The organism is Streptomyces sp. NPDC042100, assembly GCF_055582325.1.
The window spans coordinates 201,946-259,395 of sequence record NZ_JBVJDK010000011.1; the positions used below are offsets into that span (position 1 = coordinate 201,946).

Sequence of the window (57,450 nt, forward strand, 5' to 3'; positions counted from 1 at the left end):
ACCCTGGTCGTCAACGCCCTGATGCTGCTGCTCACGTCCTGGCTGTCCGACCAGGTCGGCCTCGACTTCCAGGTGCACGGCTTCTGGACCGCGGTCGTCGGCGGCCTGATCATCTCCGTCGTCTCCTGGGCGCTGAACGTCGTCCTCCCCGACGGCGACTGAGGCCCGGCCGTGACGTACCGCGTCTGCTTCGTCTGCACCGGCAACATCTGCCGCTCGCCGATGGCCGAGCACGTCTTCCGCGCGCGCGTGGCCGAGGCCGGTCTGGCCGGCGCGGTCGTCGTGGACAGCGCCGGCACCGGCGGCTGGCACGAGGGCGACCCCGCCGACCCGCGCACCGTGTCCGTCCTGGAGGAGCACGGCTACGGCTCCGGGCACGCGGCCCGGCAGTTCCGGACCTCCTGGTTCCCGGAGCTGGACCTGGTGATCGCCCTCGACGAGGGGCACCTGCGCGACCTGCGGCGGCTGGCCCCCACGCCCGAGGACGCGGCGAAGGTACGCCTGCTGCGCTCCTACGACCCCGCGGCGGGCTCCCGGCTCGACGTGCCGGACCCGTACTACGGGGGCCGGGAGGGCTTCGAGGAGTGCCTGGAGATGGTGGAGTCCGCGAGCGGGGGACTCCTCGCCGCGGTGCGCGACGAGGTGGGAGAGCGAACCCGATGAGCACCACGCACGACGGCCCGTACGGGGACGGGACGCGGGCCGTACGGGCCGGGCTGCCCGAGCCCGTGAAGTACGAGCCGACGCTCCCCGGACCGGTCTTCGCCGCCCACTTCCACCTGCCGGGCGAGCCCACCGGCCCCTACACCTACGGCCGCGACGAGAACCCCACCTGGACCCACCTGGAACGCGCCATCGGCGAGCTGGAGGCCCCGGGGGAGACCGGGGTCGAGACCCTGGTCTTCGCCTCCGGGATGGCCGCGATCTCCGCCGTCGTCCTCTCGCAGCTGCGCTCCGGCGACGCCGTCGTCTTCCCCGACGACGCCTACCAGGCGCTGCCCCTGCTGCACGAGCAGTTGCGGGCGTACGGGATCGAGGTCCGCACCGCGCCCACCCGCGGCGACGCCCAGCTCGGCGCGCTGGCCGGGGCGAAGCTGCTGTGGCTGGAGACCCCGTCCAACCCCGGGCTCGACGTCTGCGACGTGCGCCGCCTGGTGCGGGCCGCCCACGAGGCGGGGGCCCTGGTCGCGGTCGACAACACCCTGGCCACCCCGCTCGGCCAGCGGCCCCTGGAGCTCGGCGCGGACTTCTCCGTCGCCAGCGACACGAAGGGCATGACCGGGCACGGCGACATCCTGCTCGGCCACGTGAGCTGCCGGGATCCGCTCCGCGCCGCCGAGGTGCGGCGCTGGCGGAAGATCGTCGGGGCCGTCCCCGGCCCGATGGAGGCCTGGCTCGCCCACCGCTCGCTGGCCACCCTCCAGCTGCGGCTCGACCGGCAGTGCGGCACCGCGCTCGCCCTCGCCGAGGCCCTCACCGCCCGCCCGGACGTCACCGGGCTGCGCTACCCGGGGCTCCCCGGCGACCCCTCGCACGAGGTGGCCGCCCGGCAGATGCGGCGCTTCGGCTCCGTCGTCTCCTTCGTCCTGCCGGACCGCGCCTGGGCGGACCGCTTCCTCGACGCGCTGCGGCTCGTGGACGACGCCACCAGCTTCGGCGGCGTCCGGTCCACCGCGGAGCGGCGCGGACGCTGGGGTGGGGACGCCGTGCCCGAGGGCTTCGTCCGCTTCTCGGTCGGCGCGGAGGACCCGGAGGACCTGCTCGACGACGTCCGCCGCGCGCTCGACAGCGCCGCCGAGGCGGCCTGACGGGGGGGGAGTGCTCGGCGCGGGGAGGAGAGCGGCCTGGCGAGGAGAGCGGCCTGGGGAGGAGGGCGGTCTGGGGAGGAGGGCGGCCTGGCAAGGAGAGCGGCGCGGCGAAGAAGGCGGCCCGGCGAAAGGGCGTTCCGAGCCTCCCCCCTCGTGGCTCGGAACGCCCCTCTCCCCCCTCGCCTCCCCCGGCGGCGATCTCGCCTCCGGGAGGTGGAAGACCGCGTGAACCAGGCTAGTTGACTGTGCGTCAGTGTCCAATCACGCTAGCGACAGGGGCCTATCGACTTATTTATAGTTGGACGGTCCCAAGGCGCCCCAGCAGACCGCCTGAGTCGAACGGCCCCCGCGGGCCGGGAGGGGGCGGGGATGGACCTGGCCCTGCTGCGCACGTTCGTCACGGTGCACCGGGCCGGCTCGTTCACCCGCGCCGCCGCTCTCCTCGGACTCTCCCAGCCCGCCGTCACCAGCCAGATCCGCACCCTGGAACGGCAGCTCGGCCGCCCGCTCTTCCTCCGTCAGGCACGCGGGGTCACCCCCACCACCATCGGCGACGAGCTCGCCCAGCGGGCCGCCCCACACCTGGACGCGCTCGTCGAGATCGCCGAGACGGGCCTGGGGGAGCAGAGCGGGCTGCGCACCCTGCACCTGGCCGGGCCGCCCGAGTTCACCTCGGCCCGGGTGCTGCCCGCCCTGACCCCGCTGATCGCCCAGGGCCTCACGCTGCGCGCCTCGTTCCCCGGTGACGCGGAGGAGACGTTCGACGCGCTCGCCGCCGGCCACCACGACCTGGCCGTCGCCGCCGCCCGGCCCCGGGGCGGGCTGTTCGCCGCCACCCCGCTCTGCGACGAGGAGCACGTCCTGGTCGCCGCCCCGCGCTGGGCCGCCCGGCTGCCGCCCGGGACGCTGCTGCGCCGGGGCGCGGTCGTGCTGGAGCAGCTTCCCGTGGTCGAGGTGCACGAGTCGCTGCCCTTCGTCTCGCGCTACTGGGCCGCGGTCTTCGAGTCCAAACCGGCCGCCGCCGCGACCGTGATCGCCCCGGACCTGCGGGCCGTCCTGGAGACCACCGCCGCCGGGGCGGGGCTCGCCGTGCTGCCCCGCTATCTGTGCGAGGAGGCCTTGGGCGGCGGGCGGCTCGTGGCGCTCCTGGACCCGCCGGTGCCTCCGCTGCGCACCTACTTCCTGGTCGTCCGCACCGGCACGCTCGCGCTGCCGCATCTGGCGCGGGCCCACGAGTGGCTGCTGCGGGCCGCTGAGGACTGGTGAGTTTCAGGACACCCGGGACGGGCCATTTTCTTCCCATGACCGAACGACCTGTGGTCAAGCGCACCGCACGCGCCATCCTGCTCGACGGGGACGACCTGATCCTCATCAAACGCACCAAACCGGGCGTGGATCCGTACTGGGTGACACCCGGCGGCGGGGTCGAGCCCTCGGACCCGACCGTCGTCCAGGCCCTGCACCGGGAGGTGCACGAGGAGCTCGGCGCCAAGATCACCGATGTGGTGCCCTGTTTCGTGGACACCGTCGAGCACATCGTCGACGGCGGGGTCTCCGGCGTGAAGGTGCAGCACTTCTTCGTCTGCCGGCTGGAGTCCATGGACACCTCGCAGCGGCACGGCCCCGAGATCGAGGAGCCGCTGGGCGAGTACGAGATCGTCCGGGTGCCCTTCAACCGGGTCGGCATCGCCGCGGTGCACCTGGTGCCGCTCTCCCTGCGCCACTACCTGGACGGCAACATCGAGGGCGTCCGCGCGATGCACGCACCGGACCTGGGTTAGGGCCCGCCCCTCGGGCCGGGCCGGACGCCCCGTCAGCCCTGCGCGACCAGTTCCGTCAGGAAGTCGTGGCGGATCCGGTCGGTGGGGATCCCGGCGCCCCGCAGGGCGTCCACCCCGCTGCGGACCATGCCGAGCGGCCCCGAGAGATAGGCGTCGTACTCGGCCCACGGCCCGTACTGGCGCACAGCGTCCGGGAGCCTCCCCTGCTCCTCGGTGACCGAGCGGACGGCCAGCCACGGGAAGGTCTTCTGGAGCCTCAGCATCGTGTCGATGTCATAGAGGTCGTGGTCGCTCCGGGCGCCGTAGAAGACCTCCACCCGCCGCCGATCCCCGTGCTCCGCCACGTCCTCGACCAGCGCCTTGATCGGGGCGATCCCGGTCCCTCCGCCCAGACACAGCATCCCGTTGTCCGTGGAGTGGTCGACGGTCATCGAGCCCGCGGGCGGGCCGAGGCGCAGCACGTCGCCCGGCCGGGCCCGGTGCACCAGGGCGTTGGACACCCAGCCCGCGGGCACCGCCTTGACGTGCAGGGTGAGCAGCCCGTCCGGGCGGGGTGCCGAGGCGAAGGAGTAGTGGCGCCATATCCGGGGCCACCAGGGGGTCTCCAGGCTGGTGTACTGCCCGGCCAGGAACGGATAGGGCTGATCGGGGCGCAGGGTGATCACGGCGATGTCCGGGGTCCGCAGGTCGTGCGAGACCACCTCGGCCTGCCACCAGGCCGGCGCGTGCCGCTCGTCCTCCGCCGCCGCGTCGATCATGATCTGCGAGATCGTCGTGTACGTGCGGACCCAGGCGCCCTCGGTCTCCTCGTCCCAGATCTCGGCGTACCGGACCAACGCGCCGATCAGGGCCTCGCCGACCGCCGGGTAGTGGGCGGAGATCGTCCCGTACTTGCGGTGGCCCCGGCCGAGGTTCTGCAGGTACTCGGTGAGGACGGGCACGTCGTCCATGTGCTCGGCCGCCGTGAGCAGCGCCTTGAGCAGCCGGTCGCGCTGGGTGTCCATGGCCGCCGGGAACATCGCCCGCAGATCGGGGTGGCGGGTGAAGAGCAGCGCGTAGAAGTAGGAGGTCACCCGGTCGGCGACCGGCGCGATCTCGGTCATGGTGCGCCGCACCAGCACCGCGTCCGACGAGGGAGCTCGCTCTGGCCCGCGCTCCGGCCCGCGCTCGGGTTCCGTCACGGGCACAGGCTCGGCCGTGGCCTCCGCCGCGCTCCCGGACGCGACGCCCGACGCGGTCTCGGAGACGTGCCCGGGCACGCTCTCCGATACGCCCCCGGGCGCGGATATTCGGGGCGGTGACGCTTCCGGGGCCGTAGCCAGAGCATCCGACATGTCCTCGCCTCCCCGCAGCCGACCTCTGTGGTCGCCTTCCGTGTTCGCAGGATGACAGTCCGGCGTGAAGTGCGGGCAGAAAGCGGAATTCACGGCCCCTCACGCCCCGTCGAGGGCTAGGCTGCGCTCTTTCGGACCAAGGCGTGGGCCTCGCGCAGATCGGCACCGGTGTAGCGGTGCCGGGCCAGCCCCACGAGGTGGTGGTCCGCGTTCACGGCCACCGTCTCCGGCACGACGGCGAAGAGCCGCGCGTCGGACATCGAGTCCCCGTATGCCACGCACTCCTCCAGCGAGACCCCGAAACGGGCACAGAGCTCACCGGCGATCCGCACCTTGGCCGAGGCGTCGAGGATGCCGGGACGGTGGATCGGCTCGGTGAACGGCACGGCGGGCCAGCGCGATCCGTGTGCCGCGTCCGCGCCCCACTCCAGCAGCCGCTCGACGAAGAAGTCGGGGGACAGCGAGATCACCGCGCAGTGGCCGCCCTCGGCCCTGATCCCCGCCCAGACCTCCCGGATGCCGGCCAGCCAGGGGGCGCCCTCGAAGGCCGCCGCCACCTGCTCCGGGGTCAGCTCCGACCACAGCGCCCGGGCCCGTACGGCGAACTCGTCAGGGGTCAGCCCCTCCGCCAGGAAGCTCCGCTCCAACGCCGCGATCTCCTCGCTCAGCCCGAGCTGACGCGAGATCTCCACCGCCGCGGCCGAGCCCCGGATGAGGGTGCCGTCGAGGTCGAAGAGATGCAGCCTGCGGTCACCGTCGTGGGTCCTCATGTACGCCGAGGCTAGTACGGGCGCTTACTCCCCCGGTGCGACGCGGAAGAAGCCGTCCGAACGGCACCGTGTTTCACGTGAAACATCTCCGACGGCCCGCCCGGCGGGCACTCCTCGTCGTCCATGTCTCCGTCTCCGTGGCCTGGCTCGGCCTCAGTCTGGGCCTGCTCACCCTCGGCATCACCGCGTACATGACCGAAGACCCGTCCCTGACCGAAGCCTCCTACCGCGCCATGAAGGTGTTCGCGGACGTGCTCCTGGCCCCGGTGGCGCTGCTGACCCTGGGCAGCGGGCTGATGCTCTCGCTCGGGACGCCCTGGGGCCTGGCCCGGCACCGCTGGGTGTGGACCAAGTTCTGGATCACCCTGGCCACGGCCACCGCGACGATCTTCGCGCTCCGCCCGGAGATCGCCCATGTGGCGGAGGCCGGTGTACCCGACATCAGCCTGGTCGCGGCCCCGTCGATCTCCACCGCCGCCTACCTCTTCATGACCGCGGTCTCGGTGCTCAAGCCCTGGGGCCTGACCCGGCGCGAGCGCCGCCGCCGGGAGGCCGCGTCCGCCCATAAAGCGGTGGACGCGCCGCCGCCGGTTCCGCGAGCCTGACACTCATGCCCTCTTCACCGCTCCCGCTCGACCAGCTCCCGTTCCGGCGCCTCACCTCGGCCGATGCCCTCGCCTGCGCCGACCTCTCCGAAGACCGGGGCTGGGAGCGGGAGGAGCACAAGTGGGGGCTGCTGCTCACCGCGGGCATCGGGTACGGCGTCGACGACCCGTCCGGGAAGGGGCTGGTCACCGCCTGCGTGGTCACCTCGTACGGGCCCGGGCTCGCCGCCATCGGGATGGTCCTAGTCGCCGAGCGGTACGCCCGCCGGGGTGTCGGCCGCCGGCTGATGCGCCAGGTCCTCGCCGAGGCGGGCGACACCCCGCTCACCCTCTACGCGACGGCGAACGGCCAGCCGCTCTACGAGGAGCTGGGCTTCGTGGGCATCGGCCTCTCGGAGATGCTCACAGGGCGGTTCGTCCCGGCCCGACCGGCGCCCGACCTGCCCGTCCGCCCCGCGACCGCCGAGGACCTCCCGGCGATCCTGCGCCTCGACCACGAGGTCTTCGGCGTCGACCGCACCGCGATGATCACCCGCCTGCCCGCCTTCGCCGACCATCTGCGCGTCGCGGAGCAGGACGGCGAGATCACCGGCTTCGGCGCGCTCTGGCCCAACATGGACACCCATGTCATCGGCCCCCTGATCGCCCGCGACACCGCCACGGCCCAGGCCCTGGTCGCCTCACTGGCCGCCGCCTCGGACCGCCCGCTGCGCACCGACGTCGACAGCCGCCACGGGGAGCTCACGACCTGGCTGAAGGCGAACGGACTGGAGCGGATCGCCACGACGAGCATCATGATCCGCTCCCTGCCCGAGCTCCCGGGCGACTGGCGCCGCCGCTTCGCCCCGCTCACCGTCGCGGCGGGCTGACCCGTCCACACGCCCCAGGCCCGCCAGGCCGGGGCCACCCGGCATTTACTTGCACACGCGGATTTTTGCGCTTCATCGTCTACCCTGGTAGATGGCCGCTCCGGACCAGGAGCCCGAGGAAGCGAGGAGAGAGCATGACCGCGACGGACCCCGCACTGACGGCCCTCTCCCAGGGCTGGTGTGCCCTCTCCCTGCTGCACGGCAGAATCGAGGCGCACATCGAGAAGGCCCTGGAGTCCGGGCACGGCCTGAGCGTGCGCGAGTACTCGCTCCTCGACGTCCTCAGCCGCCAGCACGACGGCCCCGGCGGGCACCTCCAGATGAAGCAGGTCGCCGACGCCGTCGTCCTGAGCCAGAGCGCCACCACCCGGCTCGTCACCCGCCTGGAAGACCGCGGGCTGCTCACCCGGTATCTGTGCGCCACCGACCGGCGCGGCATCTACACCGATGTCACCGAGGCGGGCCAGAAGCTCCTCGCGGAGGCCCGTCCCACCAACGACCGCGCCCTGCGCGAGGCGCTGGACGCGGCGGCCGAGAACCCGGAGCTGACCCCGCTGGTCCGCGTCGTGCAGGGCCTCGGCGTCCCCGCCTGAGCACCGGGCGGGGCGGGACGTAGCCTGCCCCTCATGAGCGATCTTGAGATGCGAACCGCGCGCGAGGACGACCTTCCCGCCATCGTGGCCATGCTGGCCGACGACCCGCTGGGCGCCCAGCGCGAGTCGCCCGACGACCTCGCCCCGTACACCGCCGCCTTCGCCCGGCTCGACCGGGACCCGAACCAGCACGTGGTCGTCGCCGTGCGCGGCGGCCGGGTCGTCGGCACGCTCCAGCTCACGGTCATCCCCGGGCTCTCCCGCCGGGGCACCACGCGCTCGATCATCGAAGGCGTCCGCATCCACGCCGAGGAGCGCGGCAGCGGTCTCGGCACCCGGCTCATCGAGTGGGCCGTCGAGACCTCCCGGACCGAGGGCTGCCGGCTGGTGCAGCTGACCTCCGACGTCAGCCGCACCGACGCCCACCGCTTCTACGAGCGGCTCGGCTTCGAGCCCTCGCACCTCGGCTTCAAGCTGAGCCTCTGACGCGGAGCGGGCTGTTTCACGTGAAACAGCCCGCTTCGTCTCACAGCCCGCGCCAGCCGGCCTCGTCCACGCCACCCGGGACGGCGTCGCCCGGCTCGTACGGCTCCCGGGTGAAGACGAAGGAGGCGAGGTCGAGATGGCTCACCGAGCCGTCCTCCCGCCGCACCACCCGCAGCGTCTCCCCCGCGTAGTAGCCGTCGAGGCCGATCCAGCCGCCCTCCGGGAGTGCGCGGAAGCTCGCCCGCCGCCCCGCACCGCGCAGCGGCTCCAGGACCACCCCGCGCTCGGGGCCGACCCGCAGCCCATAGGCGTACGTCCCCCAGTACCAGGAACCGGTGAGCGCCAGGAGCTCCTGGTCCACCTCGGCCGCGGGAAGAGGGCGCCAGGGCTCCGGGAGGCGCGGTTCGGCCTCGGCCACGATCGCGATGAGTTCGGCCGCCACAAGGCCGATCAGGGGCCCGGAAGTGGCGTTCGCGAGCGCCACCGAGGCCAGTCCGTCCTCGACGCTCACCCAGAGGCAGGCCACGAAGCCCGGCAGCGAGCCCGTGTGCCCGACGAACGTGCGCCCGTCCCGGCGTACCACCTGGAGACCGAGCCCGTAGGCCGCCTCCGCCTCGCCGGGCGCCGGGGGCGCGGCGGGCACCCGCATCTCCTCCACCGAGGACCGGGCGAGCACGCGCTCGTCGCCCTCGGCGAGGAAGGCGGCGAAGCGGCACAGGTCGCCGACGGTCGACCACAGTTGGCCGGCCGGCGCCATGAGCCCCAGGTCCTGCGAGGGCTCGGGGAGCATCACATCGGCCCATGGGTGCACGGCGAAACCGCCGGCGCGCGGGGCGACCGGCTGGGCCGTCGTACGGCGCAGCCCCAGCGGCTCCAGGATCTCGGTGCGCAGGGCCTCCTCCCAGGGCACCCCGCGCAGGGCCTCGACCAGCGAACCCAGCAGGGTGTAGCCGGGGTTGGAGTAATGGTGCAGGCGCCCCGCGGGATGCGGCTGCGGGCGCTCCCCCAGCACGTCGGCGAGCGTGGGTCGCACCTCACCCGGGGTCCGCTCCCACCACGGGGCGGGAGTCTCGGCACCCAGTCCGGCGCTGTGGCCGAGGAGCTGAGCGATCGTCACCTCGCCGACGCCGGTGTCCTTCAGGTGCTTCTCCAGCGGGTCGTCCAGGGCGAGCAGCCCCTCGTCCCGCAGGCGCATCACCAGCACCGCGGTGAAGACCTTGGTGATCGAGCCGATCCGGAACTGCGTGTCGGCGTCCGGGGCGTGCCCGTCGACGCAACTGCGCGAGCCGAACCAGACGGTCTCACCCTCCCGGACCACACCGGCGGCGAGGGAGGGCGTGCGCCCCTCGGCCTGCGCGACGGCGACACGGTGCAGCAGGGCCCGCTCGGTACTGGGCAACAGGGCTTCGAATGATGAGGTCATACGCCGATCATGCCGCGCGAGCCGGGCGGACGGAGGATCCCGCGACGGGGTGCACCCCTGGCCGATACTCCGGCGCCCGGTGTGCCGAGGGCGCCGGCCTTCGGATCAGGTCTGCGCCATGTCCACGAAGCGCGAGTAGTGGCCCTGGAAGGCGACCGTGATGGTCGCCGTCGGGCCGTTACGGTGCTTGCCGACGATGATGTCCGCCTCGCCCGCGCGCGGGGACTCCTTCTCGTAGGCGTCCTCGCGGTGCAGCAGGATGACCATGTCGGCGTCCTGCTCGATGGAGCCGGACTCACGCAGGTCGGAGACCATCGGCTTCTTGTCCGTGCGCTGTTCGGGGCCTCGGTTCAGCTGGGAGAGCGCGATCACCGGGAGCTCCAGCTCCTTGGCGAGCAGCTTCAGGTTTCGCGACATGTCCGAGACCTCCTGCTGGCGGCTCTCGGAGCGCTTGGAGCCGCCGGCCTGCATCAGCTGGAGGTAGTCGATGATGACCAGCTTGATGCCGCTGCGCTGCTTCAGGCGGCGGCACTTGGCGCGGATCTCCATCATCGACAGGTTCGGCGAGTCGTCGATGAAGAGCGGGGCCTGCGAGACGTCCGGCATCCGGCGGGCAAGCCGCGTCCAGTCCTCGTCGGTCATGGTGCCGGAGCGCATGTGGTGCAGCGCGACCCGTGCCTCCGCCGAGAGCAGGCGCATCGCGATCTCGTTGCGGCCCATTTCCAGGGAGAAGATGACGCTGGGCAGGTTGTGCTTGATGGAGGCCGCGCGGGCGAAGTCCAGCGCCAGCGTGGACTTACCCATGGCGGGACGGGCCGCGATGATGATCATCTGGCCGGGGTGCAGACCGTTGGTGAGCGCGTCCAGGTCGGTGAAGCCGGTGGGCACACCGGTCATCTCGCCGCTGCGGGAGCCGATCGCCTCGATCTCGTCGAGCGCGCCCTCCATGATGTCGCCGAGCGGCAGGTAGTCCTCGGTGGTGCGCTGCTCGGTGACCTGGTAGATCTCGGCCTGGGCGCGGTTGACGATGTCGTCGACGTCGCCGTCGGCCGCGTATCCCATCTGCGTGATCTTGGTGCCGGCCTCCACGAGGCGCCGCAGCACGGCCCGCTCGTGGACGATCTCCGCGTAGTAGGAGGCGTTGGCGGCGGTGGGCACCGACTGGACGAGGGTGTGCAGGTAGGAGACGCCGCCGGCCCGGGTGATCTCGCCGCGCTTGGTGAGCTCGGCGCCGACCGTGATGGGGTCGGCGGGCTCGCCCTTCGCGTAGAGGTCGAGGATGGCCGCGTAGACCGTCTCGTGGGCCGGCTTGTAGAAGTCGTGGCCCTTGAGGATCTCGACGACGTCGGCGATGGCGTCCTTGGACAGCAGCATGCCGCCGAGGACGGACTGCTCGGCGTCCAGGTCCTGCGGGGGGACCCGCTCGAAGCCGGAGAGACCGGAGTCCCAGGAGTCCTCACTGCCGCGCTCGTGCTGATCCTCCCGGCCGCGCCCTCGGCCCCGGCCCTCGCCGCGGGTCCGGGTGGGCAGCCGGTCACCTGGTCCGCCGTCGGCCCAGGGATCGTCCATGGGCTCGGGACTGCTCACCAAGCCACCTCCTCCCGTCCGCTCCGCGGACCTCGCCGTGCCACTCTTTCTTACGCCACGGCTCGGACAAACAAGAGGCTTTGACTCCGCTTCTGGCGCGTCGTGCGCCGGACCACGGTAGGCCCGCGGGCACCGTCAGCCAATCTGGTTATCCACAGGGCCTGTGGGTGAAGGCCCCGATGCTGTGGAGAACTCCCCGGATCCTGTGCACGGACCAGGGGACAGCCATGTGGACAAACTCATACCACCCCCGAGCGAACCACTCTGACCTGCGGTTTTTCCATCCACCGGCTGTGGGGGAGAAAAACTTCGCCGTCCGGACCAAGATCAGAACAAACGGCGCACACCCGAAGGTCCACTCCCCCTTCAAGTAAGGGTCACAAGGTCATTGCATCTCTTACCTGTGGAAGATTAGATTGACCCCATGCATCAGGCTTCCGCGCCACCCAAGGCCGTTCGACGGCGCCACGACCGCGAGATCGTCTCGCTCGCCGTCCCGGCCTTCGGCGCACTCGTCGCCGAGCCCCTGTTCCTGCTCGCCGACAGCGCCATCGTCGGCCATCTCGGCACCCCTCAGCTCGCCGGCCTCGCCATCGCCTCGGCACTGTTGTCCACCGCGGTCAGCGTGTTCGTCTTCCTCGCCTATGCCACCACGGCGGCCGTGGCCCGCCGGGTCGGCGCGGGCGATCTCCCCTCCGCGATCCGCCAGGGCGTCGACGGCATCTGGCTCGCCCTTCTCCTGGGCGCGGGTGTCGTCGCGCTCACCCTGCCCACCGCCCCCTGGCTCGTGGGCCTCTTCGGCGCCTCCGACACCGCGGCCCCGTATGCGATCACCTATCTGAGGATCTCCATCCTCGGCATTCCGGCCATGCTGGTCGTCCTCGCCGCCACCGGCGTCCTCCGCGGCCTCCAGGACACCAAGACCCCGCTCTACGTCGCCATCGCCGGATTCGCGGCCAACGGCGCCCTCAACCTCGGGCTGGTCTACGGAGCCGGCCTCGGCATCGCCGGATCCGCCTGGGGCACGGTCATCGCCCAGCTCGGCATGGCCGCCGCCTACCTCGTCGTGGTCATCCGCGGCGCCCGCCGCCACGGAGCCTCGCTGCGCCCCGACGCCGCCGGCATCAGGGCCAGCGCCCAGGCGGGCGCCCCGCTACTGGTCCGTACGCTCTCACTGCGCGCGGTCCTGATGATCGCCACGGCTGTGGCCGCCCGGCTCGGTGACGCCGATGTCGCGGCCCACCAGATCATCCTGTCCCTGTGGAGCCTGATGGCCTTCGCCCTCGACGCCATCGCCATCGCCGGCCAGGCCATCATCGGGCGCTACCTCGGCGCCGATGACGCCCGGGGCGCCCGCGAGGTCTGCCGCCGGATGGTGCAGTGGGGCGTGGTCTCCGGGATCGTGCTCGGGCTCCTGCTGATCCTCACCCGGCCCCTCTTCGTCCCGCTCTTCACCAGTGACCCCGTGGTCCAGGACACCCTGCTCCCCGCCCTGCTGGTGGTGGCGCTCTCCCAGCCGATCTCCGGGGTGGTCTTCGTCCTCGACGGCGTGCTCATGGGCGCGGGAGACGGCCCCTACCTCGCCTGGGCCATGCTCCTGACCCTGGCCGTCTTCGCCCCCGTCGCCCTGCTGGTCCCGGCCTTCGGGGGCGGGCTGACGGCGCTCTGGGGTGCCATGACGCTGATGATGACGGTCCGCATGGCGACCCTATGGTTCCGCACCCGCTCGGGCCGCTGGATCGTCACGGGCGCCGCCCGGTGACGGGATGTTTCACGTGAAACGGCGGAAGGGCCGCACCCCGAGGGGTGCGGCCCTTCCTCACTGCTGAGCGCAGACTGCCGAAGGCAGCGTTACGCGGCGACGACCTCGACGCCGAGCTTCGCGACCACGTCGGCGTGCAGACGCACGGAGACCTGGTGCGCGCCCAGGGTCTTGATCGGCGAGCCGAGCTCGACGCGACGCTTGTCGACGTCCGGGCCACCAGCAGCCTTGATCGCCGCGGCGACGTCGGACTGGGTCACGGAGCCGAACAGGCGGCCGGCGTCGCCGGAGCGAACGGCCAGCTTGACCTTGACGCCCTCGAGCTGGGCCTTGACCTCGTTGGCCTGCTCGATGGTCGCGATCTCGTGGATCTTGCGGGCGCGGCGGATCTGCGCCACGTCCTTCTCGCCACCCTTGGTCCAGCGGATCGCGAAACCACGCGGGACCAGGTAGTTGCGAGCGTAACCGTCCTTGACGTCGACGACGTCGCCAGCGGTACCGAGGCCGGAGACCTCGTGGGTGAGGATGATCTTCATTTTTCGGTCACCCTTCCCTTATCGCGCGGTGGACGTGTAGGGCAGCAGCGCCATCTCACGGCTGTTCTTGACGGCCGTGGCGACGTCACGCTGGTGCTGCGTGCAGTTGCCGGTCACGCGACGGGCACGGATCTTGCCGCGGTCGGAAATGAACTTCCGCAGCATGTTCGTGTCCTTGTAGTCCACGTACGTGACCTTGTCCTTGCAGAATGCGCAGACCTTCTTCTTAGGCTTGCGCACAGGCGGCTTCGCCATGGTGTTTCTCCTGTGTGATCAAGAAGTTTGGGTACGAGCTGCTTCTTGGGGAGTGCCCTAGAAGGGGGGCTCGTCCGAGTAGCCGCCGCCGGAGTTGCCACCCCAGCCACCGCCGCCCTGCTGCTGCTGGCCGCCGGACGGGGCGCTGGAGGCCCAGGGGTCGTCGGAGGAAGCTCCGCCGCCCTGCTGGCCGCCGCCGGGGTTGCCACCCCAGCCGCCGCCACCACCGTTGCCGCCGCCCTGCTGCTGCCCGCCGCCGTAACCACCCTGGCCACCGCGACCCGTGGTCTTGGTGACCTTGGCCGTGGCGTTCTTGAGGCTGGGGCCGACTTCCTCGACGTCCAGCTCGTAGACCGTGCGCTTGACTCCGTCGCGGTCCTCGTAGGACCGCTGCTTCAGGCGGCCCTGAACGACGACGCGCATCCCTCGCTGGAGGGACTCGGCGACGTTCTCCGCTGCCTGACGCCAGACCGAGCAGGTCAGGAACAGGCTCTCGCCGTCCTTCCACTCATTGGTCTGACGGTCGAAGGTGCGGGGGGTGGACGCGATACGGAACTTCGCGACCGCCGCACCGGACGGGGTGAAGCGCAGCTCCGGGTCGTCGACAAGATTGCCGACGACCGTGATGACGGTCTCGCCTGCCATGGGTGAACCTCTCGGCGGGATTGCTTCTGGCTGCTTGCTGCTACTCGAACCCGGAAACCTGTGAGCGGAAAGCTCAGTGGGTCTCGGGGCGGAGGACCTTGGTCCGGAGGACCGACTCGTTCAGGTTCATCTGGCGGTCGAGCTCCTTGACGACCGCAGGCTCGGCCTGCAGGTCGATGACCGAGTAGATGCCCTCGGGCTTCTTCTTGATCTCGTAGGCGAGACGACGACGGCCCCAGGTGTCGACCTTCTCGACCTTTCCGTTGCCCTCACGGACGACGGAGAGGAAGTTCTCGATCAGCGGGGAGACAGCGCGCTCCTCGAGATCGGGGTCGAGGATGACCATCACCTCGTAGTGACGCATGTGGAACCCACCTCCTTTGGACTCAGCGGCCACGGTCGTTCCGTGGCAGGAGGGTCGTGATGCGTAAGCAACGGTATCCGCCGCCACTGACAATCACCCTCGGCGAGCGAGAGTTCCGTCGGGGTCCCGGAGGGACCTGGGCAGACACCGGTGCAGACCGTACAGAGTACCCGCACATCGCCCTGCGGTTGAAATCCGGTGGTGAGGGGACGCAATCTGTACACAACGGATGTGGGCGGCGTCACAGAGCGCCGCCTTCCGGCAGCCACGCCAGGAGGTGCCCCATGGCACAGGCAATGCGACCCGACCCCGGACACTCCCTCTTCGCCACCGACGGCAAGCCCCACCCGCTCCAGGACACGCTGATGGGGGTGACGATCTTCCTCGGACTGCTGTCGGTCATCACGGCCCAGTTCCACAGCCTGCACGTGCTGGCGTCCTGGACCGGTCTGATCGGCATCCTCACCGGCGCGTACGGACAGTTCATCTCCGTGACCACCAGGGAGCGCTTCGTCCTGATCGTCGGCCTCGGCGCCTCGGCCGTGGGCTTCTACCTCGGCATGTTCTACGGCGGCCTGGTCTGAAACCCGGGAGACCCCGGCGACCCCGGCGACCCCGGCGACCCGGCGAACCCCGGAAACCGCGAAACACCTGAAACACCGGCCGGTCCGCCGGCCAGGGGACACACGGTCCCCACGGGGGCGCTCCACGGCCACAGTAGGCTTCGGCGCGAGAGCCGGAGCCCCTGAACCGATGGGGACACACCTGCCGAGGAGCGCCCCGCATGAGCCTGACCCTGAGGACCATCAGCCGTGAGCAGCATCTGGCATTCATCCAGAGCCAGCCCGCGGCGAGCCACTGCCAGGTCCCGGCGTGGGCGGATGTGAAGACCGAGTGGCGCTCGGAGAACCTCGGCTGGTTCGACAAGTCCGGCGAGCTCGTCGGCGTGGGCCTGGTGCTCTACCGCCAGCTCCCGAAGATCAAGCGCTACCTGGCCTATCTGCCCGAGGGCCCGGTCATCAACTGGCACGCCCCGAACCTGGACGACTGGCTGCAGCCGATGCTCGCGCACCTGAAGCAGCAGGGCGCCTTCTCGGTGAAGATGGGCCCGCCGGTCGTCATCCGCCGCTGGGACTCGGCCGCCATCAAGTCCGGCATCCAGGACCCGGACGTCAAGCGCCTCAAGGACGTCGAGGCCACCCACATCGAGCCGCGCGCCTTCGAGGTCGCCGACCGGCTGCGGAAGATGGGCTGGCAGCAGGCCGAGGACGGCGGCGCCGGCTTCGGCGACGTGCAGCCCCGCTACGTCTTCCAGGTCCCCCTGGCCAACCGCTCGCTGGACGACGTCCTCAAGGGCTTCAACCAGCTGTGGCGCCGCAACATCAAGAAGGCCGAGAAGGCCGGCGTCGAGGTGGTCCAGGGCGGCTACGAGGACCTCGCCGAGTGGCAGCGGCTCTACGAGATCACGGCCGTCCGCGACCACTTCCGGCCGCGCCCGCTCTCGTACTTCCAGCGCATGTGGACCGTCCTCAACAACGAGGACCCCAACCGGATGCGCCTGTACTTCGCCCGGCACAACGGCGTGAACCTCTCCGCCGCCACCATGCTCGTCGTCGGCGGCCACGTCTGGTACTCCTACGGCGCCTCCGACAACATCGGCCGCGAGGTCCGGCCCTCGAACGCGATGCAGTGGCGGATGCTGCGCGACGCGTACGCGATGGGCGCCACCGTCTACGACCTGCGCGGCATCTCGGACTCGCTGGACGAGACCGACCACCTCTTCGGTCTGATCCAGTTCAAGGTCGGCACCGGCGGCGAGGCCGTGGAGTACGTCGGCGAGTGGGACTTCCCGCTCAACAAGCTGCTGCACAAGGCGCTCGACATCTACATGTCCCGCCGCTGACGTGCCGCGTCGCTGACGCGGCGCCCGAGGCTTGCGTAGTCTCGTACACACGTACACCCCCACCAGAAAGGCTCCGGGCCGGCCATGGCGCTCTCCCTCTACGTCGACACCGCTCGTTGGCGGGCGCACCAGAAGTCGGTCGTCGACCAGTTCCCGGGGCTGATCCCGGTCTGCAAGGGCAACGGCTACGGCTTCGGCCACGAGCGGCTCTCCGACGAGGTCACCCGCTTCGGCGCCGACATGCTCGCGGTGGGGACCACGTACGAGGCCGCCAAGATCAAGGACTGGTTCAGCGGCGACCTGCTGGTCCTCACCCCGTTCCGGCGGGGCGAGGAGCCGGTGCCGCTGCCGGACCGGGTGATCCGCTCGGTGTCCTCCGTGGACGGTGTGCACGCCCTGGTGGGCGCGCGCGTGGTCATCGAGTGCATGAGCTCGATGAAGCGTCACGGCGTCCACGAGGAGGACCTGGGCCGGCTGCACGCCGCCATCGAGGACGTACGCCTCGAAGGCTTCGCCCTGCACCTGCCCCTGGACCGGCCCGACGGCACCGACGCCGTCGAGGAGGTCATCACCTGGATGGACCGGCTGCGGACCGCCCGGCTGCCGCTGCACACCATGTTCGTCAGCCACCTGCGCGCCGACGAGCAGGCCCGGCTCCAGCAGCAGTTCCCGCAGACCCGCTTCCGGGCCCGCATCGGCACCCGGCTGTGGCTGGGCGACCACGAGGCCACCGAGTACCGCGGCGCCGTCCTCGACGTCACCCGCGTCGCCAAGGGCGACCGCTTCGGCTACCGCCAGCAGAAGGCCGCCTCCGACGGCTGGCTCGTGGTGGTCGCCGGCGGCACCTCGCACGGCGTGGGCCTGGAGGCCCCCAAGGCGATGCACGGCGTGATGCCGCGCGCCAAGGGCGTGGCCAGGGCCGGTCTCGCGACCGTCAACCGGAACCTCTCGCCCTTCGTCTGGGCCGGCAAGCAGCGCTGGTTCGCCGAGCCGCCGCACATGCAGGTGTCGATCCTGTTCGTGCCCTCCGACGCGCAGGAGCCGAAGGTCGGCGACGAGCTGGTGGCCCATCTGCGGCACACCACGACCCAGTACGACCGGATCGTCGAGCGCTGAGCCCGCGGGCCCTCACAGGCCCCCCAGGGCCCCTCAGCCCCCGTACGCGCACGTGAAGAGGCCCCCGGGATCCCCCGGGGGCCTCTCGCGCGTCCCGCCGTGCTCACTCCCGGGCGGCGTCCCCGGGCCCGGTGCCCCAGTCGACCCGGGGGCCCTCCACCGCCGGGGCCGCCGCGTGCCGCGGCGGGTGCGCCGCCCCGCCCATCACGAAGACGTCCTCGGCGCCGTCCAGGACGCCGCCGGAGGGGTCGTCCGAGCCGTCCCGCCGCACCGGGTCCCGGTGCGGCGCCAGGATGTCCCGTACGACCATCACGCACAGGTACAGCGTGCCGAGCAGGTGCAGCACGATCGCGAACTGGTAGCCGTCGGTCGGCAGGCCCTGCTTGTTCCCGCTGCTCGTGTAGGCCAGGTAGAACCAGATGGCCAGGAAGTACATGACCTCGCACGCCTGCCAGACCAGGAAGTCGCGCCAGCGCGGCCGGGCGAGCGCGGCGAGCGGGATCAGCCACAGCACGTACTGCGGCGAGTAGACCTTGTTGGTGAGCACGAACGCGGCCACGATCAGGAAGGCCAACTGCGCCAGCCGGGGCCTGCGCGGCGCGGACAGCGCCAGGATCGCGAGCCCGGCGGCGGCCAGCAGCATCAGCAGCAGCGCCCAGGCGTTGGCGGTCGTCGGCTGGACCTGGCGGCCGGTGATCTGGCTGAACAGCAGCCAGATGGAGCCGAAGTCGACGTTCCGGTCGGCGCTGAAGACGTAGAACTGCTTCCAGCCCTCCGGCGCCAGCAGCATCACCGGAAGGTTCACCGCCAGCCACGCGCCCACCGCGCCGAGCAGCGCCGTCCCGAACGCGCGCCACTTCCCGGCCCGCCAGCAGAGCAGGAACAGGGGGAGGAGCAGCAGTATCGGGTAGAACTTGGCGGCCGTCGCCAGCCCGAGCAGCACACCGGCGCCGAGCGGCCGGCCGCGCGACCACAGGAGCAGCGCGGCGGCCGTCAGGGCGACGGCCAGCAGGTCCCAGTTGATCGTGGCGGTCAGCGCCAGGGCGGGCGCCAGGGCGACCAGCAGGGCGTCCCAGGGGCGCCTGCGGTGTGTCCGGGCCACGCAGACGGCGAGGACGGCCGTGCAGACCATCAGCAGGCCCGCGTTGACCATCCAGTAGCCCTGCTCCTGCTCCGTCAGGCTGCCGCCAGGCGTGAGCCACGCGGCGACCTGCATGAACAGCCCGGTCAGGACCGGGTACTCCAGAAACGGTATGTCGCCGCCGATCCGGTCGAAGTACGGCACCAGACCGTCCGAGAAGCCGCGCCCGGAGAACAGGTGCGGGATGTCGGAGTAGCAGGCGTGGGTGTACTGCGAGGTGGTGCCCCGGAACCAGGCCCAGTTGTAGCAGGGCAGCTTCTGCACCATGCCGAGCGCGAACATCCCGAGGGCGACCAGCGCCACCACGCCCACCGGGGTGAGCTGTCCGCCGCCCAGCCGGGCCCTGCGACCGATGGGTCCGCCGATCAGTTCGCTGCCCGCGGCGGCCACCTCGTCGCTGCGCGTGGGGCAGACCACCGCCGGTTCCCGCGGGGGACTCGTCTTCTGGAGGCTCGGCATGGGGGACATCCTGCCGTACGGGCCTGGGAAAACGGTGAGGGCCGCCGCGTCCGGTTCCGTACGGGGTGTACGGACCGGGCGCGGCGGCCCTCGGCGTGAGCGCCGGCCGCCGGGCCGGGGGGCTTCCCTGGGCGGCTAGCCGCCCAGGCCGCCCCAGGTGGTGCCGCCGTTGGGCTTGCCGCCGGCGGCGCCGCCGTTGGACGTGGGGTCGGTGGACCCGGTGTCCGTCGGGGTCGGCGGCGGTGTCGTGGTGGCTCCGCCGCTGGACCCGCCGCCGTTGCCGTTGCCGTTGGACGTGCCGCCGTCGGGCTCGCACGGCCAGTCCCACACGGAGCAGGTCTTGCCCGGGTCCGCCGTCTTGGTCGGCTTCGTGGTGGGCGACTGCGTCGTCGTCGCGGTGGCCGACGGGGACTCGGTCGCCGTCTCGGTCGGGGTCGGCGTCGGGCTGACGGCGCCGCCGCCGAAGACCGCCTCGGCCCCCAGGTCCTCGGGCGCCGGGAAGTCGACGGCCTTGGTGCCGGAGAGGACCTCGGTCATGTAGTCGTGCCAGATCTGCGACGGGAACGACGAACCGTGGATCTTCGGCTGGGCGCCGGTGCCGAACATGGACTCGAACTTGCGGTTCTTGATCGTCTCGTCGTCCGCGAAGCGGTACATGTCGATGGCGGTCGAGATCTGCGGGGTGTAGCCGACGAACCAGGCGGAGTTGTTGCCGTCGGTCGTACCGGTCTTGCCGGCCGAGTCGCGCCCTTCGAGCGCGGCCTTCTTGCCGGTGCCCTTCTTGACGACGTCCTTCAGCACGTCGGTGACGTTGCTGGCGACGGCCGAGGTGAAGGCACGCTTCGGCGCGGACTTCCGCTCGTAGACGACCTCGCCCTTCTGCGTCACCTTGGTGACCGAGTAGGGGTCGTTCTGCTCACCGTTGTTGGCGAAGGTCGCGTAGGCGCCGGCCATGCGGATCGCGCTCGGCGAGGAGATGCCGAGCGAGAACGAGGGCACGTTCGCCTTGATCAGCGAGGAGTCCAGGAGACCCGCGTCGACGGCCGACTGGCGCACCTTGTCGATGCCCACGTCCATGCCGAGCTGCACGTACGGCGAGTTCGCGGAGCGCTCCATCGCCTCGCGCAGGGTCATGTTCTTGTAGCTCCGGTCGTCGTCGTTGACCTGGAGCCACTCGTTGCCGTTCTCGTCGTGCCAGATCGTGCCGTCGTAGTTCCTGATCTTCAGCTTGTTCTGGCCGTTGTAGATGCTCTTGTCCGGGTCGACGATCGTGCGCGAGGAGGGCCCCTGGACCTCGCCCAGCTTCTTGTCCCGCACGCCGTCGCGCATCGCCGCGGCCAGCACGAAGGGCTTGAAGGTCGAGCCGACCTGGGCGCCCGTCTGGTCGGCGTTGTTGGTGAAGTGCTTAGTCGCGTCGGTGCCGCCGTAGATCGCCAGGATCGCGCCGGTCTTCGCGTCCACCGAGGCGCCGCCGAACTGGACGTGGGTGTCCGTGTCCGGGCGCTTGTCGGGCTTGATGTGCTCGTCGTAGACCTTCTTGACGGCCTTTTCGAGCGCCTGGACCTTCTTCTTCTCGAAGGTGGTGTGGACCTCGAAGCCGCCGGTGGCGAACTTCTGGGCGTCGATGCCCTGGTCGTTGTTGTTGAGGAAGTTCGCCTCGGCCGTGCGTACCAGGTAGCCGACCTGGCCGCCCAGCTGCGCGCCCTGGGTGCGGCCCTTCACCTGGGGGAATTCCTTGTACTTCGCGCGCTCGGTGGCGGTCAGGTGCCCGTCCTTGACCATCTCGTTGAGGATCCACTTCCAGCGCTTCTCGGCCCGCACGCGGTTGGCCTGGGCATTGGCCTGCGGGTCGATCTCGGGGGAGCCGGCCGGGTCGTAGTAGGTCGCGCCCTTGAGCAGCGAGGCCAGGAACGCGCACTGACTGGGGTCGAGGTCCTTGGCGTTCTTGTTGAAGTACGTGCGGGCGGCGGCCTGGATGCCGTAGGCGCCGCGTCCGTAGTACGAGGTGTTGAGGTAGCCCGCCATGATGTCGGGCTTCTCCAGCTCGTTGCCGACGCGCATGGAGATGAAGAGTTCCTTCACCTTGCGGGTCAAGGTCTGCGACTGGTCGTTGAGCCGGTTGTTCTTCACGTACTGCTGGGTGATGGTCGAGCCGCCCTGGGTCTCGCCGCCCTTGGCCATGTTCCACACGGCGCGGCCGATGCCCATCGGGTCGATGCCCGAGTCGGTCCAGAAGGTCTTGTTCTCGGCCGAGACCACCGCGTTCTGCATCGCCTTGGGGATCTGGTCGATGCCGATGATCTGCCGGTTGACCTCGCCGCCGGTCGCGGCCATCACGGTGCCGTCGGACCAGTAGAAGACGTTGTTCTGCGCGACCGCGGACTTGTCCACGTCCGGGATGCCCACCATGAAGTACGCGAGGGTGGCCGCGCCCATCAGACCGCCGCAGAAGGCCAGGAACAGGCCCGTGGTGAGGCGCCACGAGGGCACCCAGCGCCGCCAGCCGTACTTGTCGTGGCGTGGGTAGTCGATGAACCGCTTCTTGCCGGGCGGACGCCCGCCGCGGCCCCGGCCGGGACCGCCGCCCTGTCCGCCGCCACCGCCGCCGCGGCGCCCGCCGCCGGGGCCCTGGGGCCCGCCGGGGCCGCCGGCCTCGGGGGCACGCCGGCGCCCGCCCCGCTGGGCGGCCCGCCGGGCCTCGGCGCGGCCCCCGTAGGGACGTGCCTCCTCCCCATAGGCGGAAGGCGGTCCATAGGAGTCCTCAGGGGACCCCGAACCGACGTCACGGCCTTGGGCCGACCTGCGGCCCATCGGCTGCTGGGCCGCGCGCCGGGCCGCAGCGCGACCGCCACTCGGCGGCTGCTGCTGCGGCATTTTGCGACGGTGCTCGCTCATCGAACGACTACTCCTCGGGCAGGCGCGTGCGCCTGGAAGCGGCAGTTGAGTTCCGGTCCCCCCGAAATGCACACGGCGGGACCTCGGAAAAAGCCCCACCGTGCCGCAGCCGGTCACCCGCTTCACTGACGCCCCGCGGCATCGTTCGGTTCCCGGTGGTCTGCATGGCGCACAGACTACGCACGGCCAAAACCTGCCTTGGGCCTGACTTCACCCTATTTCGGACAAGTCGAACGCTCTGAATTGACGATGTGACGCCGGTCACCCGCGCCCCACTTGTCGAGCCAGGGAGGCCGTTCTATCGTCGGGATGTATCGAGTCGATACATCAGTGCGGCACATCGACTCGGCATAAGAGTTTCGCGGTCCCCAGAGACGAGTAGCGAGAGCGGAGGAGGCGACGAATGAGCAGGCGCTCGGGAATCCTTGAATTCGCCGTTCTCGGCCTGCTCCGCGAGGCCCCGATGCACGGGTACGAGCTGCGCAAGCGGCTCAACACCTCCCTGGGCATCTTCCGGGCCTTCAGCTACGGGACCCTCTACCCCTGCCTCAAGACGCTGGTCGCCAACGGCTGGTTGATCGAGGAGCCGGGCAGCGCCCCCGAGGACGCGCTCGCCGCTTCACTCGCAGGACGCCGCGCCAAGATCGTCTACCGGTTGACGGCCGAAGGTAAGGAGCACTTCGAAGAGCTCCTCTCCCACACCGGCCCCGACGCCTGGGAGGACGAGCACTTCGCCGCCCGCTTCGCGTTCTTCGGCCAGACCGAGCACGACGTGCGGATGCGGGTGCTGGAAGGCCGCCGCAGTCGGCTGGAGGAGCGCCTGGAGAAGATGCGCGCCTCTCTGGCCCGGACGCGCGAGCGCCTGGACGACTACACGCTTGAGCTCCAGCGCCACGGAATGGAGTCCGTGGAGCGCGAAGTGCGCTGGCTGAACGAGCTCATCGAGAGCGAGCGGTCGGGACGGGATCAGCGATCCCGTCCCGACGCCCCCGAGGGCGCCGCTCGGCACGACAACGATTCTGGAGAAACGGGCGGCCTGCCCCGGCACGGGGGCAGTACCCGGCCGGATCCGTCCGACGACACCGCAAAGTGAATCCCTGCGCCAGCAGGGCTTCCACGACACACAGGGAGCAACCGGAATGGGTTCGGTTCGCGTAGCCATCGTCGGCGTGGGCAACTGCGCCGCCTCGCTGGTGCAGGGCGTCGAGTACTACAAGGACGCCGACCCGGCGGCCAAGGTGCCCGGCCTCATGCACGTCCAGTTCGGCGACTACCACGTCGGCGACGTGGAGTTCGTGGCCGCGTTCGACGTGGATGCCAAGAAGGTCGGCCTCGACCTCTCCGACGCCATCGGCGCCAGCGAGAACAACACCATCAAGATCTGCGACGTCCCGAACAAGGGCGTCACGGTCCAGCGTGGCCACACCCTCGACGGCCTGGGCAAGTACTACCGCCTGACCATCGAGGAGTCCCCCGAGGCCCCCGTGGACGTCGTCCAGGTCCTCAAGGACCAGCAGGTCGACGTGCTCGTCTGCTACCTCCCCGTGGGCTCCGAGGCGGCGGCGAAGTTCTACGCGCAGTGCGCCATCGACGCCAAGGTCGCGTTCGTCAACGCCCTCCCGGTCTTCATCGCCGGCACCAAGGAGTGGGCGGACAAGTTCACCGAGGCCGGTGTCCCGATCGTCGGCGACGACATCAAGTCCCAGGTCGGCGCGACCATCACGCACCGCGTGATGGCCAAGCTGTTCGAGGACCGCGGTGTCCGTCTTGAGCGCACCATGCAGCTCAACGTCGGCGGCAACATGGACTTCAAGAACATGCTCGAGCGCGACCGCCTCGAGTCCAAGAAGATCTCGAAGACGCAGGCCGTCACCTCGCAGATCCCCGACCGCGAGCTGGGCGAGAAGAACGTCCACATCGGTCCCTCGGACTACGTGGCCTGGCTCGACGACCGCAAGTGGGCCTACGTCCGCCTTGAGGGCCGCGCCTTCGGCGACGTTCCGCTGAACCTCGAGTACAAGCTCGAGGTGTGGGACTCCCCGAACTCGGCCGGTGTCATCATCGACGCCCTGCGCGCCGCGAAGATCGCGAAGGACCGGGGCATCGGCGGTCCGATCCTCTCCGCGTCCTCGTACTTCATGAAGTCCCCGCCGGTCCAGTACTTCGACGACGAGGCGCTCGCCAACGTCGAGAAGTTCATCAAGGGCGAGGTCGAGCGCTGACCTGACGGTCCAGCGGCTCGCTGACGAGGGTCCCCGTGGCACTGCCCGGGGGCCCTCTTCGTATGTGAGTCTTGCTGCCATGTCCGTCGTGCGAGATCTGCGTGTCCTGCTGCGCCTGCGGAACTTCCGCCGCCTCCTCGCCGTACGGCTGCTCTCCCAGTGCGCCGACGGGGTCTACCAGGTCGCCCTGGCCACCTACGTCGTCTTCTCCCCCGAGAAGGAGACCAGCCCCGCGGCCATCGCCTCCGCCATGGCCGTGCTGCTCCTCCCGTACTCCCTCGTCGGGCCCTTCGCCGGCGTCCTGCTCGACCGCTGGCAGCGGCGCCAGGTCTTCCTCTACGGCAACCTGCTGCGGGCGGTGCTCGCCTGCGGGACCGCGCTGCTCATCCTCGCCTCCCCGCCCGACTGGCTCTTCTACGCCTCCGCGCTCTCCGTCACGGCGGTCAACCGCTTCGTGCTGGCCGGGCTTTCGGCCGCCCTCCCCCGGGTCGTCGACGACGAGCGGCTGGTCATCGCCAATTCGATCTCCCCGACCGCAGGCACCCTCGCCGCGACGCTGGGCGGCGGACTGGCCTTCGGCGTCCGCCTGCTGGCCGACGGCTCGGACGCGGCCGTCGTCCTCCTCGGCGCCCTCCTCTACCTCTGCTCCGCGCTCGTCTCGCTGCGGATGCCGCGCGCCCTGCTCGGACCGGACCCGGACCGCGTCCAGCCCCGGCTGACGAGCGCGCTGCGGTCCACCGCCAGAGGACTGGCGAGCGGGCTCCGCCATCTCTCCGAGCGGCGTCCCGCCGCCAGGGCGCTCGCAGCGGTCACCCTGATGCGCTTCTGCTACGGCGCCCTCTTCGTGACCGTGCTCATGCTCTGCCGGTACGCCTGGAGCTCCACCGAGTCGGAGGGCCTGGCCGTGCTCGGCCTCGCCGTCGCCGCCTCCGGGGCCGGCTTCTTCGCGGCGGCCGTCCTCTCCCCCTGGACCGTCGGACGCCTGGGGCCCTTCGGCTGGATGACCCTGTGCGCGGGAGCCGCCGCCGTGCTCACCCCGGCGCTCGGGCTGACCTTCGCCCGGACGCCCTTCCTGGTCGCCGCCTTCCTCCTCGGGCTGGTCACCCAGGGAGCGAAGATCGCCACGGACACGGTCGTCCAGACCTCCGTGGACGACGCCTATCGCGGACGGGTCTTCTCCCTGTACGACGTGCTCTTCAACATCGCCTTCGTCGGGGCGGCCGGGGTCGCGGCGCTCATGCTGCCTCCGGACGGACGCTCCACCCTGCTGGTGATCCTCGTGGCCCTGCTCTACGCCGGCACCGCCCTGGCGCTGGCACGGTCCGTCCGGCGCTCCCGGCGGGCGGCATGACGAAGGGGCGATGTTTCACGTGAAACATCGCCCCTCGCCGGTGCCGTGCCTCCGCTGTTTCACGTGAAACATCGCGTGGGCAACGCGCACGTGGATCAGCGGCACACCTTCTGCTCGCCCTCCCGGGCCTACGCGCTCTGAGCGGCCCACCACTCCTTGAGCGCGGCCACGGCCTCGTCGTGCTCCATGGGCCCGTTCTCCAGCCGCAGCTCCAGCAGGAACTTATAGGCCTGGCCGACGGCCGGCCCCGGTCGAATGCCCAGCAGCTCCTGGATCTGGTTGCCGTCGAGGTCGGGACGGATCGAGTCCAGCTCCTCCTGCTCCTGGAGCTGCGCGATGCGCTCCTCCAGCCCGTCGTAGGCGCGGGAGAGGACGGAGGCCTTGCGCTTGTTCCGCGTGGTGCAGTCGGAGCGGGTCAGCTTGTGCAGCCGGGAGAGCAGCGGGCCCGCGTCGCGGACATACCGGCGGACGGCCGAGTCGGTCCACTCGCCGGTGCCGTAGCCGTGGAAGCGCAGGTGCAGCTCGACCAGCCGCGAGACGTCCTTGATCATCTCGTTCGAGTACTTGAGCGCCGTCATGCGCTTCTTCGTCATCTTCGCCCCCACCACCTCGTGGTGGTGGAAGGAGACGCGCCCGTCCTTCTCGAAGCGGCGGGTCCGGGGCTTGCCGATGTCGTGGAGCAGCGCGGCGAGCCGCAGCACCAGATCAGGCCCGTCCTCCTCCAGGTCGATCGCCTGGTCGAGGACGGTCAGCGAGTGCTCGTAGACGTCCTTGTGCCGGTGGTGCTCATCGCTCTCCAGCCGCAGCCCGGGGAGCTCGGGCAGCACATAGGCGGCGAGACCGGTATCCACGAGCAGGCCCAGGCCCTTGCGGGGGTGGGCGGAGAGCAGCAGCTTGTTGAGCTCCTCCCGCACCCGCTCCGCGGAGACGATCTCCAGCCTCTCGGCCATCTCCGTCATGGCGGTGACGACCTCGGGGGCCACCTCGAAGTCCAGCTGCGCCGAGAACCTGGCGGCACGCATCATGCGCAGCGGGTCGTCGGAGAAGGACTCCTCAGGCGTGCCGGGAGTCCGCAGCACCCGGGCGGCGAGGTCCTCCAGACCGCCGTACGGGTCGACGAACTCCTTCTCGGGGAGGGCCACGGCCATGGCGTTGACAGTGAAGTCACGTCGGACCAGGTCCTGCTCGATGGAGTCACCGTAGGAGACCTCGGGCTTGCGCGAGGTGCGGTCGTACGCCTCCGACCGGTAGGTGGTGATCTCCACCTGGAACCGCTGCACCGCGTCCCCGACCCGGGCGTCCTTCTGGCAGCCGACCGTCCCGAAGGCGATCCCGACCTCCCAGACGGCGTCGGCCCACGGGCGGACGATCTTCAGTACGTCCTCGGGGCGGGCGTCGGTGGTGAAGTCCAGGTCGTTGCCGAGACGCCCGAGCAGCGCGTCGCGGACCGAGCCGCCGACCAGCGCGAGGCTGAACCCGGCTTCCTTGAAGCGACGGGCCAGATCGTCGGCGACGGGGGACACACGCAGTAGTTCACTGACCGCACGGCGTTGCACCTGGCTCAGTGCGTTCGGGGTCTCTTCATTGGCGTTCGGCACAACAGAAAAGGGTACGTGCCTCGGCTCGTACCGATGGCCCCGTTTTAGGCGCGGGGACAGCGGTCGGAGACCCGTGACGCGCCCCTTCGCCCGATCGGCTGGAGCAGTCCCCGGCACTTGCCAGCCGCGTGCCTCGTTACCATGCCTGGACACAGCAACCGGGAACCACTGACACCACAGGCACCACAGACAACGACGAGGACGGGCGACGCGTGGCCGAGGCGGCAGCTATCCAGGGGATCGATCCCTCACCTGCCCGCCGCCGCTTGCGGCGCCTGATCACCCTCGCCGTCGCGGCCCCACTGCTGGCCGGACTCCTCCCAGGGCTCACCGCCCCGGAGGCGGAGGCCGCCGAGACCGCGCGGGCCACCGGAACCGTCGATGTGTCGGTCGACACGCTGACGCCGAGCGCCCCCGTGGAGAGCGACACGCTCACGGTCACCGGCTCGGTCACCAACAAGGGCAAGCAGGCCGTGACCGACGCCACGGTCGATCTGCGGGTGGGCCCGCGGATGACCAGCCGCAGCGAGATCGAGGACGTCTCCGAGCGCCGCGGCTACCGGGACGGCGGCGACCCCTATCCGCTGGGCGGCTCCTACAAGGTCACGATCCCCAAACTGGGCGCCGGGCTGAGCCAGGACTTCACACTCTCGGTGCCCGTCTCCAAGCTCGGCCTCGACGAGTCCGGCGTCTACCAGCTCGGGGTCTCCCTGACCGGCCGCACCGGCGGCCAGTCCTACGGGCGGGTCCTGGGCATCGAGCGGACCTTCCTGCCGTACCAGTCCGAGGACGCCGAGAAGAAGACGCAGCTCAGCTATCTCTGGCCACTGATCTCCACCACGCATGTCTCCGCGGAGACCGGGCCGGACATCCAGCAGACCCCGGTCTTCGAGAACGACGACCTCGCCGCCGACCTCGCTCCCGGCGGCCGGCTGCACGAGATGGTGAGTCTCGGCGCGAACCTCCCGGTCACCTGGGTGGTCGACCCTGACCTGCTGGCCAGCGTCGACCTCATGACCGGCCCCTACCTGGTCAAGAACGGCAAGACCGAGGTCCCGGGCAAGAACCAGGCCATCGCGCAGAAGTGGCTGGACTCGCTGGAGAAGGCGGTCCAGGGCAAGAAGATCGTCGCTCTGCCCTTCGCCGACCCCGACCTCGCCTCCCTCGCCCACCACGGCAAGGACGTCCCCGGCTCGCTCAGCCACCTCCAGCAGGCGACCGCGCTGGCATCGACCACCGTCGAGACGATCCTCCATGTGAAGCCGTCCACGGACTTCTCCTGGCCCGTGGACGGCGCCGTGGACCCCTCGATCATGTCCGTCGCCACCTCCGCCGGCGCGCACAACGTGATCGCCCGCAGCGACAGCTTCCGCGACGACCTCCCGTACACGCCGGACGCGGCCCGCCCGGTCGGCGGCGGCACCACGGCCGTCGTCAGCGACGCCGCGCTCTCGACCGCCTTCGAGGGCGATCTGATCCGGGCCGAGAGCACCACCCTCGCCGTCCAGTACTTCCTCGCCCAGTCGCTCGCGGTGACCCTGGAGCGGCCCGAGGACCAGCGGACCATCGTCGTCGCCCCGCAGCGGATGCCGAGCATCGCCCAGGCCCAGGCCATGGCGACGGTGCTGCAGGGCGCGGCCAAGCGCTGGACCCAGCCGACGGATCTCCTGGCGGCCTCCACGGCGGTCGCGTCCGACCCGGCCGCCTCCCGGGTGCCGGGCAGCGGCGCGTACCCGAAGAAGCTGCGCGCCCAGGAGCTCGACGCCGACGCGTTCCTCGAGATGAAGCAGACCCGTGACGGGCTGGACGACTTCAAGGTCATCCTGACGGCCCCCGAACGGGTGGTGCCGCCCTTCACCAACGCGATCAGCCGTGAGATGTCCACCTCCTGGCGGGGTGAGGGCGCCTCGGCCGCGCTCTACCGCCAGCAGGTGCAGCAGTACCTGGCGAGCCTCACCCGCGAGGTGGATCTGATCAAGAAGTCGGATCTGGTGCTCTCCGGACGCAGCGCCACCATCCCCGTGACGGTGCAGAACAAGCTGCTCCAGGGCGTGGACCACCTGGTGCTGCGGCTGTCCTCGGGCAACAAGACCCGTCTGAACCTCGACGGCGAGGGCGCCGCCGAGCGGCCGGTGAAGATCGAGGGCGGACACAGCCAGTCGGTGAAGTTCACCGCCTCGGCCAACGCCAACGGCCCGGTCCCGATGACGGCCCAGCTGTACACCGAGGACGGCACGCCGTACGGCCCTCCGATGCACTTCACGGTGAAGGTCTCCGAGATCACGCCCACCGTGATGCTCGTCATCGCGGGCGGTGTGCTCCTGCTGGTGCTGGCCGGCGTCCGGATGTACTCCCAGCGCAAGCGGGCCGCCGCCCGCAACGCCGAGGCGGAAACGGAGGCCGAAGCGGAGACGGAGGCTGGGACCGAGGCGGAAGCGGAAGCCGACGCGGGTGCCGAGGGCGGCGCCGAGGGCTCCGGGGACGCCGATCCCGGGCAGCCGAGTGACCCGACACCGGACACCGGTCCCGAAAGCGGCGACCCGTCGGGCCCGGGTGAGAAAGTGGACCGTTGAGCGATGTCGTGGCCGGTCGGCCGGGGACGATGAGGTGGGGTAACGATGAACGCGCCGTACGACGGTGACCGCGGTCAGGCCGCGGGCGGCACCGCGCCCGCCGGTGGGACGCCCGCGGCACCGGCACCCGGCCCCATGCCGGTGCCGCCGCCGCAGCATCCCGCGCCCGGCCCGTACGCACCGAACCAGCAGAACGCGTACGCACCGGACCAGCACAACCCGTACGCCCAGGATCCGTACGTCCAGGACGCCTACGCCCAGGACCCGTACCAGGGCCGGGACCTCTCCGCGCAGGACCCGGTGACCGAGGCGCTCTACGACCGCGCCGCGCACCCGCCGCCCCCGCCGGGCACCTATGCGGAGCCGCAGCCGCTCTACCAGCAGCCGGCCACGCCCGCGCACGCCCCGGACCCGCGGGTCTGGGCACAGACCCCGGCACCCGAGCCCGACGGGCCCTCGCGCCACCTGCCGTACGGCGACGACGCCCGGACGGTCCAGTTCACCGGGGTCGACGACCTGGTGACCCGGGCGGGGGAGGAGGCGCCGGAACCGGACGCCTTCGCCCACCTCTACCGGGACCAGCAGACGCCCGGACAGGTACCTCCGCCCGCGACGGAGCCCGATCCCATGCCGGCGCCCGCCCCGAAGAAGTCCGGCCGCGCCTCCGGTCTGCTCAAGTCGAGCGCCGTGATGGCCGCGGGCACCCTCGTCTCCCGCCTCACCGGCTTCGTCCGCAGCCTGGTGATCACCGGCGCCCTCGGCGCCGCGCTCCTCGGTGACACCTTCACCGTCGCGTACACCCTGCCGACGATGATCTACATCCTCACCGTCGGCGGCGGTCTCAACTCGGTCTTCGTGCCGCAGCTGGTCCGCTCCATGAAGAACGACGAGGACGGTGGCGAGGCCTACGCCAACCGCCTGCTGACCCTCGTGATGGTCGCGCTCGGCGCGATCGTCGCCATCGCCGTCTTCGCCGCCCCGGTGCTGATCCGGCTGATGTCGAACACCATCGCCGACGACGCGGCGGCCAACAGCGTCGCCGTCACCTTCGCCCGCTACTGCCTGCCCACGATCTTCTTCATGGGCGTGCACGTGGTGATGGGTCAGATCCTGAACGCGCGCGGCAAGTTCGGCGCGATGATGTGGACCCCGGTCCTCAACAACATCGTCATGATCGCCACGTTCGGCCTGTTCATCTGGGTCTACGGCACCTCCGCCGAATCCCACATGGGCGTCTCGACCATCCCCGACGAGGGCGTCCGACTGCTCGGCATCGGCACCCTGCTGGGCCTGGTCGTGCAGGCCCTGGCGATGATCCCGTACCTGCGTGAGACCGGCTTCCGCTTCCGCCCCCGCTTCGACTGGAAGGGCCACGGCCTCGGCAAGACGGTCAAGCTGGCGAAGTGGACCGTGCTCTTCGTGCTGGCCAACCAGGCCGGCGTCCTGGTTGTCACCCAGCTCGCCACGGCGGCCGGCGAGGAGTCCGGCAAGAACGGCGCGGGCTTCCTGGCCTACTCCAACGCCCAGCTGATCTGGGGCATGCCGCAGGCCATCATCACCGTCTCGGTCATGGCCGCGCTGCTGCCGCGCATCTCGCGCGCCGCCTCGGACAACGATCCCGGCGCCGTCCGCGACGACATCTCCCAGGGCCTGCGCAACTCGGCCGTGGCGATCGTGCCGGTCTCCTTCGCCTTCCTGGCCCTCGGCGTCCCGATGTGCACCCTGCTCTACGCCTCCAGCGGCGTCCAGGCGGCCCAGGGCATGGGCTTCATCCTGATGGCCTTCGGCCTCGGCCTGATCCCCTACTCCGTCCAGTACGTCGTGCTCCGCGGCTTCTACGCCTACGAGGACACCCGGACGCCCTTCTACAACACCGTCATCGTCGCCGCCGTCAACGCTGCCGCCTCCGCCGTCTGTTACGTCGTCCTCCCGGCCCAGTGGGCCGTGGTCGGCATGGCCGCCTCCTACGGTCTCGCCTACATGGTCGGCGTCGGCGTCGCCTGGCGCCGCCTGCGCAACCGGCTCGGCGGCGACCTCGACGGCGCCCATGTGCTGCGCACCTACGCCCGGCTGTGCCTCGCGTCGCTGCCGGCCGCGATCATCTCCGGGGCCGTCGGCTTCGCCCTGCTGAAGGTGCTCGGCGAAGGGGCCCTCGGCTCGCTGGTGGCCCTGCTGGTGGGCGGAGCGGTGCTGCTCGGCGTCTTCTTCGTCGCCGCCAAGCGGATGCGGATCGCGGAGCTCAACTCCATGGTCGGCATGGTCCGCGGGCGTCTGGGACGCTGACGAACAGGCTTCGCACAACCATCGCCTGCCGACGCGTGTCGTGCATAGCGCCGGACTGTGGGCACAATTGGCATGGCTGTTGGATGTGGCGCAACGGATGGGGAGGCAGGAACGACGGTGGCGGAACGTAGCACGGCTGCCGTCGACGTGGCCGACAACAGCGGTGACGACCCGCTGACCGCCAAGGCGGACAAGGCCGCGACCGACGGGGTGGCGGAAGCGCAGAAGAAGGCGGTCACGACCGCCGAGTCCACGGAGAACAAGGCGGGCGAAGCGAAGAGCGGCGAACAGCCCTCCATCACGGCACCGGAGCTCCACAGCGGCCACAAGCTGGCGAGACGCTACCGGCTGGAGGAGTGCGTCACCCGACTGGACGGATTCAGCAGTTGGCGTGCGGTGGACGAGAAGCTCCGCCGCGCCGTCGGCGTGCACATCCTCCCGGCCGACCACCCCAGAGCACGCTCCGTGCTCGCCGCGGCCCGGTCCGCGGCGCTGCTCGGCGATCCCCGGTTCGTCCAGGTCCTCGACGCCGTCGAGGAGAACGACCTGGTCTACGTCGTGCACGAGTGGCTGCCCGACTCCACCGAGCTGACCGCGCTCCTCGCGGCCGGCCCGATGGAACCGCACGACGCCTACCAGCTGGTCAGCCAGGTCTCCCAGGCCATGACCGCGGCACACCGCGAGGGCCTCTCGCACCTGCGGCTGACGCCGAGCGCCGTGCTGCGCAGCTCCACCGGCCAGTACCGGATCCGCGGCCTCGCCGTGAACGCCGCCCTGCGCGGCATCAGCGCCGAGCGCCCGCAGCGCACCGACACCGAGGCGATCGGCGCCCTGCTCTACGCGGCGCTCACCCAGCGCTGGCCGTACGAGAACGACGCCTACGGCCTCTCGGGGCTGCCCAAGGGCGTCGGGCTGCTCCCGCCGGACCAGGTCCGCGCGGGCGTCCACCGGGGTCTCTCCGAGATCGCCATGCGCGCCCTGGCCAACGACGGGGCCACGGCCTCGCGCCAGGAACCGCCCTGCACCACCCCGGACGAGCTCGCCAAGGCCGTGGCGGCGATGCCCCGCATCCGCCCGCCGGAGCCGGCGTTCCCGCTGCCGGCCCCGCCGGAGTACCAGCGCACCACCTACCAGCAGGGCACGTACGGGCGCCCCCAGGTCCGCCCGCAGGTCACCCAGCCGGTCGTCATTCCGCCGCCGCCGCTCCAGAGCCGCACCGGCAAGGCGCTCAAGTGGGCCGTCTCGGCCCTCCTGATCGCCGCCCTGGGTCTGGGCAGCTGGCAGATCGCGGACCGGCTGCTGAACGGCCAGAAGCAGCCGATACCGCCCGCGACGTCCCCCGACACGGGTGACGAGAAGCCGGCCGATCCGAAGCCGATCGTCGTGCGCGGCGCCAAGGAGTACGCGCCGGACGGGTCCCCGCAGAACGCGGCGGGCGTGGACAAGACCTACGACGGCGACCCGTCCACCTACTGGCGCACCAAGAGCTTCTTCGACGGGCCCACGCTGGCTCCGTTCAAGCAAGGTGTGGGCATCGTCTACGACCTCGGCTCGGAGCAGAACGTCACGTCCGCCTCGATAGACCTGCGCTACGGAGGCAACCACACGACCGGGGCGCTGTACGCGGCCGACTCGCTGAGCCCGGCCGGTTCTCCCTCGTCCATGAAGGAGATCGCGACGGCCACGACGTCCGGATCCTCGCTGAAGCTGGACGCGAAGACACCGGTCAAGACCCGCTACGTCCTGCTCTGGTTCACCGCGCTGCCGCAGTCGGCGGGGGACCAGTACAGCGACGCCGGATACAAGCAGGCCGTCACGAACGTCTCGTTCCTCGGCTCGGCCCCGTAACGGCCCCGGACCGGGGTGCCGCCCGCACCGGGTGGCACCCCGGTCCTCATGGGACCTCCACAAGGGCCACCTTGTCGATCACCGGCAAATTGCACAGAATACCCACGGTGCCGCCCCTGCCATGGTGGGAGACTTGGCGTGAACAACGGATCCACGAGGGACGCTCGCTCCGACGGCGATCTCCTGGCCGCCCATGTGGCCGGCGATCCGCACGCCTTCGGCGAGATCGTACGGCGCCACCGCGACCGGCTGTGGGCGGTGGCCCTGCGCACGCTGAGGGACCGCGAGGAAGCCGCTGATGCCGTCCAGGACGCCCTCGTATCGGCCTTCCGGGCCGCGCATACCTTCCGGGGGCAGTCGGCCGTCACGACCTGGCTGCACCGCATCACAGTGAACGCCTGTCTCGACCGGGCGCGCAAGGCGGCCTCCCGCCGGACCTCGCCGGTGGACGACACCGACCGCTTCGAGCAGATCCTGGAACCGCACGAGTCCGCCGAGGCGCCCGCGGAGCGACAGGATCTGCACCGCCAGCTCCTCGCCGCCCTCGCCACCCTCCCCCCGGAGCAGCGTGCCGCGCTTGTCCTGGTGGACATGCAGGGCTATCCGGTCGCCGAGGCCGCTCGTATCCTCGATGTCCCCACCGGCACCGTGAAAAGCCGCTGCGCGCGAGGGCGGGCCAGACTGCTGCCGATGCTCACTCATCTGCGCGGGGACACAGTGGGTAACGAGCCCCCTGACCGGGGAAGGAACCGGACGCCGGGGGCATCCGTCCCACCGGTGTCGGGACCGAGAGACACCGGACCGAGCAATCCAGCTGCTGTGAAGGGCGGAGGTGGGCGCGCGTGACTTCCACGGCCGACACGACTCAGCACCCCGACGTCTCGGAGATCTCCGACCTCGCCGAGGGGCTCCTCTCCCCTTCCCGCAGCGCGGCCGTACGGCTCCATCTCGACGGCTGTCCCCTGTGTACCGATGTGCGGACCTCCCTGGAGGAGATCCGGAGCCTGCTGGGAACCCTGCCGGGCCCGCCGCGGATGCCGGCCGAGATCGCCGGGCGGATCGACGCCGCATTGGCCGCCGAAGCCCTCCTGAACGCCACCGCCCCGGACACCACCGCACATGTTTCACGTGAAACACCGCGCAGCCATCCGGTCGAGAGCGCCCCAGCCGCCGACCGGCCCGCAGGACGCCCCGCCGCCGCCACCGGCCCCGGACGCCCCCGCGGGCGCCGCCGCAGGTTCGCCGTCCTGGGCGCGGGAGTGGGCGCCGCCGCTCTGGGACTGAGCCTGTTCTTCATCCAGTCCGGCGCCCTCCCCTTCGGTCACGACACGGGTGACAAGACGGCCTCCGGCGTCGCGGCCCAGGCCGCCGGCGTCGCCCGCTTCGACGGAATGCCGGTCGAGGCCGCCGCCCAGGCCCTCCTTCAGCAGAACAGCACCTTCAAGGCGCCCCGGGACACCGGCCCGGACTCGCTCTCCGCCCAGAACGGCGGCGACGGGCGCCAGCGGTCCCTGGAGACTCCCCTGCCGGAATGCGTGAAGGCCGGCACCCAGCGCGAGGACCCGGTCCTCGCCTACCGACAGGGCACCTTCGAGGGAACGGACGCCTACCTCCTGGTGCTGCCCGACACCGCCGACGGCAAGCGGGTGCAGGTCTACGTCCTCGACGCTTCCTGCGCCGCCGGAAGCGGGAACAGCCGGGCCGATGTCCTGCTGAAGGAATCCGTTCCGCGTTGACCGCCTCGGCGCCCTGCCAGGCGGCGGTCTCGGGAATGCTTCCCCCGTAGGATCGGTTAGGTGGGGTGAGAGTGACCGATCCGACCGCCCCCGTAGGCAGTGGCAGTCTGCAGAGACGAGGAAGAAACCCGTGAGCGACGTCCGTAACGTGATCATCATCGGCTCCGGGCCCGCGGGTTACACCGCTGCGCTCTACACGGCCCGCGCGTCGCTGAACCCGCTCGTGTTCGAAGGTGCCGTCACCGCCGGTGGCGCCCTCATGAACACGACCGACGTGGAGAACTTCCCGGGCTTCCGTGACGGCATCATGGGCCCGGACCTGATGGACAACATGCGTGCGCAGGCGGAGCGCTTCGGCGCCGAGCTCGTTCCGGACGACATCGTCGCGGTGGACCTCACCGGCGAGATCAAGACCGTGACCGACACCGCCGGCACCGTGCACCGCGCCAAGGCCGTCATCGTCACCACCGGCTCGCAGCACCGCAAGCTCGGCCTGCCGAACGAGGACGCGCTCTCCGGCCGCGGTGTCTCCTGGTGCGCCACCTGCGACGGCTTCTTCTTCAAGGACCAGGACATCGCCGTCGTCGGCGGCGGCGACACCGCGATCGAGGAGGCTACCTTCCTCTCGCGCTTCGCCAAGTCCGTCACCATCGTCCACCGCCGTGACACCCTGCGCGCCTCCAAGGCGATGCAGGAGCGCGCCTTCGCCGACCCGAAGATCAAGTTCGCGTGGGACAACGAGGTCGCCGAGATCCACGGCGACCAGAAGCTCCGCGGTCTGACCCTGCGCAACACCAAGACCGGCGAGACCAGCGAGCTGCCGGTCACGGGCCTCTTCATCGCCGTGGGCCACGACCCGCGCACCGAGCTCTTCAAGGGCCAGCTGGAGCTGGACGAGGAGGGCTACCTGAAGGTGGACGCCCCGTCCACCCGCACCAACCTCACGGGCGTCTTCGGTGCGGGCGACGTCGTCGACCACACCTACCGCCAGGCGATCACCGCCGCCGGCACCGGCTGCTCGGCCGCGCTCGACGCGGAGCGCTTCCTGGCCGCCCTCGCCGACGCCGAGAAGCTCGCCGAGACCCCCGCGGTCTGATCTCTCCGCTTCACCACCCCACACCCCGCCAAATAAGGAGGTCGCCGTGGCCGGCGCCCTGAAGAACGTGACTGACGCTGACTTCGACGAGGTCGTCCTCAAGAGCGAGAAGCCCGTCCTGGTGGACTTCTGGGCCGCGTGGTGCGGGCCGTGCCGCCAGATCGCTCCGTCGCTGGAGGCCATCGCCGCCGAGCACGACGAGATCGAGGTCGTGAAGCTCAACATCGACGAGAACCCGGCCACGGCCGCCAAGTACGGCGTCATGTCCATCCCGACCCTGAACGTCTACCAGGGCGGCGAGGTCGTGAAGACGATCGTCGGTGCCAAGCCGAAGGCCGCCATCCTGCGCAACCTGGACGGCTTCGTCGAGGCCAAGTAAGACTCTCGCTGTTTCACGTGAAACAGCGACGGCCCGCCCCCTCGGAAGGGGGCGGGCCGTCGTCGTTCACGCAGAGACGCGGAGACTCCGGGGCCGACTCACAGGGGCCGCAGAGCGGGCTCCTTCTGTACGGCGCCCAGCAGCCGGTCCAGGGCCAGCTCGACGTCCTCCTTCCAGGAGAGCGTCGTCCTCAGCTCCAGCCGCAGCCGCGGAAAGGCGTGGTGCGGCCGAACGGTCTTGAAGCCCACCGCCAGAAGGTGCTCGGCCGGGAGCACGCAGGCCGGCTCCTTCCAGCGCGCGTCCCCGAAGGCCTCGATCGCTTTGAAGCCCCGGCGGAGCAGATCCTTCGCCACCGTCTGCACCATCATCCGTCCGAGCCCCTGCCCCTGGTACCCCGGCATGATCCACGCCGTCATCAGCTGGGCGGCGTCGGCCGAGAGCGGGCTCGTGGGGAAGGCGGTGGAGCGGGGCACATAGGCGGGAGGCGCGTAGAGCACGAAGCCGACCGGCACCTCGTCGACATAGGCCACCCGGCCGCAGGAGCCCCATTCCAGGAGCACGGCGGAGATCCACGCCTCCTTCTCCAGCTCGGGCCGGCCGGCCTTCACGGCGGCCTCGCCGCTCACCGGATCGAGCTCCCAGAAGACACAGGAGCGGCACCGCTTGGGAAGGTCCGGAAGGTTGTCCAGCGTGAGCGGTACGAGCCGACGCCCCACGGCTGCTCCTCGTTTCCCTCGGCCATTGCCGTACGAATACGCCTCTCAGAATCGTAACGAGGGGGCGATCAGGGCGATACCGCGGTCAGGCAAAGGGCGGGGCGTGTTCCGGTGAATGCCGGTACACACCCCGCCCAGTGGGAGAGAAGTGAAGGTCAGCCCTCCGAGGACGGCCCGTCCTGGTCGTCCCGCTCGCCGTTTCCGTGGTCCATCACGCGGCCCTCGCCCGGGGCCAGCGTCGAGAGGATCCGGTCCAGATCGTCCATCGAAGCGAACTCGACGACGATCTTGCCCTTCTTCTGCCCCAGGTCGACCTTCACCCGGGTCTCGAAGCGGTCCGAGAGGCGCGTGGCCAGTTCGCTCAGCGCCGGAGAGACCCGAGCACCCGCACGCGGGCCCTTGGGCTTGACCGGCGAGGAGGGCTCCGAGGCCATCAGCGTGACGATCTCCTCGACCGCCCGCACCGAGAGGCCCTCGGCCACGATCCGGTACGCCAGCTTGTCCTGCGTCTCCGGGTCCTCGACCGACAGCAGGGCTCGGGCGTGGCCGGCCGAGATCACACCCGCGGCGACCCGGCGCTGCACCGGCGGGGAGAGCCGCAGCAGACGCAGCGTGTTGGAGACCTGCGGCCGGGACCGCCCGATGCGGTCGGCCAGCTGGTCATGGGTGCAGTGGAAGTCCTTGAGCAGCTGGTCGTAGGCCGCGGCCTCCTCCAGCGGGTTCAGCTGCGCCCGGTGCAGGTTCTCCAGGAGGGCGTCGAGCAGGAGCTTCTCGTCATCGGTGGCCCGCACGATCGCGGGGATCCGCTCCAGACCGGCCTCCCGGCAGGCCCGCCAGCGGCGCTCACCCATGATGAGCTCGTAGCGCTCACCGCCCACCTGCCGCACCACGACGGGCTGGAGCAGGCCGACCTCCTTGATGGAGGTGACGAGCTCGGCCAGCGCGTCCTCGTCGAAGACCTCACGCGGCTGACGCGGGTTCGGGGTGATGGAGTCGAGCGGCAGCTCCGCGAAGTGCGCCCCGGCGGGGGACTCCGGCAGCACCTCGGGCGCGGGGACCGGCACCACGGAATCGGGCGACTGCGGGCTCGCCGGAAGGCTCGCCAGCTTCGCCGCGGCCACCCCGCGCTCCGAACCGAGCGCCGGAACGGCACCGGGGGAGCTCACGCCCTGGCCCCCGGGCACGGTCACCACCGACACCTGTCGCTCCTGGGGAGCAGCGGGGATCAGCGCACCGAGTCCACGCCCCAGCCCCCTACGTCGCTCGCTCACTGGATCCCCTCCGACATTCGCTGGCTGTTCTGGTGGCCCATGGCCGACTGGCCGGTGTGGGCGTGCGTGGCGTCGTAATGGAGCTCGACACCGCGCAGGGCGATCTCACGGGCCGCCTCAAGGTAGGAGAGGGCACCGCTGGATCCCGGGTCGTAGGTGAGCACGGTCTGGCCGTAGCTCGGGGCCTCGGAGATGCGCACGGAACGCGGGATGCTCGTCCGCAGCACCTCCTTGCCGAAGTGGGTGCGCACCTCGTCGGCGACCTGCGAGGCGAGCCTCGTCCGGCCGTCGTACATGGTCAGCAGGATCGTCGAGACGTGCAGGCCGGGGTTGAGGTGCCCCCGCACCAGATCGACGTTCCGCAGGAGCTGGCCCAGGCCCTCCAGCGCGTAGTACTCGCACTGGATGGGGATCAGCACCTCGGCCCCCGCCACCATGGCGTTGACCGTGAGCAGGCCCAGCGAGGGCGGGCAGTCGATCAGGATGTAGTCGAGCGGCTGCTCGTACGCCTGGATCGCACGCTGGAGCCGGCTCTCTCGCGCCACCAGCGACACCAGCTCGATCTCGGCGCCGGCGAGGTCGATGGTCGCCGGGGCACAGAAGAGCCCCTCGACGTCCCGGACCGGCTGGACGACCTCGGAGAGCGGCCTGCTCTCCACGAGGACGTCGTAGATCGAGGGGACCTCGGCGTGGTGGTCGATGCCCAGCGCGGTGGAGGCATTGCCCTGGGGGTCGAGGTCGATGACCAGGACGCGGGCGCCGTGCAGTGCCAGGGAGGCGGCGAGGTTGACCGTCGTGGTCGTCTTGCCGACGCCGCCCTTCTGGTTGGCGACGACCATCACACGGGTCTGCGCGGGGCGGGGAAGTCCCTCACCCGCACGGCCCAGGGCTTCTACGGCCAGCTGTGCTGCACGACCGATGGGGGTGTCGTCCATCGGGGGCGGTGTTTCACGTGAAACATCCTCCCCCGCCGATTCGGTTCGGGGACCGGGGACCGGATCGGTCATCGGTCCCGCGATGTTGGCGTCGGACCGCAAGGATTCACTCTCCTCGGCTTCAGGCTCGCGATGAGCAGAGCCTGCCATGCTTTCGGGGTCGTGAACCAGCGAGGCCCGTGGTCCTGTGGAGAAATCCACCTCTGTGGACAACCCTTTGACCCTCACGGGGGGTTTCGCCGACGGTGTGCGGTCCCAGGGCGCGGCAGCCGCGCGACCGCGGCTGATGATCCCCTGCAGCAGTGAGCGACGTTTCACGTGAAACACGATGCACGGGCCGCCGGGCCGGGACCGCTCGACACTCCGAAATCTGCGCGTATCGCAGCTTGTACGGATCAGTAGACGGGGTTCAGCGCTTACCGCGGCGGGCACGGCTGGTCCTTGCCGCCTTGGCTCGCTTGGCCGCGAAGCGCACGCCGCCCGGGCTCTCGCCGACCTCGACCCGGACCACCGTGGACTGCGGGTCGACGATGCCCTCGCCGACCTGGAGCACGGAGGTGGCCACCACACCCAGCTTGGAGAGCGCGGCACGAGCGCCGTTGATCTCCTCCTCGGCGGTGTCGCCCTTGAGCGCCAGCATCTCTCCGTACGGACGCAGCAGCGGCACGCCCCAGCCGGCGAGCCGGTCGAGCGGCGCCACGGCGCGAGCCGTGACGACGTGCACGGGCTGGATCTTGCCCATCATCTCCTCGGCGCGCCCACGGACGACGGTCACGTGGTCCAGGCCGAGCAGCTCGACGACCTCTTGGAGGAAGTTCGTGCGGCGCAGCAGCGGCTCCAGGAGGGTGATCTTCAGGTCGGGGCGTACCAGCGCCAGCGGGATGCCGGGCAGGCCGGCGCCGGAGCCGACGTCGCAGACCGTGACGCCCTCGGGGACGACCTCGGAGAGCACCGCGCAGTTCAGGATGTGGCGCTCCCACAGCCGGGGGACCTCACGGGGGCCGATCAGACCGCGCTTGACCCCCGCGTCCGCGAGGAGCTCCGCGTAGCGCACGGCCTCCGGGAAGTAGTCACCGAAAACCGTCCGCGCCTGCTCGGGCGCCTGGGGAAGCTCCGCTGCCTCCGTCACGGGGAACCGTCCTTCCGTACCGCACGTATGCCGTGCGAGCGCACGGGATGGCTGACTATCAGGCTGACAAAATTCGGCCCCGCCTGCAGAACAGACGGGGCCGACACTACGGGTGGGTTCAGGCAGGGAGCACGACGACGAAGCGCTGCGGCTCCTCGCCCTCGGACTCGCTGCGCAGACCGGCGGCGGCGACCGCGTCGTGCACGACCTTGCGCTCGAACGGCGTCATCGGGTCCAGCTTGACCGGCTGACCGCTGGACTTGACCTCGTCCGCGGCCTTGGCGCCGATCTGGGCGAGCTCGGAGCGCTTCTGGGCCCGGAAGCCGGCGATGTCGAGCATCAGGCGGCTACGGTCGCCGGTCTCCCGGTGCACGGCCAGCCGGGTGAGCTCCTGAAGGGCCTCCAGCACCTCGCCGTCACGGCCGACCAGCTTCTGCAGGTCACGGCTGCTCGAGTCGCTGACGATCGAGACCGAGGCCCGGTCCGCCTCGACGTCCATGTCGATGTCGCCGTCGAGATCGGCGATGTCGAGCAGGCCCTCGAGGTAGTCGGCCGCGATCTCACCCTCCTGCTCCAGGCGGGTCAGGGTGTCGCCACCCTCGGCGGCGGAGGTGGTGCCTTCCGTCACGGATGGACTCCTTCTTGCTTCGTGGAGGCTTACTTCTTGGAGGAGGGGTGCTTCGGGCGCTGCTGGCCCTTGCGCTGGCGGGAGCCACCGGAGTTGGCCCGCTGGCGCGTCGGCTTGTCGCCCGCCGCGTCCTGGGTCCCGGCCTTGCTGCGCTTCGCCTCGGACTGCGGCTTCTTCTCCAGCGAGGGAGCGGTCGCCTTGTCGTCGGAGGAGTCGGTGGTGTCGGCGCTGTCCTCGGTGGACCCGTCGGACTCGGCCGCGTCCTCTGCGTCCTTCGCGGCGGCCTGCTGGGCGCCACCGGACTGGCGCTGGGCCTTGCTCTGGCGCTTGGGCTGCTGGCGCTTGGCGGTGGCGCCGCCCTCCGCCTCGGCGAGCGCGGTGTCGCTCTTGATCACGGTGCCGTCGGCCTGGGGCGCGAAGCCGGCCTTGGCCAGGCCCGTGAAGAAGCGGCGCTCGTTCTCGTTGCGGTCGCTGCCCTTGGCCACGATGGCCTTGACGATGTTCTTCCGCCGGCGGCCGCGGACCTCACCGTGGTGGGTGACGCCCTTGAGCAGGCGCTGGAGGTAGGAGTCCTGGGCCTTGCTGCCCGGCGTCGGGTTCTGGTTGATCACGTACATCTGCTGGCCCATGGTCCACACGTTGGTGGTCAGCCAGTAGACGAGGACACCGACGGGGAAGTTGATGCCCATGACGGCGAAGATCAACGGGAAGATGTACATGAGCATCTTCTGCTGCTGCATGTACGGGGTCTTCACCGAGAGGTCGACGTTCTTCATCATCAGCTGGCGCTGGGTGAAGAACTGCGAGGCCGACATCAGGATGATCATGACCGCGGTGACGATGCGGACATCGGTCAGCGAGGCGTTGAGGGCGGCGACCTTCTCGGCGCTGTCCGTGAACTTGGCGGCCAGCGGGGCGCCGAAGATGTGGGCCTGACGGGCGCTCTCCAGCAGCGGCTGGTCGATGACGCCGATCGTCTTGCCCGAGGCGATCGCGGACAGCACGTGGTACAGCGCGAAGAAGAACGGGGACTGCGCCAGGATGGGAAGGCACGAGGAGAGCGGGTTGGTGCCCGTCTCCTTGTACAGCTTCATCATCTCTTCGGACTGACGCTGCTTGTCGCTCTTGTAGCGCTCCTGGATCGCCTTCATCTTCGGCTGGAGCGCCTGCATGTTCCGCGTCGACTTGATCTGCTTCACGAAGAGCGGGATCAGGCAGATACGGATCAGCACCACGAGGGACACGATGGACAGACCCCAGGCCCAGCCCGTGTCAGGGCCGAAGATCGCCCCGTACATCTTGTGGAACTGGACGATCACCCATGAGACAGGTGTGGTGATGAAGCTGAACAGACTGGCAATCGTGTCCACTAATCAGGCTCCTTGAGCATTGGGCGAGGTCTCTCCGACCGGGCTCGTCTCGGCGGAGAACCCGCCCTTGTCTCCGCGCAGGGCGGCGCGCAGCATCTCGTGCCAGCGCGGGCGCTTGCGCAGGGGAACATGGTCCACGCCGCCGGGCGTCCACGGATTGCACCGCAGGATGCGCCAGGCGGTCAGGGCTGTGCCCTTGATCGCGCCATGCCGGTCGATCGCCGTGAATCCGTAGCGGGAACACGACGGGTAGTACCGGCAGACGGGGCCCAGGAGCGGGCTGATCGTCCACTGGTACAGCTTGATGAGGGCCAGCAGCGGGTACTTCATCGCGTGCCCCCTCCCAGCAGCCGCTGAAGGGCGGCGTCCAGGTCTCGGGCCAGCTGTGCATGATCGGCGTCGCCGGCTCCGGGCAACGCCCGTACCACCACCAGGCTACCGGGGGGCAGCTCGGTGAGCCGTTCACGCACGAGGTGGCGTAGACGGCGCTTCACCTGATTGCGGACGACCGCTCCACCAACGGCTTTGCTCACGACGAAACCCGCACGCGTCGGGGGAGCGCTCTCCCCAGGCGCGTGCGGGTCCGTTTCACCGCTGCGTAGATGGACGACGAGGCACGGGCGGCCAGCCCGGCGGCCTCGGCGAACCGCGGTCGCGAAGTCCTCGCGCCGCCTCAGCCGATTCTCGGTAGGCAGCACGTCATGACCTGTTTAGACAGATCAGGCGGACAGCTCAGCGCGACCCTTGGCACGGCGGTTCGCCAGGATGGCGCGGCCGGCACGGGTGCGCATACGCAGGCGGAAGCCGTGGGTCTTCGCGCGACGACGGTTGTTCGGCTGGAAGGTGCGCTTGCTCACTCGGGGGCTCCAGAAGTAATTCGTTGGTGGCGGGACATCGCCTGGCTGTCACCGTGCGCCCACGAGAAGCTGAGCTCGCAATACGCTCGAGTGCACCGCTTCGCGATCACATAAAGTGACCTTCGCCCATCGGTAGGCAGGCGGCAGCAGCCATCGACAACTCGACCTGGTTACGGTACGCGCGGCTACGCCATCCGGTCAAACCGGCCGGTCACCGGGGTTCATTGTGCACAGGCTGTGGACAACAACTTGAACCACGTCAGCCGCCCCGACTACCGTGGCTGAACTCCGCAATCTTTTCCGTTCTGTCCTTACCTGTCCTTCAGGACTTCGACCAACCGTCCCGAGAACCACACATTCGTGGGACCTGCGAGGAAGCGTGCCCCGTGGCTGACGTACCTGCCGATCTTGCCGCAGTGTGGCCGCGCGTGCTGGAACAGCTTCTCGGGGAGGGCCAGCAGGGCGTCGAGGGCAAGGACAAGCAGTGGATCGAGCGCTGCCAGCCGCTCGCGCTGGTGGCCGACACCGCCCTGCTCGCGGTCCCCAACGAGTACGGCAAGCAGGTCCTCGAAGGACGGCTCGCCCCGCTGATCAGCGAGGCGCTCAGCAACGCCTGCGGCCGCCCGATCCGGATCGCGATCACCGTCGACGACTCGGTCGGCGAGCCGACCCCGCCCGCGCCGCCCGCCCGGCAGGCGCCGCAGCCCCCGCAGCCGCAGCGCTACGACGAGCGCCCGGCCGAGCCGTACGGCACGTACGAGAAGTACGAGAAGTACGACGAGTACGGGCGCCCGCTGCCGGACGACGGTCTGCCGACCGCCCGGCCCGCCTACCCCGAGTACCAGCAGCAGCGTCCGGAACCCGGCTCCTGGCCGCGCGCCCAGGAGGACCTGTCCTGGCAGCAGCAGCGGCTCGGCGGCTTCCAGGAGCGCGAGCAGGCCGCGGAGCAGTGGCGCGAGCCGTACCAGCCCCGGCCCCAGCCGCCGCAGTCGCGGTACGACGAGCGGCCCCCGGCGTACGAGCGGCAGCAGCGCCCCGACCGCGGCGAGCTGCCCGAGCCGGGGCGTCCGGGCGGCGGCCCCGGTCCGCGTCCCGGCGGTCCCGTCCCGGGTCCGATGGGCACCGGTCCGACCGGCGGCGGCCCCGGCATGGGCGGCCACACCGGCGGCCACACCGGCGGGCAGGGCGGCGGTCCCGGCGCGCCGGGCGAGCAGCACGCGCGGCTGAACCCCAAGTACCTCTTCGACACCTTCGTCATCGGTTCCTCGAACCGCTTCGCGCACGCCGCCGCGGTCGCGGTGGCCGAAGCGCCGGCGAAGGCGTACAACCCGCTCTTCATCTACGGGGAGTCGGGGCTCGGCAAGACCCACCTGCTGCACGCGATCGGGCACTACGCCCGCAGCCTCTACCCGGGCACCCGGGTGCGGTACGTGAGCTCGGAGGAGTTCACCAACGAGTTCATCAACTCGATCCGCGACGGCAAGGGCGACGCCTTCCGCAAGCGCTACCGCGACGTGGACATCCTGCTGGTCGACGACATCCAGTTCCTCGCGAGCAAGGAGTCGACGCAGGAGGAGTTCTTCCACACCTTCAACACGCTCCACAACGCGAACAAGCAGATCGTGCTCTCCTCGGACCGGCCGCCCAAGCAGCTGGTGACCCTGGAGGACCGGCTGCGCAACCGCTTCGAGTGGGGTCTGACCACCGATGTGCAGCCGCCGGAGCTGGAGACGCGGATCGCGATCCTGCGCAAGAAGGCGGTCCAGGAGCAGCTGAACGCGCCGCCGGAGGTGCTGGAGTTCATCGCCTCCCGGATCTCGCGGAACATCCGCGAGCTGGAGGGCGCGCTGATCCGGGTGACGGCCTTCGCGAGCCTGAACCGGCAGCCGGTCGACCTGGGGCTGACCGAGATCGTCCTCAAGGACCTGATCCCGGGCGGCGAGGACTCGGCGCCGGAGATCACGGCCGGCGCGATCATGGCGGCGACGGCGGACTACTTCGGGCTGACGGTGGAGGACCTGTGCGGCTCCTCGCGCAGCCGGGTGCTGGTCACGGCGCGGCAGATCGCGATGTACCTGTGCCGGGAGCTCACGGACCTCTCGCTGCCGAAGATCGGCGCGCAGTTCGGCGGCCGTGACCACACGACGGTCATGCACGCCGACCGCAAGATCCGCGCGCTGATGGCCGAGCGGCGGTCCATCTACAACCAGGTCACCGAGCTGACCAACCGCATCAAGAACGGCTGAGACCGGCCTCCAAGGGCGCCCCGGGACACCTCCCGGGGCGCCCTTCGGCGTTCCCGGGGAGCTCGGACGGGGCTCCTGTGGGGGCTCGGACGGAGTGCCGACGGGCTCGGGCGGGGCTCCTGTGGGGCTCCTGGGGGGGCTCGGGTGAGGCTGGGCCGGGCGGGTCCGGATGAGGGTCCTACGGGGGCTCGGACAGGGGCTCGGACAGGCTCCCGATGGGCACGGACGGGCTCCTGACGGGCACGGACGAGCTCGGCGCACACCTGTGTACGAGGCCCCGCTGTTCGATTACTCCGTTCCGGTGGCAGGTTCTCCACAGATTGGGGGATGATCTTCCGTCCACAGGGTGGGGACTGCGAAGTTATCCGGAAAGCATCCACAGGCAGACCGGCTGACAGATCATCACCCCAGGTCAAGGCCCTGTGGAATTGTTGGCAAACGATCTCCACAGGCTGTGGATGAAAAATCTGTCCACAGGCGGCCCGCGCGGTTGTCCACCGGCCGTCCCCAGGGCCGGGACGGTTGCCCACAGCTTCTCCACACCGCTGTCCACTGTTCGGCAACGCGACACCCCCTCTCACCGCACCGAGTGAAAGCGGTCACACCAAGGGAGACGTTTGGGCTGTGGGGAACCTGGGGAAAGCTGGGGACAGCACTGGGGAGAACTCCCCCTGCCCTGTGAATCGGGTGTGCAGAACTTTCGCGTGTCCACAGAACGGGCCGGTTGTCCACGGGGTTCACCCACAGGACCGGTGGACAAAAAAGCGGCGCTGACCTGCGCGAACAGCGTTATCCACGGTTTCCACAGCCCCTACTACTACTCCCACAGAGAGTTAGCTAGGAATCCGTTTCGAAGCGGGGGCTGTGCACAACTCGAGCCAGGAGCCTCGGCGAGCTCTCGTCGCGACTTGACCCCGAGCCGCGCCGAGTGTCGGCGGCGTGCGTCAGACTGGTTCCGCAGTCGAAGAAGAGCCAGCAACAAGCAGGAGGCGGTTCCGGTGAAGATCCGGGTGGAGCGCGACGTACTTGCGGAGGCGGTGGCCTGGGTGGCCCGCAGCCTCCCGGCCCGTCCGCCGGCTCCTGTCCTCGCCGGCCTCCTGCTGAAGGCCGAGGACGGCGCGCTGAGCTTCTCCAGCTTCGACTACGAGGTCTCGGCCCGGGTCTCCGTCGACGCGGAGGTCGAGGAGGACGGCACCGTCCTGGTCTCCGGCCGCCTGCTCGCCGACATCTGCCGCGCCCTCCCCAACCGTCCGGTGGAGATCTCCACAGACGGTGTACGGGCGACCGTCGTCTGCGGCTCCTCCCGCTTCACCCTCCACACCCTCCCGGTGGAGGAGTACCCGGCGCTGCCGGAGATGCCCACCGCCACCGGCACCGTCCCCGGCGAGGTCTTCGCCTCCGCCGCCGCCCAGGTGGCCATCGCCGCCGGCCGCGACGACACGCTGCCCGTGCTCACCGGTGTGCGGATCGAGATCGAGGGCGACACCGTCACCCTCGCCTCCACCGACCGCTACCGCTTCGCCGTGCGCGAGTTCCTATGGAAGCCGGAGTCCCCGGACGCCTCCGCGGTCGCCCTGGTGCCCGCCAAGACGCTCCTGGACACCGCCAAGGCGCTCACCAGCGGTGACACGGTCACCCTGGCGCTCTCCGGCTCCGGCAAGGGCGAGGGCCTCATCGGCTTCGAGGGCGCCGGCCGCCGCACCACCACCCGGCTGCTCGAAGGCGACCTGCCGAAGTACCGGACGCTCTTCCCCACCGAGTTCAACTCGGTCGCGGTGATCGAGACCGCCCCCTTCGTCGAGGCCGTCAAGCGCGTCGCCCTGGTGGCCGAGCGCAACACCCCGGTCCGGCTCAGCTTCGAGCAGGGCGTCCTCATCCTGGAGGCCGGCTCCAGCGACGACGCACAGGCTGTGGAGCGCGTCGACGCCCAGCTGGACGGCGACGACATCTCGATCGCCTTCAACCCGACCTTCCTGCTGGACGGCCTGAGCGCGATCGACTCCTCGGTCGCCCAGCTCTCGTTCACGACCTCCACGAAGCCCGCGCTGCTGAGCGGCAGGCCCGCGCTCGACGCGGAGGCGGACGAGACCTACAAGTACCTGATCATGCCGGTACGCCTGAGCGGCTGACCCCACAGGTGTGCACCCGCGTCCGGGCGTAGGCTCGGACGCGGGTACGAACCGCACACGACGCTTAAGGAATCATCTGATGGAGCTCGGTCTCGTCGGTCTCGGCAAGATGGGCGGCAACATGCGCGAGCGCATCCGCCGCGCAGGCCACACCGTCATCGGATACGACCGCAACCCGGACCTCGCCGATGTCCCCAGCCTCCCGGAGCTTGTGGACGCGCTCCAGGCCCCGCGCGTCGTGTGGGTGATGGTCCCGGCCGGTGCCGCGACGCAGTCCACCATCGACGAGCTCGCCGAGCTGCTCTCCCCCGGCGACCTCGTCGTGGACGGCGGCAACTCCCGCTGGACCGAAGACGAGAAGCACGCCGAGGAGCTGGCGGCCAAGGGCATCGGCTTCGTCGACTGCGGCGTCTCCGGCGGCGTCTGGGGCCTGGAGAACGGCTACGCGCTGATGTACGGCGGCGACGCCGAGCACGTGGCCCGCGTCCAGCCGGTCTTCGACGCGCTCAAGCCCGAGGGCGAGTTCGGCTCCGTGCACGCCGGCAAGGTCGGCGCCGGCCACTTCGCGAAGATGGTCCACAACGGCATCGAGTACGCCATGATGCAGGCCTACGCCGAGGGCTGGGAGCTCCTGGAGAAGGTCGACTCCGTCACCGACGTGCGCGAGGTCTTCCGCTCCTGGCAGGAGGGCACGGTCATCCGTTCCTGGCTGCTGGACCTCGCGGTCAACGCCCTCGACGAGGACGAGCACCTGGACAAGCTGCGCGGCTACGCCTCGGACTCCGGCGAGGGCCGGTGGACGGTCGAGGCCGCCATCGACAACGCCGTCCCGCTGCCGGCGATCACCGCCTCGCTCTTCGCGCGGTTCGCCTCCCGCCAGGACGACTCCCCGCAGATGAAGATGATCGCCGCGCTGCGCAACCAGTTCGGCGGCCACGCGGTCGAGACGAAGAAGTAATCCACAGGCTGTGCACCCCGCGGTGCACAGCCGCCGGGGGAAGAAGGTCGGCGCCCATCATGCACGTCACGCATCTCTCGCTGGCCGACTTCCGCTCGTACGCCCGGGTCGAGGTCCCGCTCGACCCGGGCGTCACCGCGTTCGTGGGGGCGAACGGGCAGGGCAAGACCAACCTGGTCGAGGCGGTCGGCTACCTCGCCACCCTCGGCAGCCACCGCGTCGCCTCCGACGCCCCCCTCGTGCGGATGGGCGCCGAGCGGGCCGTCATCCGCGCCGCCGTCACCCAGGGCGAGCGCTCCCAGCTGGTCGAGCTCGAACTCAACCCGGGCCGCGCCAACCGGGCCCGTGTCAACAGGTCCTCGCAGGTCAGGCCCCGTGACGTGCTGGGGATCGTGCGGACCGTGCTGTTCGCGCCCGAGGACCTCGCGCTGATCAAGGGCGACCCCGGCGAGCGCCGGCGCTTCCTCGACGAGCTGATCACGGCGCGCGCGCCGCGCATGGCGGGCGTGCGCTCCGACTACGAGCGGGTGCTCAAACAGCGCAACACCCTCCTCAAGTCCGCCGCCATGGCCCGGCGGCACGGCGGGCGCTCCATGGACCTGTCCACGCTCGACGTCTGGGACCAGCACCTGGCCCGCGCGGGCGCCGAACTGCTCGCCCAGCGCCTCGACCTCATCGGGGTGCTGAGCCCGCTCGCCAACAAGGCGTACGAGCAGCTCGCGCCCGGCGGCGGCCCCGTACAGCTGGAGTACAAGCCCTCCGCGCCCGGCTCCGGGCACAGCCGCGAGGAGCTGTACGAGCAGCTGATCGCCGCCCTCGCCGAGGTGCGCAAGCAGGAGATCGAGCGCGGGGTCACGCTGGTCGGCCCGCACCGCGACGAGCTCCTGCTCAAGCTGGGCGACCTGCCGGCCAAGGGGTACGCGAGCCACGGCGAGTCCTGGTCGTACGCGCTGGCGCTGCGGCTCGCCTCGTACGACCTGCTGCGCGCCGAGGGCAACGAGCCGGTGCTCGTCCTCGACGACGTCTTCGCCGAGCTGGACGCGCGCCGGCGCGAACGGCTCGCGGAGCTGGTGGCGCCCGGCGAGCAGGTGCTGGTGACGGCCGCCGTGGACGACGACGTGCCGGGCGTGCTCGCGGGGACGCGGTACGCGGTGTCCGGCGGGAACGTGGAACGGGTGTGAGTCCCATGGCCGCTGCCGACGGCGAATCCCCTGCCCGGCCGGGATCTCCCCAGCCTGTGGACGGGCCGGCCGCGCCCGAGCCCTCCGGCGTGGACCTCGCGCGGGTCGCGCTGCGCGCCGCCAAGGAGCAGGCGCGCGCGCGGGGCGCGGCGGCGCAGCAGAAGAAGCAGGCGCGGCGCGGCGGCGGACTGCGCTCCGGCGCGCGCGCGGACGGGCGCGACCCCATGGCGCTGGGCGCCGCGATCAACCGGCTGATCACCGAGCGCGGCTGGGAGACGCCGGCCGCGGTCGGCGGGGTGATGGGCCGCTGGCCGCAGATCGTGGGCGCGGACCTGGCCAAGCACTGCGTCCCGCTGAAGTACGACGAGGACCCGGAGGTGCGGGTGCTCACGGTGCAGTGCGACTCCACGGCCTGGGCGACCCAGCTCCGGCTGCTCGCGCCCTCGCTGGTGGCGCGGCTCAACGAGGACCTCAGCCACGGCACCGTACGGATGATCAAGGTGCTGGGGCCGGGCGCCCCGCGCCGGGGCTACGGACCGCTGCGGGCGCCGGGCTCGACGGGGCCCGGCGACACCTACGGGTAGGCCGGCCGTCCCGATGCCCACAACGCGCTACGACCCGAAGCGCTAGGTGGCCGTCAGGGGCCTCTGGAGCCCCTCCCCGGATATGGGGAGTCGTCTCGCGCCCGTCGAGGGCGGCACATGAGCATTCAGGTACCGGCAAACCCCCATGAGTGTCAGTGGTACCGGTAGACTGGAAGACAATCCCGCCACCCTGCGGAACATGTCGAACGACGCAGCCGCTCCCGCATGCCCGGAGAACGGCCTGTGCTGTGCCAGAAAGGGCGCTTCGTGGCCGATTCCGGCAACCCCAACGAGAACAACCAGTACACCGCCAGCAACATCCAGGTACTCGAGGGTCTGGACGCGGTGCGCAAGCGCCCCGGCATGTACATCGGCTCGACCGGAGAGCGCGGCCTGCACCACATGGTGCAGGAGGTCGTGGACAACTCGGTCGACGAAGCCCTGGCCGGTCACGCGGACACCATCGACGTGACGATCCTGGCCGACGGCGGTGTGCGCGTCGTCGACAACGGCCGCGGCATCCCCGTCGGCATCGTCGAGTCCGAGGGCAAGCCTGCCGTCGAGGTCGTGCTGACCGTCCTCCACGCGGGCGGCAAGTTCGGCGGCGGCGGTTACGCGGTCTCCGGCGGTCTGCACGGCGTCGGCGTCTCCGTCGTCAACGCCCTGTCCACCAAGGTGTCGGTGGAGATCAAGACCGACGGCCACCGCTGGACCCAGGACTACAAGATGGGCGCCCCGACCGCGCCCCTCGCGCGGCACGAGGAGACCGAGGAGACCGGCACCACGGTCACCTTCTGGTCCGACCCCGAGATCTTCGAGACGGTCGAGTACTCCTTCGAGACGCTCTCCCGCCGCTTCCAGGAGATGGCCTTCCTCAACAAGGGCCTGACGATCACGCTCACCGACGAGCGCGAGTCCGCGAAGGCCACCGTGGGCGCCGACGCCCCGGACGCCGAGGCGGGCGCCGAGCCCGCCGCGCGCACCGTGAAGTACCACTACGAGGGCGGCATCGTCGACTTCGTGAAGTACCTCAACTCGCGCAAGGGCGAGCTGGTCCACCCGACCGTCATCGACGTCGAGGCCGAGGACAAGGAGCGCCTGCTCTCGGTCGAGATCGCGATGCAGTGGAACTCCTCGTACTCCGAGGGCGTGTACTCCTTCGCGAACACGATCCACACCCACGAGGGCGGCACCCACGAGGAGGGCTTCCGCGCGGCGCTGACGACGCTCGTCAACAAGTACGCGCGCGACAAGAAGCTGCTCCGCGAGAAGGACGACAACCTCACGGGCGACGACATCCGCGAGGGCCTGACCGCGATCATCTCGGTCAAGCTCGGCGAGCCGCAGTTCGAGGGCCAGACCAAGACCAAGCTCGGCAACACCGAGGCGAAGACCTTCGTCCAGAAGGTCGTCTTCGAGCACCTGACGGACTGGTTCGACCGCAACCCCATCGAGGCCGCGGACATCATCCGCAAGGGCATCCAGGCCGCCACCGCGCGCGTGGCCGCCCGCAAGGCGCGCGACCTCACCCGCCGCAAGGGCCTGCTGGAGTCCGCCTCGCTGCCGGGCAAGCTGTCCGACTGCCAGTCGAACGACCCCACCAAGTGCGAGATCTTCATCGTCGAGGGCGACTCCGCCGGCGGCTCGGCCAAGTCCGGCCGCAACCCGATGTACCAGGCCATCCTGCCGATCCGCGGCAAGATCCTGAACGTCGAGAAGGCCCGGATCGACAAGATCCTCCAGAACACCGAGGTCCAGGCGCTGATCTCCGCCTTCGGCACCGGGGTGCACGAGGACTTCGACATCGAGAAGCTCCGCTATCACAAGATCATCTTGATGGCGGACGCCGACGTCGACGGTCAGCACATCAACACCCTGCTGCTCACCTTCCTCTTCCGCTTCATGCGTCCGCTGGTCGAGGCCGGGCACGTCTACCTCTCCCGCCCGCCGCTCTACAAGATCAAGTGGGGCCGGGACGACTTCGAGTACGCCTACTCGGACCGCGAGCGCGACGCCCTGGTCGAGCTGGGCAAGCAGAACGGCAAGCGGATCAGGGAAGACTCGATCCAGCGCTTCAAGGGTCTCGGCGAGATGAACGCCGAGGAGCTGCGCGTCACCACCATGGACGTCGAGCACCGCGTGCTCGGCCAGGTCACCCTGGACGACGCCGCGCAGGCGGACGACCTGTTCTCGGTGCTGATGGGCGAGGACGTCGAGGCACGCCGCTCGTTCATCCAGCGCAACGCCAAGGACGTTCGCTTCCTCGACATCTGAGTCGGTCTCAGCTGACCGTACGAAAGGACTGACGACCAGCAATGGCCGACGAAAACACCCCGACCGGCACCACCGAAGACGAACCCGTGCTGCGGATCGAGCCCGTCGGGCTCGAGACCGAGATGCAGCGTTCGTACCTCGACTACGCGATGTCCGTCATCGTGTCCCGCGCGCTGCCCGACGTCCGGGACGGCCTCAAGCCGGTGCACCGGCGCGTGCTGTACGCGATGTACGACGGCGGCTACCGGCCCGAGAAGGGCTTCTACAAGTGCGCCCGCGTCGTCGGCGACGTCATGGGTACGTACCACCCGCACGGCGACTCCTCGATCTACGACGCGCTCGTCCGCCTCGCCCAGCCCTGGTCGATGCGGATGCCGCTGGTCGACTCGAACGGCAACTTCGGCTCCCCGGGCAACGACCCGGCGGCCGCGATGCGCTACACCGAGTGCAAGCTGATGCCGCTGGCCATGGAGATGCTCCGGGACATCGACGAGGAGACCGTCGACTTCCAGGACAACTACGACGGCCGCAACCAGGAGCCGACGGTCCTGCCGGCCCGCTTCCCGAACCTGCTGGTCAACGGCAGCGCCGGCATCGCGGTCGGCATGGCCACCAACATCCCGCCGCACAACCTGCGCGAGGTCGCGGCCGGTGCCCAGTGGGCGCTGGAGCACCCGGACGCCAGCCACGAGGAGCTCCTCGACGCGCTGATCGAGCGGATCAAGGGCCCGGACTTCCCCACCGGCGCGCTCGTCGTCGGCCGCAAGGGCATCGAGGAGGCGTACCGCACCGGACGCGGCTCCATCACGATGCGCGCGGTCGTCGAGGTCGAGGAGATCCAGAACCGCCAGTGCCTGGTGGTCACGGAGCTGCCGTACCAGACCAACCCGGACAACCTCGCGCAGAAGATCGCCGACCTGGTCAAGGACGGCAAGATCGGCGGCATCGCCGACGTCCGCGACGAGACCTCGTCCCGGACCGGTCAGCGCCTGGTGATCGTGCTCAAGCGCGACGCCGTCGCCAAGGTCGTGCTGAACAACCTGTACAAGCACACCGACCTGCAGACCAACTTCGGCGCGAACATGCTGGCGCTGGTCGACGGGGTGCCGCGCACGCTGTCGATCGACGCGTTCATCCGCCACTGGGTGCAGCACCAGATCGAGGTCATCGTCCGCCGGACGAAGTTCCGGCTGCGCAAGGCCGAGGAGCGCGCCCACATCCTGCGTGGCCTCCTCAAGGCCCTCGACGCCATCGACGAGGTCATCGCGCTGATCCGGCGCAGCGACACCGTCGAGGTCGCGCGCACGGGCCTGATGGGCCTGCTCCAGATCGACGAGATCCAGGCCAACGCGATCCTGGAGATGCAGCTCCGCCGCCTCGCCGCCCTGGAGCGCCAGAAGATCGTCGCCGAGCACGACGAGCTCCAGGCGAAGATCAACGAGTACAACGCGATCCTGGCCTCCCCGGAGCGCCAGCGCGCGATCGTCAGCGAGGAGCTCGCCGCGCTCGTCGAGCGCTTCGGCGACGACCGCCGCTCCAAGCTGGTGCCCTTCGACGGCGACATGTCCATCGAGGACCTCATCGCCGAAGAGGACATCGTCGTCACCATCACGCGCGGCGGCTACGTCAAGCGGACGAAGACCGAGGACTACCGCTCGCAGAAGCGCGGCGGCAAGGGCGTGCGCGGCACGAAGCTGAAGCAGGACGACATCGTCGACCACTTCTTCGTCTCCACCACGCACCACTGGCTGCTGTTCTTCACCAACAAGGGCCGGGTCTACCGGGCCAAGGCGTACGAGCTGCCGGACGCCGGCCGGGACGCGCGCGGCCAGCACGTGGCCAACCTGCTGGCCTTCCAGCCGGACGAGCAGATCGCGCAGATCCTGGCGGTCCGCGACTACGAGGCCGCGCCGTACCTGGTGCTCGCCACGAAGGCCGGTCTGGTCAAGAAGACGTCCCTGAAGGACTACGACTCGCCTCGCTCCGGCGGTGTCATCGCGATCAACCTGCGGGAGCGCGAGGACGGCAGCGACGACGAGCTGATCGGCGCCGAGCTGGTCTCCGCCGAGGACGATCTGCTGCTGGTCTCCCGGAAGGCCCAGTCGATCCGCTTCACCGCGACGGACGACGCGCTTCGCCCGATGGGGCGAGCGACTTCGGGTGTCAAGGGGATGAGTTTCCGCGAGGACGACGAGCTTCTCTCGATGAATGTCGTCCGGCCCGGTACGTTCGTCTTCACCGCGACCGACGGTGGCTACGCCAAGCGCACCCCGGTCGACGAGTACCGCGTCCAGGGCCGTGGCGGCCTCGGCATCAAGGCCGCCAAGATCGTGGAGGACCGCGGCTCGCTCGTGGGCGCGCTGGTGGTCGAGGAGACCGACGAGATCCTCGCCATCACGCTCTCCGGCGGTGTGATTCGCACGCGAGTCAATGAAGTCAGGGAGACCGGCCGTGACACCATGGGCGTCCAGCTGATCAACCTGGGCAAGCGCGACGCCGTCGTCGGCATCGCGCGCAACGCCGAGGCCGGCGGCGAGGACGACGACGACGTCGACGCCGAGGCGGCCGAGGGCGCCGATGCGGTCGAGGCGGTCGAGGGCACGGAGCCCGCGACCGGGGAGCACGAGGAGTAGAGCGTGAGTGGAGCCACGGGCGCCGGTTCGGCCGATGGCCGGTCCGCAGGATCGAGCGGTGCCCGTGGCTCCGCCACGGACTCCCAGGGTGGGGGGACTCCCGCCGAAGGTAGGGGGAATACGGTGACGGACACCCGGGGGCAGCGTCCCTCGTACGAGACGTATAACGGGCCGCTGCCCGGCGAGCGCGCGGGGGGCCAGGGCCAGCAGAGCGGCCCGTACCACCCGCCGCAGGCCTACGCGGCCCAGGGCGGTACGTCCGGCGGCCAGAACGCCGCCGCCGTGCGCAAGCCGCGCACGGGAGCCCGGACCACCCCGCGCACGCGCAAGGCGCGGCTGCGGGTGGCGAAGGCCGATCCGTGGTCGGTGATGAAGGTGAGCTTCCTGCTCTCCATCGCGCTGGGCATCTGCACGATCGTGGCGGCCGCGGTGCTGTGGATGGTCATGGACGCCATGGGCGTCTTCTCGACCGTCGGCGGCACCATCAGCGAGGCCACCGGCTCCAACGAGTCGAACGGCTTCGACCTGCAGTCGTTCCTGTCGCTGCCGCGGGTCCTGATGTTCACCTCGGTGATCGCCGTGATCGACGTCGTCCTGATGACGGCGCTGGCGACGCTGGGGGCCTTCATCTACAACCTGTCGGCCGGTTTCGTGGGCGGCGTGGAGCTGACGCTGGCCGAGGACGAGTAGTCCTCGGACCGTGCCCGAGGGGGCCCGCCCGGAACCGATTTTGGGACTGGCCCCCACGTGCGCTAATCTTCAGGAGTCAGCGCGCGGGACACACACCGCAAAGCGCGGCGGGGCTATAGCTCAGTTGGTTAGAGCGCATCCCTGATAAGGATGAGGCCACAGGTTCAAATCCTGTTAGCCCCACAGAAAAGATCGGCCCGGACGGTTCACCCGTCCGGGCCGATTGCTTTGCCGGACGCGTTGGCGGCCCAGGTCACTGATCGGTATCGGTCGGTGTGTAGAGTGGGCGTCAGAAGTCTCCTACGTCAACGAAAGACGAGGTCGCGCGGTGAAGAAGCTGCTCCTGGTTGCACTGGCCGCCATCGGCGGGCTCCTCGTGTACCGCCAGATCCAGGCGGATCGCGCCGAGCAGGACCTGTGGACGGAGGCGA

Annotated in this window: 52 protein-coding genes and 1 tRNA gene (2 of these 53 cut by a window edge); 33 read left to right on the plus strand and 20 right to left on the minus strand. The window is 70.4% G+C overall.

Going from position 1 to position 57,450, the window contains the following annotated elements; translation table 11 throughout:
• The 5 genes from ACZ6J5_RS25110 to ACZ6J5_RS25130 form a co-directional block, all read left to right on the plus strand.
• Positions 1-162: the end of a phage holin family protein gene (locus ACZ6J5_RS25110; protein ID WP_469395057.1), read on the plus strand. 216 nt of this gene lie to the left of the window's left edge; 162 of the gene's 378 nt are visible here — the last part of the coding sequence; its start codon lies off the left edge, out of view; it ends in the stop codon at positions 160-162.
• A 9-nt stretch (positions 163-171) separates the two neighbouring features.
• Entirely contained in the window at positions 172-663 is a 492-nt protein-coding gene (locus ACZ6J5_RS25115; RefSeq protein ID WP_469395059.1) for a low molecular weight protein-tyrosine-phosphatase, read from the plus strand.
• Positions 660-1,808, plus strand: coding sequence for a cystathionine gamma-lyase (locus tag ACZ6J5_RS25120; RefSeq protein ID WP_469395061.1), 1,149 nt, complete (start codon positions 660-662; stop codon positions 1,806-1,808). Before ACZ6J5_RS25115 ends, ACZ6J5_RS25120 begins: the two co-directional genes overlap by 4 nt.
• A 369-nt stretch (positions 1,809-2,177) precedes the next feature.
• Positions 2,178-3,074 carry a LysR family transcriptional regulator gene (locus ACZ6J5_RS25125; protein ID WP_469395063.1) on the plus strand — a complete coding sequence of 299 codons (897 nt, stop codon included), beginning with the start codon at positions 2,178-2,180 and terminating at the stop codon, positions 3,072-3,074.
• A gap of 35 nt (positions 3,075-3,109) precedes the next feature.
• Complete coding sequence (locus tag ACZ6J5_RS25130) at positions 3,110-3,589, plus strand: NUDIX domain-containing protein (protein ID WP_469395064.1); 480 nt, start codon at positions 3,110-3,112, stop codon at positions 3,587-3,589.
• A 32-nt stretch (positions 3,590-3,621) separates the two neighbouring features.
• Here ACZ6J5_RS25130 and ACZ6J5_RS25135 read toward each other — a convergent pair whose 3' ends face one another.
• Together ACZ6J5_RS25135 and ACZ6J5_RS25140 are read right to left on the minus strand one after the other, a co-directional pair.
• A complete protein-coding gene (locus ACZ6J5_RS25135; protein WP_469395065.1) occupies positions 3,622-4,923 on the minus strand; it encodes a globin domain-containing protein in 1,302 nt (433 codons plus the stop codon).
• A gap of 116 nt (positions 4,924-5,039) precedes the next feature.
• The gene (locus ACZ6J5_RS25140; protein WP_469395067.1) at positions 5,040-5,693 is read right to left on the minus strand and encodes an HAD family hydrolase; all 654 of its coding nucleotides are present in this window, start codon (positions 5,691-5,693) and stop codon (positions 5,040-5,042) included.
• A 77-nt stretch (positions 5,694-5,770) separates the two neighbouring features.
• On the opposite strand from ACZ6J5_RS25140, the gene ACZ6J5_RS25145 reads away from it, so the two are divergent.
• From ACZ6J5_RS25145 to ACZ6J5_RS25160, 4 genes are all read left to right on the plus strand, one after another.
• On the plus strand, positions 5,771-6,298 hold the full coding sequence (locus tag ACZ6J5_RS25145) for a DUF2269 domain-containing protein (RefSeq protein WP_469395069.1): 528 nt from the start codon (positions 5,771-5,773) through the stop codon (positions 6,296-6,298).
• 5 nt (positions 6,299-6,303) lie between these two features.
• Positions 6,304-7,167 (plus strand): GNAT family N-acetyltransferase, encoded by an 864-nt coding sequence (locus ACZ6J5_RS25150; protein WP_469395071.1) that lies wholly within the window; start codon positions 6,304-6,306, stop codon positions 7,165-7,167.
• Between the two features lie 134 nt (positions 7,168-7,301).
• A complete protein-coding gene (locus ACZ6J5_RS25155) occupies positions 7,302-7,760 on the plus strand; it encodes a MarR family winged helix-turn-helix transcriptional regulator (protein ID WP_469395073.1) in 459 nt (152 codons plus the stop codon).
• A 33-nt stretch (positions 7,761-7,793) separates the two neighbouring features.
• Positions 7,794-8,246: a GNAT family N-acetyltransferase gene (locus tag ACZ6J5_RS25160; protein WP_469395075.1), complete on the plus strand. Its 453-nt coding sequence runs from the start codon at positions 7,794-7,796 to the stop codon at positions 8,244-8,246.
• A 40-nt stretch (positions 8,247-8,286) separates the two neighbouring features.
• On the opposite strand, the gene ACZ6J5_RS25165 is transcribed toward ACZ6J5_RS25160, so the two are convergent.
• Both ACZ6J5_RS25165 and dnaB read right to left on the minus strand, forming a co-directional pair.
• The gene (locus ACZ6J5_RS25165) at positions 8,287-9,669 is read right to left on the minus strand and encodes a serine hydrolase domain-containing protein (protein ID WP_469395077.1); all 1,383 of its coding nucleotides are present in this window, start codon (positions 9,667-9,669) and stop codon (positions 8,287-8,289) included.
• A 105-nt stretch (positions 9,670-9,774) separates the two neighbouring features.
• Entirely contained in the window at positions 9,775-11,238 is a 1,464-nt protein-coding gene (dnaB, locus tag ACZ6J5_RS25170) for a replicative DNA helicase (protein ID WP_362468107.1), read from the minus strand.
• Between the two features lie 442 nt (positions 11,239-11,680).
• Here dnaB and ACZ6J5_RS25175 point away from each other — a divergent pair, with 442 nt between their 5' ends.
• Complete coding sequence (locus tag ACZ6J5_RS25175; RefSeq protein WP_469395079.1) at positions 11,681-13,018, plus strand: MATE family efflux transporter; 1,338 nt, start codon at positions 11,681-11,683, stop codon at positions 13,016-13,018.
• Positions 13,019-13,107: 89 nt separating this feature from the next.
• Here ACZ6J5_RS25175 and rplI read toward each other — a convergent pair whose 3' ends face one another.
• The 4 genes from rplI to rpsF form a co-directional block, all read right to left on the minus strand.
• Positions 13,108-13,554, minus strand: coding sequence for a 50S ribosomal protein L9 (rplI, locus tag ACZ6J5_RS25180; protein ID WP_469395081.1), 447 nt, complete (start codon positions 13,552-13,554; stop codon positions 13,108-13,110).
• A gap of 18 nt (positions 13,555-13,572) precedes the next feature.
• Entirely contained in the window at positions 13,573-13,809 is a 237-nt protein-coding gene (rpsR, locus tag ACZ6J5_RS25185; protein WP_003949403.1) for a 30S ribosomal protein S18, read from the minus strand.
• A gap of 57 nt (positions 13,810-13,866) precedes the next feature.
• Positions 13,867-14,454 carry a single-stranded DNA-binding protein gene (locus ACZ6J5_RS25190; protein WP_469395083.1) on the minus strand — a complete coding sequence of 196 codons (588 nt, stop codon included), beginning with the start codon at positions 14,452-14,454 and terminating at the stop codon, positions 13,867-13,869.
• Between the two features lie 73 nt (positions 14,455-14,527).
• A complete protein-coding gene (gene rpsF / locus ACZ6J5_RS25195) occupies positions 14,528-14,818 on the minus strand; it encodes a 30S ribosomal protein S6 (protein WP_004950685.1) in 291 nt (96 codons plus the stop codon).
• Positions 14,819-15,102: 284 nt separating this feature from the next.
• On the opposite strand from rpsF, the gene ACZ6J5_RS25200 reads away from it, so the two are divergent.
• The 3 genes from ACZ6J5_RS25200 to ACZ6J5_RS25210 all read left to right on the plus strand — a co-directional run bounded on the left by ACZ6J5_RS25200 (position 15,103) and on the right by ACZ6J5_RS25210 (position 17,837).
• Positions 15,103-15,402, plus strand: a complete 300-nt coding sequence (locus ACZ6J5_RS25200) for a hypothetical protein (RefSeq protein WP_469395085.1) — start codon at positions 15,103-15,105, stop codon at positions 15,400-15,402.
• Between the two features lie 200 nt (positions 15,403-15,602).
• Positions 15,603-16,721 (plus strand): lipid II:glycine glycyltransferase FemX, encoded by a 1,119-nt coding sequence (locus ACZ6J5_RS25205; protein ID WP_362467969.1) that lies wholly within the window; start codon positions 15,603-15,605, stop codon positions 16,719-16,721.
• 84 nt (positions 16,722-16,805) lie between these two features.
• Positions 16,806-17,837: an alanine racemase gene (locus tag ACZ6J5_RS25210; RefSeq protein WP_469395087.1), complete on the plus strand. Its 1,032-nt coding sequence runs from the start codon at positions 16,806-16,808 to the stop codon at positions 17,835-17,837.
• A gap of 103 nt (positions 17,838-17,940) precedes the next feature.
• Here ACZ6J5_RS25210 and ACZ6J5_RS25215 read toward each other — a convergent pair whose 3' ends face one another.
• Complete coding sequence (locus ACZ6J5_RS25215) at positions 17,941-19,437, minus strand: glycosyltransferase family 87 protein (protein WP_469395089.1); 1,497 nt, start codon at positions 19,435-19,437, stop codon at positions 17,941-17,943.
• 135 nt (positions 19,438-19,572) lie between these two features.
• Positions 19,573-22,332, minus strand: a complete 2,760-nt coding sequence (locus ACZ6J5_RS25220; RefSeq protein WP_469395090.1) for a transglycosylase domain-containing protein — start codon at positions 22,330-22,332, stop codon at positions 19,573-19,575.
• A gap of 403 nt (positions 22,333-22,735) precedes the next feature.
• Between ACZ6J5_RS25220 and ACZ6J5_RS25225 the strand changes: the two genes are divergently transcribed.
• The 3 genes from ACZ6J5_RS25225 to ACZ6J5_RS25235 all read left to right on the plus strand — a co-directional run bounded on the left by ACZ6J5_RS25225 (position 22,736) and on the right by ACZ6J5_RS25235 (position 25,905).
• Complete coding sequence (locus ACZ6J5_RS25225) at positions 22,736-23,425, plus strand: PadR family transcriptional regulator (protein ID WP_469395092.1); 690 nt, start codon at positions 22,736-22,738, stop codon at positions 23,423-23,425.
• Positions 23,426-23,471: 46 nt separating this feature from the next.
• A complete protein-coding gene (locus tag ACZ6J5_RS25230; RefSeq protein ID WP_469395094.1) occupies positions 23,472-24,554 on the plus strand; it encodes an inositol-3-phosphate synthase in 1,083 nt (360 codons plus the stop codon).
• Between the two features lie 79 nt (positions 24,555-24,633).
• Positions 24,634-25,905, plus strand: coding sequence for an MFS transporter (locus ACZ6J5_RS25235; RefSeq protein ID WP_469395096.1), 1,272 nt, complete (start codon positions 24,634-24,636; stop codon positions 25,903-25,905).
• Between the two features lie 128 nt (positions 25,906-26,033).
• On the opposite strand, the gene ACZ6J5_RS25240 is transcribed toward ACZ6J5_RS25235, so the two are convergent.
• Complete coding sequence (locus tag ACZ6J5_RS25240; protein ID WP_469395098.1) at positions 26,034-27,503, minus strand: CCA tRNA nucleotidyltransferase; 1,470 nt, start codon at positions 27,501-27,503, stop codon at positions 26,034-26,036.
• Positions 27,504-27,715: 212 nt separating this feature from the next.
• On the opposite strand from ACZ6J5_RS25240, the gene ACZ6J5_RS25245 reads away from it, so the two are divergent.
• The 7 genes from ACZ6J5_RS25245 (at position 27,716) to trxA (ending at position 37,418) form a co-directional block, all read left to right on the plus strand.
• Positions 27,716-30,076 carry a DUF6049 family protein gene (locus tag ACZ6J5_RS25245; RefSeq protein WP_469395100.1) on the plus strand — a complete coding sequence of 787 codons (2,361 nt, stop codon included), beginning with the start codon at positions 27,716-27,718 and terminating at the stop codon, positions 30,074-30,076.
• 45 nt (positions 30,077-30,121) lie between these two features.
• Positions 30,122-32,359, plus strand: a complete 2,238-nt coding sequence (murJ, locus tag ACZ6J5_RS25250; protein WP_469395102.1) for a murein biosynthesis integral membrane protein MurJ — start codon at positions 30,122-30,124, stop codon at positions 32,357-32,359.
• 117 nt (positions 32,360-32,476) lie between these two features.
• Positions 32,477-34,207, plus strand: coding sequence for a protein kinase family protein (locus ACZ6J5_RS25255; protein ID WP_469395104.1), 1,731 nt, complete (start codon positions 32,477-32,479; stop codon positions 34,205-34,207).
• A 138-nt stretch (positions 34,208-34,345) separates the two neighbouring features.
• Positions 34,346-35,053, plus strand: coding sequence for an RNA polymerase sigma factor SigM (gene sigM / locus ACZ6J5_RS25260; RefSeq protein WP_469395106.1), 708 nt, complete (start codon positions 34,346-34,348; stop codon positions 35,051-35,053).
• On the plus strand, positions 35,050-35,943 hold the full coding sequence (locus ACZ6J5_RS25265) for a zf-HC2 domain-containing protein (RefSeq protein ID WP_469395108.1): 894 nt from the start codon (positions 35,050-35,052) through the stop codon (positions 35,941-35,943). The genes sigM and ACZ6J5_RS25265 overlap by 4 nt, the downstream gene beginning before the upstream one ends.
• A gap of 130 nt (positions 35,944-36,073) precedes the next feature.
• Positions 36,074-37,039 carry a thioredoxin-disulfide reductase gene (gene trxB, locus ACZ6J5_RS25270; RefSeq protein WP_469395110.1) on the plus strand — a complete coding sequence of 322 codons (966 nt, stop codon included), beginning with the start codon at positions 36,074-36,076 and terminating at the stop codon, positions 37,037-37,039.
• A gap of 46 nt (positions 37,040-37,085) precedes the next feature.
• On the plus strand, positions 37,086-37,418 hold the full coding sequence (gene trxA / locus ACZ6J5_RS25275; RefSeq protein ID WP_469395112.1) for a thioredoxin: 333 nt from the start codon (positions 37,086-37,088) through the stop codon (positions 37,416-37,418).
• A gap of 98 nt (positions 37,419-37,516) precedes the next feature.
• On the opposite strand, the gene ACZ6J5_RS25280 is transcribed toward trxA, so the two are convergent.
• The 9 genes from ACZ6J5_RS25280 to rpmH all read right to left on the minus strand — a co-directional run bounded on the left by ACZ6J5_RS25280 (position 37,517) and on the right by rpmH (position 44,324).
• A complete protein-coding gene (locus ACZ6J5_RS25280) occupies positions 37,517-38,134 on the minus strand; it encodes a GNAT family N-acetyltransferase (RefSeq protein ID WP_469395113.1) in 618 nt (205 codons plus the stop codon).
• A 155-nt stretch (positions 38,135-38,289) separates the two neighbouring features.
• Complete coding sequence (locus ACZ6J5_RS25285) at positions 38,290-39,405, minus strand: ParB/RepB/Spo0J family partition protein (RefSeq protein ID WP_469395115.1); 1,116 nt, start codon at positions 39,403-39,405, stop codon at positions 38,290-38,292.
• Positions 39,402-40,490, minus strand: coding sequence for a ParA family protein (locus ACZ6J5_RS25290; RefSeq protein ID WP_469395117.1), 1,089 nt, complete (start codon positions 40,488-40,490; stop codon positions 39,402-39,404). The genes ACZ6J5_RS25285 and ACZ6J5_RS25290 overlap by 4 nt, the downstream gene beginning before the upstream one ends.
• A gap of 259 nt (positions 40,491-40,749) precedes the next feature.
• On the minus strand, positions 40,750-41,469 hold the full coding sequence (rsmG, locus tag ACZ6J5_RS25295; protein ID WP_469395119.1) for a 16S rRNA (guanine(527)-N(7))-methyltransferase RsmG: 720 nt from the start codon (positions 41,467-41,469) through the stop codon (positions 40,750-40,752).
• A 118-nt stretch (positions 41,470-41,587) separates the two neighbouring features.
• A complete protein-coding gene (locus tag ACZ6J5_RS25300) occupies positions 41,588-42,097 on the minus strand; it encodes a Jag family protein (RefSeq protein ID WP_362468007.1) in 510 nt (169 codons plus the stop codon).
• Between the two features lie 29 nt (positions 42,098-42,126).
• Positions 42,127-43,467: a membrane protein insertase YidC gene (yidC, locus tag ACZ6J5_RS25305; protein ID WP_469395122.1), complete on the minus strand. Its 1,341-nt coding sequence runs from the start codon at positions 43,465-43,467 to the stop codon at positions 42,127-42,129.
• A 3-nt stretch (positions 43,468-43,470) separates the two neighbouring features.
• Positions 43,471-43,797: a membrane protein insertion efficiency factor YidD gene (gene yidD / locus ACZ6J5_RS25310; protein WP_362468011.1), complete on the minus strand. Its 327-nt coding sequence runs from the start codon at positions 43,795-43,797 to the stop codon at positions 43,471-43,473.
• The gene (gene rnpA / locus ACZ6J5_RS25315; protein WP_362468012.1) at positions 43,794-44,165 is read right to left on the minus strand and encodes a ribonuclease P protein component; all 372 of its coding nucleotides are present in this window, start codon (positions 44,163-44,165) and stop codon (positions 43,794-43,796) included. The genes yidD and rnpA overlap by 4 nt, the downstream gene beginning before the upstream one ends.
• A gap of 21 nt (positions 44,166-44,186) precedes the next feature.
• Positions 44,187-44,324: a 50S ribosomal protein L34 gene (gene rpmH, locus ACZ6J5_RS25320; protein WP_046908686.1), complete on the minus strand. Its 138-nt coding sequence runs from the start codon at positions 44,322-44,324 to the stop codon at positions 44,187-44,189.
• 386 nt (positions 44,325-44,710) lie between these two features.
• Here rpmH and dnaA point away from each other — a divergent pair, with 386 nt between their 5' ends.
• From dnaA to ACZ6J5_RS25370, 10 genes are all read left to right on the plus strand, one after another.
• Positions 44,711-46,570, plus strand: coding sequence for a chromosomal replication initiator protein DnaA (gene dnaA / locus ACZ6J5_RS25325; RefSeq protein WP_469395125.1), 1,860 nt, complete (start codon positions 44,711-44,713; stop codon positions 46,568-46,570).
• 998 nt (positions 46,571-47,568) lie between these two features.
• On the plus strand, positions 47,569-48,699 hold the full coding sequence (gene dnaN, locus ACZ6J5_RS25330; protein ID WP_469395127.1) for a DNA polymerase III subunit beta: 1,131 nt from the start codon (positions 47,569-47,571) through the stop codon (positions 48,697-48,699).
• 76 nt (positions 48,700-48,775) lie between these two features.
• Positions 48,776-49,657, plus strand: coding sequence for a phosphogluconate dehydrogenase (NAD(+)-dependent, decarboxylating) (gene gnd / locus ACZ6J5_RS25335; protein WP_469395237.1), 882 nt, complete (start codon positions 48,776-48,778; stop codon positions 49,655-49,657).
• Between the two features lie 59 nt (positions 49,658-49,716).
• On the plus strand, positions 49,717-50,838 hold the full coding sequence (recF, locus tag ACZ6J5_RS25340; RefSeq protein ID WP_469395129.1) for a DNA replication/repair protein RecF: 1,122 nt from the start codon (positions 49,717-49,719) through the stop codon (positions 50,836-50,838).
• Between the two features lie 5 nt (positions 50,839-50,843).
• Positions 50,844-51,422, plus strand: coding sequence for a DciA family protein (locus tag ACZ6J5_RS25345; RefSeq protein WP_469395131.1), 579 nt, complete (start codon positions 50,844-50,846; stop codon positions 51,420-51,422).
• Positions 51,423-51,665: 243 nt separating this feature from the next.
• Positions 51,666-53,696, plus strand: a complete 2,031-nt coding sequence (gene gyrB, locus ACZ6J5_RS25350; protein ID WP_469395133.1) for a DNA topoisomerase (ATP-hydrolyzing) subunit B — start codon at positions 51,666-51,668, stop codon at positions 53,694-53,696.
• A gap of 41 nt (positions 53,697-53,737) precedes the next feature.
• Positions 53,738-56,329 (plus strand): DNA gyrase subunit A, encoded by a 2,592-nt coding sequence (gyrA, locus tag ACZ6J5_RS25355; RefSeq protein ID WP_469395135.1) that lies wholly within the window; start codon positions 53,738-53,740, stop codon positions 56,327-56,329.
• A 123-nt stretch (positions 56,330-56,452) separates the two neighbouring features.
• Positions 56,453-57,019: a DUF3566 domain-containing protein gene (locus ACZ6J5_RS25360; protein ID WP_469395137.1), complete on the plus strand. Its 567-nt coding sequence runs from the start codon at positions 56,453-56,455 to the stop codon at positions 57,017-57,019.
• A gap of 109 nt (positions 57,020-57,128) precedes the next feature.
• Positions 57,129-57,202: transfer RNA gene (locus ACZ6J5_RS25365), tRNA-Ile, on the plus strand.
• Between the two features lie 145 nt (positions 57,203-57,347).
• Positions 57,348-57,450 carry the 5' portion of a DLW-39 family protein gene (locus tag ACZ6J5_RS25370; protein ID WP_003958712.1) on the plus strand. Its footprint extends 32 nt past the window's final position, so the window shows 103 of its 135 coding nt (coding positions 1-103); its start codon is at positions 57,348-57,350; its stop codon lies beyond the right edge, outside the window.

What these genes read in the sequence shown, in the direction of transcription:
- ACZ6J5_RS25120 (WP_469395061.1), top strand. Translation starts at nt 660, where the DNA reads ATGAGCACCACGCACGACGGCCCGTACGGGGACGGGACGCGGGCCGTA.
- ACZ6J5_RS25125 (WP_469395063.1), top strand. Translation starts at nt 2,178, where the DNA reads ATGGACCTGGCCCTGCTGCGCACGTTCGTCACGGTGCACCGGGCCGGC.
- ACZ6J5_RS25130 (WP_469395064.1), top strand. Translation starts at nt 3,110, where the DNA reads ATGACCGAACGACCTGTGGTCAAGCGCACCGCACGCGCCATCCTGCTC.
- ACZ6J5_RS25135 (WP_469395065.1), bottom strand. Translation starts at nt 4,923, where the DNA reads ATGTCGGATGCTCTGGCTACGGCCCCGGAAGCGTCACCGCCCCGAATA.
- ACZ6J5_RS25140 (WP_469395067.1), bottom strand. Translation starts at nt 5,693, where the DNA reads ATGAGGACCCACGACGGTGACCGCAGGCTGCATCTCTTCGACCTCGAC.
- ACZ6J5_RS25150 (WP_469395071.1), top strand. Translation starts at nt 6,304, where the DNA reads ATGCCCTCTTCACCGCTCCCGCTCGACCAGCTCCCGTTCCGGCGCCTC.
- ACZ6J5_RS25155 (WP_469395073.1), top strand. Translation starts at nt 7,302, where the DNA reads ATGACCGCGACGGACCCCGCACTGACGGCCCTCTCCCAGGGCTGGTGT.
- ACZ6J5_RS25160 (WP_469395075.1), top strand. Translation starts at nt 7,794, where the DNA reads ATGAGCGATCTTGAGATGCGAACCGCGCGCGAGGACGACCTTCCCGCC.
- ACZ6J5_RS25165 (WP_469395077.1), bottom strand. Translation starts at nt 9,669, where the DNA reads ATGACCTCATCATTCGAAGCCCTGTTGCCCAGTACCGAGCGGGCCCTG.
- dnaB (WP_362468107.1), bottom strand. Translation starts at nt 11,238, where the DNA reads ATGGACGATCCCTGGGCCGACGGCGGACCAGGTGACCGGCTGCCCACC.
- ACZ6J5_RS25175 (WP_469395079.1), top strand. Translation starts at nt 11,681, where the DNA reads ATGCATCAGGCTTCCGCGCCACCCAAGGCCGTTCGACGGCGCCACGAC.
- rplI (WP_469395081.1), bottom strand. Translation starts at nt 13,554, where the DNA reads ATGAAGATCATCCTCACCCACGAGGTCTCCGGCCTCGGTACCGCTGGC.
- rpsR (WP_003949403.1), bottom strand. Translation starts at nt 13,809, where the DNA reads ATGGCGAAGCCGCCTGTGCGCAAGCCTAAGAAGAAGGTCTGCGCATTC.
- ACZ6J5_RS25190 (WP_469395083.1), bottom strand. Translation starts at nt 14,454, where the DNA reads ATGGCAGGCGAGACCGTCATCACGGTCGTCGGCAATCTTGTCGACGAC.
- rpsF (WP_004950685.1), bottom strand. Translation starts at nt 14,818, where the DNA reads ATGCGTCACTACGAGGTGATGGTCATCCTCGACCCCGATCTCGAGGAG.
- ACZ6J5_RS25200 (WP_469395085.1), top strand. Translation starts at nt 15,103, where the DNA reads ATGGCACAGGCAATGCGACCCGACCCCGGACACTCCCTCTTCGCCACC.
- ACZ6J5_RS25205 (WP_362467969.1), top strand. Translation starts at nt 15,603, where the DNA reads ATGAGCCTGACCCTGAGGACCATCAGCCGTGAGCAGCATCTGGCATTC.
- ACZ6J5_RS25210 (WP_469395087.1), top strand. Translation starts at nt 16,806, where the DNA reads ATGGCGCTCTCCCTCTACGTCGACACCGCTCGTTGGCGGGCGCACCAG.
- ACZ6J5_RS25215 (WP_469395089.1), bottom strand. Translation starts at nt 19,437, where the DNA reads ATGCCGAGCCTCCAGAAGACGAGTCCCCCGCGGGAACCGGCGGTGGTC.
- ACZ6J5_RS25220 (WP_469395090.1), bottom strand. Translation starts at nt 22,332, where the DNA reads ATGAGCGAGCACCGTCGCAAAATGCCGCAGCAGCAGCCGCCGAGTGGC.
- ACZ6J5_RS25225 (WP_469395092.1), top strand. Translation starts at nt 22,736, where the DNA reads ATGAGCAGGCGCTCGGGAATCCTTGAATTCGCCGTTCTCGGCCTGCTC.
- ACZ6J5_RS25230 (WP_469395094.1), top strand. Translation starts at nt 23,472, where the DNA reads ATGGGTTCGGTTCGCGTAGCCATCGTCGGCGTGGGCAACTGCGCCGCC.
- ACZ6J5_RS25235 (WP_469395096.1), top strand. Translation starts at nt 24,634, where the DNA reads ATGTCCGTCGTGCGAGATCTGCGTGTCCTGCTGCGCCTGCGGAACTTC.
- murJ (WP_469395102.1), top strand. Translation starts at nt 30,122, where the DNA reads ATGAACGCGCCGTACGACGGTGACCGCGGTCAGGCCGCGGGCGGCACC.
- ACZ6J5_RS25290 (WP_469395117.1), bottom strand. Translation starts at nt 40,490, where the DNA reads ATGGCAGGCTCTGCTCATCGCGAGCCTGAAGCCGAGGAGAGTGAATCC.
- yidD (WP_362468011.1), bottom strand. Translation starts at nt 43,797, where the DNA reads ATGAAGTACCCGCTGCTGGCCCTCATCAAGCTGTACCAGTGGACGATC.
- recF (WP_469395129.1), top strand. Translation starts at nt 49,717, where the DNA reads ATGCACGTCACGCATCTCTCGCTGGCCGACTTCCGCTCGTACGCCCGG.
- ACZ6J5_RS25345 (WP_469395131.1), top strand. Translation starts at nt 50,844, where the DNA reads ATGGCCGCTGCCGACGGCGAATCCCCTGCCCGGCCGGGATCTCCCCAG.
- gyrA (WP_469395135.1), top strand. Translation starts at nt 53,738, where the DNA reads ATGGCCGACGAAAACACCCCGACCGGCACCACCGAAGACGAACCCGTG.